Genomic DNA, 55,789 nt, shown 5'->3' with positions numbered 1-55,789 from the left:
GCCGCTAGTTGGCGACGCCGAGGTCCAGCGGACACGCCGTTGCCGGCACAATCGTCTGCGTGAACGGCGGCTCCGGAAAATACTGCGTCGTCATCTGCACGCTTTTCGCGATGTCGTCGCCGGCCAGCAGCGCCACGACCGCCAGCGCTTCGTCGAGTCCCGACGAAATACCGCCGCCGGTCACGCGGTTGCGATCGATCACGTAGCGCGGAAAACCTTCCGCGACACGGATTTCCGGGAACGCGGCGAAGCACGGAATGAACGCCCAGTGGGTGGTCGCGCAATAGCCGTCCAGAAGGCCCGCCGCCGCCAGCAGCATCGCGCCCTCGCAGACCGAGCAGACGTAGTCGGCCCTGTCGGCCTGCGCCACGAGGAAGTCGAGGTAGGGCCCGCCTTCCATCAGCCGGTTCAACGCGGAAACGTTTCCGCCGGGCACCCAGATCAGCTGCGCCTGTCGTCCGCATTCGCGGAAGTCGTCGAACGTGGCATCGGGCGTCAGCGTCAGGCCGTCGCGCGTCTTGATCGGATGCGGGCTTTCGGCGGCGAGCACGACCTTCGCCTTGCGCGCCTCCCACAGTTCGGCCATCCAGCTGAACATCTCGACCGGTGCGGCAACGTCCATGAGATCCACTTCCCGGTAGATCGGGATGACGATCTCGAACAGCGGCGCTTCTTTCACGATCGTCTCCTCGCGGGCACGGTTCGGCGAATACTTATACCTTTTGCATAGCGCGAATCGTATCGGCCGCCCATCACGCGCCGCGCCCTCGCCTACTCGAAGCCGTCCGCGAAGATGCCGACCGCGTCGGGGCCGTCCGTCGCGGTATCGTTCGACGCGACCGGATCGTCGACGCTGTTCGGCGCCGCGATCGTCGCGGTGCCGCTCACCGGCGCCTCGGGTTGCGCGGCGACCGTCGCCGTCACGAGGAACGTCACGCCCGACTGGCCGGCCATATCGACGAGCGCGTCGATCTCGCCGCTGCCGCTCGCCGGGCACTGCGAGCCGGCCTGCGCGCTGCACGCCCACGCGAGATCGACGAACCCCTGCCCGAACGCGGTGCGCACGCGCACGCCGGCGACGCCGGCCGCGGCGCCGTTCGCCACGTCGATCAGATAGGTCGTCGTGGCGCCGCCCGCGATGAACGACGTGCCGTTGTCGATCGCGACCGAAAGGTCCGCGACGCGTCGCGGCACGACCGCAAGGCCGGCCGATGCGACGCCCGTGCCGATCTCGTTGGTCGCGACGACGGAACAGGTATACGTCTGTCCGTTCGTCAGGCCTTCCACGACGAGCGGCGACGCCGTGCCGTTCGCCGCATGCGCGCCCGGCGCGCACGAGGCGCGGTAGCCCGAGACGTCCGCGCCGCCGTCCTGCGCCGGCGCGGCGAACACGAGCTGCGCGGAGCCGTCGCCGCTCGCGACCGACGTCAGCGTCGGCGCGTCCGGCACGGTCGCCGGCGTCACGCTTTCCGACGGTGCCGACGGCGCGCCGTCGCCGACGTCGTTGCGCGCGAGCACCGTGCACGTCACCGGCACGCCGTTCGCGAGCCCGGAAACCGGCAGCGACAGATTGCCGCCGAACACCGCCTGCGTGCCGCAGCGGACGATGTAGCCGGTCACCGGCATGCCGCCGTTGTACGCGGGCGGCACGAACGACACGGTGACCATGCCGTTGCCGCGCGCGACGCCGACGATCTCCGGCGCATCCGGCACCGTGGCCGGCGCCACGGCCGCCGACGGTTCGGACGGCGGACTGTCGCCGCGCGCGTTTCTCGCGACGACCGTGCACGTCTGCGGCACGCCGTTGGTCAGGCCGGTGACGACGAGCGGCGACGATGCGCCGGACACCTGCCGCGAACCGCAGGTCAGCGTCCAGCTCGTGATCGCGCTGTAGCCGTTGGGCGCTGCGACCGGCGCGAACGCGACGGTGAGCTGTCCGTTGCCGCGCACCGGCGTCTGGATGGTCGGCCGCGGCGGCGCGGCGTCCGGCATGGCGGCAGCCGACGGCGCCGATGCCGCGCCGTCGCCGATCGCGTTCGTCGCAAAAACCGTACACGTATACGAATGCGCATTCGGCGTCCCGATCACGGTGATCGGCGACGTCGGGCCGACGGCGGTGAACGGGCTTGCGATATCGGGCGTCGCACACGTCGCCGTGTACTGCGTGATCGCCGAATGGCCGTCGTACGGCGTCGCGAACGCGACGGCGATCGCGTAGTCGCCGGCCGTCGCGACGACGCCGGCCGGCGCCGCCGGCACGATCGCGTAAGGCGTCGCCGCGTTCGACGGCGCCGACGCCGCGCCGTCGCCGAGCGCGTTCGTCGCGACGACCGTGCACGTCACCGGCGTGCCGATCGCGAGGTTCGAAACGACGATCGGCGATGCCATGCCGGTCTGCGACTGCGTGCCGCAGGTGGCCGTGTAGCGCAGGATCGGTCCTCCGCCGTCGCCGCCCGCCGAGAACGCGACCGAAACCTGCGCGACGCCGGCCGTCGCGACGACGTTCGACGGCACTTCGGGCACCGAGTCGGGCGGCAGAAAGCCTTTCGCGACGAAGCGGCCGTGCGAACGCGGCTTCGATCCGACCGGAATCGTCGCGACGATCGCGTTCGTCGCCGTGTCGAGCACCGTGACGTAGCCGTTCTCGTTCGCGACGTAGAGGCGGCTGCCGTCGGCGCTGCGGTCGATGCCCATCGGCGTGCCGCCGACGTTGATCGTCGACTGCCCGAACGTGGACGGGTTGAACCGCGAGACGAGGCCCGCCGAGGGCAGCGTCACGTAGATCCGCGCGCCGTCCGGATGGATCGTCAGGCTGAACGGCGGCGCGCTGAACCACTGCGTGCGGTCCGTGCGGTTCGTCGCCAGATCGATGTTGGTGATGCGCGACTCGCCGCTCGACAGCACCCACGCGAAGACGCCGGAAGGCTCGATCTGCACGTCGGTCGGCGCGATGCCGCTCGGCACCTGCTTGAGCTCCCACAGCACGTCGGCGCGGTGCACGCGCACCGTCGCGTTGCCGAAGCTCGCGACATAGACGCGCGAGCCGTCCGCGTTGAACGTGATGCCGTGTGGCTGGGTCTGGAACACCAGCCAGCGCGTGACCGTGTGCGTCGCGCGATTGACGACGACGACGCGCGTTTCGCCGAGGCAGCTGACCCACATCTCGGTGCCGTCCGGCGTCGGTTCGACGAATGCCGGGTTCGCGCAGACGTTCGCGACGGTCGCCGTGACGGTGTTCGTCTTCGCATCGATCACCGAGAGCGAGTTGCCCAGGTGGTTCGCGACGTAGACGTAGCGATTGTCGGGCGTGATGCCGACGCCGTAGGGCTCGTCGCCGACCGGCACCGTCGCAACGACGGCGTTCGTCGCGATGTCGATCACCGAGACGTCGTCCGAATCGGCGTTGGCGACGTACGCGAACGGCGCGGCGGACGCGGGCAATGCCCAGAACGCGGCGCACAGCACGGCGAATCGGCAAAGAATGGCCGGCGATAGCATGACGTGACCCCTGTTCGTGGCCCTCGGCGCGGGGGCTCTGTCGAGGCTTACGTTTTTCGGCACTCGCGATCGTCATGCCCGAATGCGCCAGAATGGCGGACCCGCCTCGCGCAACACCGGAGCTTCGCCCGCATGAAACGCTTTGCCGCCCTGCTGCTGTGCCTGTGCATCTGCGCCGTCGCGGCCGCGCAACCGAAACCGCCCGGCCCGTACGAGCGCGCGATCGCCGCCGGCTACAAGGCGCTCACGCTCTGCAGCGGAATCTTCAATGCGGGCCGCAGCGAGGCGCAGATGTCCGCGCTGGAACTCAAGGGCATCTATCCAGAGTACGACGCGATCGTGCCCACGCTCGCCGCGAACGTCGACGCGCAGCGCAAGATCGTCTCGGTCGCGTTCGACGACGCGGCGCCGCCGCGCATCGCCGCGTGGCGCCCCAATCTCGGCTGCGCGCAGCTGCCGGCCGGCGCGACGATCGACGCCGTGGCGACGCTGCCGCGCTTCGACGCACCGGCGCCGAATCTCGACGGCAAGCCGTGGCCCCTGGGCGACAAGCAAGCCACGGGACGCGCGCGCGGCGACCGGCGCGCGCTGGCGCGCGGCGTCGACCTCGCGTTCGACGGCAGGCACTACGGCGACGGCAGTGAAACCACGGCCGTCGTCGTCGTCCAGCGCGGTCGCATCGTCGCCGAGAAGTACCGCGAAGGTTTCGGACCGCACGTGTCGCAGCGGACGTGGTCGGTCGCCAAGAGCCTGGCCGGCACGCTGATCGGCGTCGCGCGCAAGGAGGGACGGATCGACCCGGCCAAGCCCGTGTCGATCGCGCAGTGGCAGCAGCCGGGCGATCCGCGACCGGTCATCACCACCGACAACCTTTTGCGCATGGCGAGCGGCCTGTCCGGCGCCACCGCCGGCAACCGCACCGACGCGCTGTACTTCGGCGGCGCGACGGTCGACCAGGACTCGGCCGCCGCGCCGCTCTTGATGCCGCCGGGCTCGACGTTCCGCTACGCCAACAACGACATCGTGCTCGCCGTGCGCGGCCTGCGCGAACGCATCGGCGACGACGGCGAGGCGCTGGCGTTTCCGTTCGCCCGGCTGCTGTGGAAGATCGGCATGACGCGCACCGTTCCGGAAACCGACTGGCACGGCAACTACGTGTTGTCGAGCCAGGTGTGGTCGACGGCGCGCGACCTCGCGCGGTTCGGCCTGCTCTACCAGAACGACGGCGTGTTCCTCGGCGAGCGCGTGCTGCCCGAGGGCTGGCGGCAGTACGTCGCGACGCCGTCGGGACCGCAGCCGCCGACCGGCGACTTCGGCTACGGCGCGACGTTCTGGCTGCTCAACCGCTCGCCCGGCGTTCCGGCCGACACGCTCGTCGCGATCGGCAACCGCGGGCAGTACGTCGTCGTCGTGCCGAGCCGCAGCGTGGTGCTCGTGCGGCGCGGCGAGGATCCCGCGGGCGCGAAGTTCGACATCGCGAAATTCGCGGCGCAGGTGCTCGCCGCGCTCGACTGAGCGCGGCGGATACGCGGATCAGCCGCCGCCCTTGCCGACGCGGCTCGCCTCGAACAGAAACCACGTGCGGCGTTCGGTCTCGTCGATCCAGTTCTCGATGAGGCTGGCCGACGCGATGTCGCGGTGCTCGTCGCAGACGTCATGGACTTCGCGCAGACGCCCGGCCAGCGACTTGTTGTCTTCGCGCAGCTCGGCCAGCATGTCGAGCGGTTCGACGTAGTCCGCGTCGTTGTCGGACACGCGCGCGAGGCGCGCGATGTGGCCGATCGAACGCAGCGTCGTGCCGCCCACCTTGCGAATGCGTTCGGCGATCGGGTCGGTCATCGCGTAGAGCTGGTCGGCCTGCTCGTCGAGCAGCAGGTGATAGTCGCGAAAATGCGGGCCGCTCATGTGCCAGTGAAAATTCTTCGTCTTCAGGTACAGCGCGAACACGTCGGCGAGTATGCCGTTCAGTCCGCCGGCGATGTCGCGCGTCGCGCCCGTTTTCAGGTCGGTCGGCGTGATCAGCGGCGCCTGACGGCGACGTTTTAGATCGGCTTCGTTCGATACTTTCTTCTTCGCCATTTGCGTTCCTCTTTGGCAACAATGTGGATGGTTCTACGATATTGATCGCCGGCGCTCACGACGGGCCTGCCGGCTTCTTCAACGCATCGAGCAGCGCCTGCGGACGCATCGGAATATGCCGGAGCCGCACGCCCGTCGCCGCGAAAATCGCGTTGCCGACGGCCGGCGCGACCACCGTCGTCGCCGGTTCGCCCAGGCCCACGGCCGCTTCGGTGCTGGCGACGAATTCGATCTGCAGGTCGGGCACGTCGCCGATGCGCAGCGGCGTGTACGTGTTGAGGTTGGTATCGCGCACCTGGCCGTCCTCGAACTGCGTGCCCTCGTGCAGCGCCATGCTCAGCCCCCACAGCGCCGCGCCTTCCATCTGCGCCAGCGCGCCGTCGGGGTGCACGATGGTACCGGCGTCGGCGACGAGAAAGAGTTTTTCCACTTTTACCACGCCGGTGGTCCGATTCGCCCTGACGCGCGCGACGCACGTCACCCACGTCGGCATGTCGCGTTCCTGGCCGAACGACGTCGCGATGCCGAGCCCCGTATCCTGCGGCAGCGCATTGCCCCAGCCGGCCATTTCGGCGACGCGGCGAAGCACCGCGGCCTGGCGTTTCGCGCCGCCGACGGCATTGGGGGCGCTGCCGGCGTTGCCGCCCGACGCGTCGAGCAGGTTCAGCCGGAACGTCAGCGGATCGACGCCCTGCTTGTGCGCGGCTTCGTCGATGAAGCACTCCAGCGCCCAGTTGGTCCAGCCCGGGCCTACCGACCGCAGCCAGCCCGGCCGGAACGCACGATTGGCGAGGTCGTTCGAAATCGCGCGCACCCGGTGCGCGCCGACGTTGTACCAGTGGTCCGCGCCGGCGATGGCGAACGGATCGTAGGGCCGGTCGTTCTTTCCTTTCGGCATGAAGCTCGGAACCATGACCTGCGTCGGCCAGCCCGCGCACGCGTCGTGCTGCATCGCGACGACCTTGCCCGCCGCGTCGAAGCCCATGCGCAGGCGCTGCAGCGACGGCGAACGAAACGAATCGAAGCGCACGTCGTCGGCGCGCGTGCAGATCATCTTGACCGGCTTGCCGAGCGCCTTCGACGCCAGCGCCGCCGGCACCGCGTAGTCGCCGTTCAGGCGGCGGCCGAAACCGCCGCCTAGCAGGTACGTGCGCATCACCACCTTGTCTTCGCCGACGCCCAGCGCCTTGGCCAGCGTCGGCAGGATCAGCGACTGCCACTGGTTGCCGGTGTGGATTTCCCAGATGCCGTTCTTCTGCAGCGCCGTCGCATTGACCGGCTCGAGCTGGAAGTGCAGCACGCTCGCGGTGGTGTAGTCCTGCTGCAGCGTGGACGCCGCCTTGGCGAAAGCCTCGTCGACGCCGGCGTCGTTCACGACGGTCGCGCCGGCGCTCGCGTCGCCGATGAGCTTCGCGGCGTGATCGAGCAGGTTACGTTCGGAAACGCCGGCGGTATCGTCGTTCTGCCAGGTCACTTTCACGCGATCGGCGGCCTTGATCGCGGCATGCGTGGAATCGGCGAACACCATCACCCAGCCGGGCACGGTACCCGACGGATCGTCCAGCGTCGCGCAGCTCAAATATCCCTTGACCGTCTTGGCGGCCGAGTCGTCGACGGAAACGACTTTCGAACCGTTGCGCGTCGGCGGAATCTTCGGCCGCGCGTACACCATGCCGTCGACGTGCGCGTCGATGCCGTAGACCGCCGTGCCGTCGGTCTTGCCGGGAATGTCGATCGCCTGCGTGTCGACGCCGATCAGCCGGCGCTCCGACACCGGCTTGACCGGCATCGCCTTCAAGGCCTCGGCCGAATAGCTGCGGCTGAGATTGCCGCGCTTGACGATGTCGGCATAGGAGATCGAACGCGCACCCGCGCGCACCACGCTGTCGCGCGCCACGCACGCGTCCGGCGCCACGCCCAGCAGCTTCGCGCCTTCCTCGACCAGCGCGATGCGCCCCGCCGCGCCGGCCTGGCTCAGCAGCGGAAAACTCTGCCATACCGACCAGCTGCCGCCGGTGACCATCAGGCCCCACTTCGGATCGGTGTCGACGTGCTCGATGCGCACGTCGGCCCAGTTCGCCTCGAGTTCGTCGGCGACGATGCGCGCCAGCGCCGTGCCGACGTGCTGCCCCATTTCCGCGCGGATGACGTTGACGGTGACGACGCCGTTGGAATCGATGCGGAACCACAATGCAGGATCGTATACCTTTTCCGCTATCGCCTGTTCCGGCGTGCCGGGCAGGATCTGCGAGGCATCGGCGAACGCCATGACGAAGCCGGTGCCGACCGCGCCGATCAGGAAACGGCGGCGCGCCGGCGACGGCAGGCGGTCGTCCTTCCCGTCCGGCCGAATCGACGCGTTCACGGCCGCGCTCCTTCCGTCGCCGGCTGTGCGGCCGCGCGCATTTCCGCCGCCGCCAGCCGGATCGCCTTGCGGATGCGCACGTAGGCCATGCACCGGCACAGGCTTCCGGCCATCACCGCGTCGATCTGCGCATCGGTGGGATTCGGAAAATCCGCGAGCAGCGTCGCCGCCTGCATGATCTGCCCGGGCTGGCAGTAGCCGCATTGCGGCGCCTGCGCCGCGACCCATGCCTTCTGCAGCGGATGCTGCCCGGCCGGCTGCAGTCCTTCGATGGTGGTCACGTGCTGTCCGGCGACCGCGCCCACCGGCGTGATGCACGAACGTATCGCGCGGCCGTTGAGATGCACGGTGCAGGCGCCGCAGAAGCCGATGCCGCAGCCGAACTTGGTGCCCGTCAACTTGAGGTCGTCGCGAATCGCCCACAGGAGCGGCGTGTCGTCCTCGGCTTCCACGCTGACCGGACGTCCGTTGAGTTGGAACTGGCTCATGGGCTGGACTCCGGCGTCAGTGCGTGGAACGGGAGGATTCGGATTGCGTGCGCAGCACGGCGACCTGCCGGTCGAGATCCGGCCACGGCGGCTGGTCGGTGCGGCTGCGGCGCAGCCATGACGCGAGCTGCGCGATGTCGGTATCGCTCAGCGATTGCGCGAACCCCGGCATCATCGCGCCGGGCAGCCCTTCGTCGACGGCGACGCCGTGCAGGATCACCTGGATCAGGCTGGACGGATCGGCCGCGGTCAGGGCGCTGTTGAGGCCGAGCTCCGGCCGCACGAGCAACGGCATCGGCCCGCTGTTGTAGTGACAGGACGCGCATGCCGCGTCGTAGAGATTCGCGCCGTGGTCGACCGGCCCGCCGCCGCCCGCCGACGCCGCCAGCACCTTGGCCAGCGCCGCGTCCGGCGCGGCGCGCTCGCCCGCGGCGCCGAAGCGGTCGGCGAAATACGTCGCGATGGCCATCACGTCGGCATCGGGAAGCTTCGACAGGCCGTCGTGGACCACCGGCGACATCGGCCCGGCGGCGACGCCGTGCAGCGCGGTGGCGCCGGTGCGCAGGTACGCGAACAGTTCGTCCTTCGTCCACGCGACCGGCGCGCGGTTCGCGGCGTTCAACGGCGGCGCGTACCAGTCGTCGATCGCCGCGCCGGCATAGCGTTCGTCCGCGCCGGTTTTCTCCGCGCCGAGTCCGTTGCGCGGGCTATGGCATGCCGAGCAATGGCTCAAGCCTTCGGCCAGATACGCGCCGCGATTCCACTCGGGCGTCCCGCCGGTGATCGGGCCGTAGGCGTCGTTGCGGAAAAACAGCAATTTCCAACCCGCCTGCAGCACGCGTCGATTCAGCGGAAAAGGAATATCGGGTTCGCGCGGCGGCGCGGCGACCGGCTCGCGCGTCATGAGATACGCGTAGAGCGCCTTGAGGTCGTCGTCGCCGACCTGGTTGAAGTGCTGGTACGGAAACGCGGGAAACAGATGCGAGCCGTCGCGCGCGACGCCTTGCCGCATCGCGCGGCGGAAGGCTTCTTCCGACCACCGGCCGATGCCGGTCGCGGCGTCGGGCGTGATGTTGGTCGAATAGATCGTGCCGAAACCGGTCTTCATCGCGTAGCCGCCGGCGTAGGCCGCGCCGCCCTTGGCCGTGTGGCAGGTGGCACAGTAGCCGGCGCCGGCGAGCACTTCTCCCTGCGCGACGAGCGCCGGCGAAAACGTCGTGGCGGACGGGGGCTCGATCGGATCGATAGCGGGCCGGTAGGCGAGGATCAGCAAGCCGACGACGGCTGCCGCGATCAGGCCCAGCAGTCCCAGCACCATGCGCTTGATCACGTCGACCTCCATCGCCTCGGTCGGCAACGCGGTCGTTGCCCTGCCTGGGTTGCGGGAATCCATACCGGCGTCGCAGGCGCCACTTTACTCCTGTCGGGCGTTTGCGCGACGTCCGACCGGCTTCGACCAACGTCGAGCATGCACGCAGGCGAGCGCCGCCCCTTCGCGGGGCGGATGCGATCGTCCGCCGACTGCCGGCGCTGCGGCTTCGCCGAACGTGACCGACGCCTCATATGCCACAACGGAATTTGCCAGCGAAATATAAAACGCGCGCTCCTAACGGTGATTTGACAACGATGTCATTCATGACTTCACGGAAGACTGTCGCGCACGGTCGAGGACGCCGCGCAAGCGCCGCCGCCCGGCGATCCACGGCCCCCTGAGCCGTCGTCGCCGCACCGGCGCGGCTGCGGCGATCCCGGCCGCCACTTCGAAAAACCGGGAGGAAGATCACCGTGAAAACCGTACGATCGACACTTTTGCGCACCACCCTCGGCGTCGCGCTGCTCGCAGGCGCCGCGTCGGCGGGCGCGGCGCAGCTCGCGCCGTATTTCTACACCTGGGGCTACGGCAATACGACCTACGCCGTCACCAGCCTCGTGGACGCGCGCAACAAGATGGGGCTCAACGCCGCCACCCTCGCCTTCGTCGTCAGCGCCGGCGGGTGCACGGTCGACAATTCCGTTTCGAACATGCAGAGCGACATCGTCGCGTTCCAGAACGCCGGCGGCCGCGTGATCATCTCGTTCGGCGGCGCCAACGGCACCTATCTCGAATCGACCTGCAGCGCCACGCAGCTGACCAATCTCATCGACGGCATGCTGCAGACGACCGGCGTGCGCGCGATCGACTTCGACGTCGAAGGCGGCCAGCTCGGCAACCCCGCGCTCAACACCACGCGCAACGCCGCGATCAAGGCGCTGCGGTTGAAATATCCCAATCTGTACGTTTCGCTGACCTTGCCGTCGGTGCCGGTGCATCCGAGCTGGGGCGGCGGCGGTCTCGATCATTTCGGCGTGGCCGCCGTGCAGAGCGCGGCCACGGCCGGCGCGACGCTCGACATCGTCAACCTCATGACGATGGATTTCGGCGGCTCGTACCACAACGGTTCGACGATGGCGCAGCTCACGCAGTCGGCCGCGACGGCGGCCGTCGCGCAGCTCGCGCCGATCTATCCCGGCAAGACCAACGCGCAGTTGTGGGCGATGCTCGGCATCACGCCGATGATCGGCGTGAACGACGTGGCCGGCGAAACGTTCACCACGGCCGACGCGACGACGATCACGCAGTTCGCGCAGGCCAAGGGCGTGGGCCATCTGTCGTACTGGGCGCTGCAGCGCGACCGTCCCGGCAGCGGATCGCTCGGCGAGTATTCGCAGGTGTCGCAGTCGCTGTTCCAGTTCTACAACACGTTCAAGGCGGCCACCGGCCCCGTGACGCCCGGCCCGGCTTCGATCGCGGTCACGGCCGTGTATTCGGGCGACGCGACGAAGATCACGACGCAGCCGAACATCACCGTGCAGGCGGTGTGCGGTACCTCGGGCACGAAGTCGACGACGTTCAAGCCGCCGGCCGGCGGATCGATCGCGGGCCTCGTCGGCGGCGAGTCGTGCACGCTCTCCGAGACGGCGTTGTCCGGCGCGGTGCTCGCCTCGGGCTATTCGCTGTCGGCGCCGAATGCCGCGACGTTCACGCCGGCGAGCCCGGTGTTCCTGTTCAACGGCGCGAACGCCGTGAACGTGCGCAATCAGGTGCTCGGCGGCGGCACCGGCGGCACGTGCCAGCCCGCGTGGAGCGCGACGCAGGTCTATGTGGGCGGCAACAAGGCGAGCCGTAACAACGTCAACTACACCGCGAACTGGTGGACGCAGGGCAACGATCCGGCGACGAACAACGGCGGCCCGGGCACCGGCCAGCCGTGGACGAGCAACGGTCCGTGCCAGTGACCGCGCATCGCGTCTGAACTGCATCGACCGCGGCGCCTTGCGCCGCGGTCGATGCCCGCGTCACGCGTAAGCGATCCAGCCGCGAAACGTGAACGCGGTATAGAAAACTTCCACATCGCTGAAACCGGCGGCGCGCAGCAGCGCTTCGTCGTGCGCAGGCGACAACGTCTGCAGGTGCGCGGTCACCGCGGCATGCGCGTCGCGCACCTGTTCCGGATCGGCGCCGGACGCCAGCGCGTACGCCGCGTAGCGCGACAGCCAGACCGTTCGCGCGTCGGCCTCTTGCGGAAAACTCGCGTGCATCGCGACGAACGGCGCGCCGGGCGCAAGGCGCCGATGCACCTGCGCGAGCGTTCGAAGCCGCTCGTCCGGCGCGAGAAAGTGCAAGGTCAAGAGGCACACGCCCGCGTCGAACGGACCGTCGGGCGCGACGTCGATCAACCCTTCGTGCAGACGCGCGCGCGGCGCGTGCGCGCCGAGCGTGCGGCGGGCCAGCGCGAGCATCTCGCGCGCGGGATCGACGCCGTCGAACGTCCAGCCGGGGTACGCGTCGGCGAACGCCTTGAGCTCGAGACCGCCGCCGGCGCCGAGCACGAGCACCGACGCGTCCGCGCCGACGCGTTCGGCGATCAGGATGCCGGCCATGCGATGCACGGCCTCGACGCCGGGCACGAACCGCCGCGGACCTTCCGCGTAGCGCGCGACGGCGGTCGCGTCGTTGAAATGGGTGAGGAGGTCGTCGCTGTGGGATCGTTGATCGATTTTCATGCAACTAATAATGTTGCATGTGTTTGACCACGTCAACCGCCGCACCATGACGTTCGACCCGTTGCATATCGATTATCGATACGACTAGCATCGATTAACGATACAACCGGAGACAGCGCCATGACCCGCACCAGCGTCCACGCCCTTGCCGTCGCGAGGCCCGTCATCCGCGGCCTGATCGTCCTCAACGTCGTATACGCGCTCGGCCTCGCGGCCTTGCTGATCTGGAGCTTCTTCATCGACCAGTGGCCGCACCGGCCGCTCGGCTTCGACATGGTGAACGCGCATCCGCTGCTGGGAACCGGACTGCGCGCCATCGTCGTCGTTGGCATCGCCGGCGCGGCGATCGTGCACACGATCCTGCGGCGGCTGGGAGCGATCGTCGACACGGTACGCGTCGGCGATCCGTTCATTGACGAAAACGCGCAGCGCCTCGACGCGATCGCGTGGCGCGTCGCGGCGCTCGAAGGCTTGCGACTCGTCGTCGCGGCAATCGCGGCCGTCGTGTGGGAACCCGGCAAGATCGACGCGTTCTCGTTCGCGCCGTGGCTCGCGGTGCTGCTGCTCTTCGTGCTCGCCGGCGTGTTCGCGCGCGGCGCGCAGATGCGCGACGACCTCGAAGGCACGGTGTGACATGGCGATCCTGGTCCGCCTTGACGAAAAACTGTACGAACGCCGCATGACGCTGACCGAGCTTGCGGCGCGCGTCGACATCACCGTCGCCAACCTGTCGATCCTCAAGACCGGCAAGGCCAAGGCGATCCGCTTCTCCACGCTCGAGGCGATCTGCGTCGCGCTCGACTGTCAGCCCGGCGATCTGCTCGAGGTGCGCCGGGACGATCCGGCGGACGGCGCGGTCGCGCACGACGACGACGAATCCGACGCCTGACTTCACAGGCTGCGCACACCGAGGAACGACCATGAACTTCGCCGACGCCTTCCGCTCCGACCCGCAACGCCACGATGGCGTGCGCCCGATCCACATCTGGGGCTTGCGCCTCTTCTATCTCCTGATGCTGGTGTTCGTCGCGCCAACCGCGTGGCGCGTGCTGCTGACGCACGAGGGTCCGTGGGTGCCGCTGGCGGCCGTCGCGTGGGCCGTGTGGGCGACCTATCCGGTCCTCGCGCTGTTCGGCCTGCTGCAGCCGCTGCGCTGGCTGCCGATCCTGTTCTTCGCGATCGGCTACAAGACGGTCTGGCTGGCCTTCGTCGCCGTGCCGCTGTGGCGCGCCGGGACGATGGAAGGCTCGTCCGCGCAGCCGGTCGCCGAATCGTTTCTCGCGCTGCCGCTGCTGGCGCTCGTGATTCCGTGGGGCTATGCGTGGCGCACGTACGTCGTCGGCGCAAAAAGCGCCGCGATCGATCGCGCGCCCGCGGCGTCGACGGCCGCAGGCACCTGACCGCGCCTCGACCGACCTTCGCGGATAGTGCCGAAACGACGGAACTCGGCTACCCTCGACCGATCGCTGTCTTCCCGATCGGTGCTGCGGCCCGTCCATGCACGGCCTGGATACTCATCGTCTGCGTCAGATCTACGAGCCGAAGCTGCTGACGGTGCTGCGCGGCGGCTATCGCGCGCACGACCTGCGCCGCGACCTCGTCGCGGGCCTCACCGTCGCGATCGTCGCGCTGCCGCTCGCGGTCAGCATCTTCTCCAGCCAGATCAAGGATCTGTTCGGGCTGCACATGGGCGCGGTACCCGCCGAGTTCTTCGACCGCTGGCGCGCCTACGCCGAACACGCCGGCACCTTCACGCCGACGACGGTCCTCTTGGCGGCGGCCTCTCTCGCGCTGAATCTTGCGATCCGCCGCTGGCGTCCCGCATGGCCCGGTTTTCTGATCGCCGTGATCGCCGCCGCCGTCGCCGCTCCGGCGGCCGCACGCCCGTCGCTGGCATCGCGCATGCCGCGTTCCTGCTGATTTTCATGCTCGTGCTGGCGCCGCTGATGGGCTACGTGCCGCTGGCCGTGCTCGCGGCGGTGCTGCTGGTCGTGGCGTGGCAGATGTCCGACCTCGAGAGCTTCCGCCATCTGCTGCACGGCCCGATCGGCGACCGCGCGGTGCTGCTCGTCACGTTCGCGCTGACCGTCATGTTCGACCTCACCGTCGCCATCGAAGTCGGCCTCGTGCTCGCGGCGTTCCTGTTCATGCATCGCATGAGCGAAGTCGTCGAACTGGGGTCGCAGATTTCGTTGATCGAAGACGACGGCGACGGCGACGGCGCCGACGACGGCGACCAGCGCGCGCAGCTGCCGCCGGCGGTCGAAGCGTTCCGGATTTCGGGTCCGCTGTTCTTCGCCGTCGCCAATCGCCTCGACGGCGTGCTCGACCGCCTGCCGCAACCGCCGGCCGTCTTCATTCTGCGCATGCGCCTCGTGCCGCTGATCGACGCCAGCGGCGTCACCGCGCTGCGCCAGTTTCTCGACCGGTGCGAACGTCTCGGCACGCGCGTGATCCTGTCGGGTCTGCGCGAACAGCCTCGCCGCATCCTCGCGCAGATGCGCGTCGTGCCCGACGGGCGCCAGCTGCGCTTCGCCGACCATTTCGCGCAGGCCGTCGAATGGGCGCGCGCCGAGGCGACGCTGCGGGCGTGACGCCGCGCGCTGTCGAATCGCACGATGCCGACGCAACCTCGAACGAGAAATCCGATCCGCGGCGGCGCGCTGCGCCTGATCCGCTACGACGTCGGCGTGCGGTTCCTGCGTTTCCTGCGCCGGCTGCGCGAGCGTCTCTCACGCCGCCGAACCGCCGTCGCGCCCGACGCATCGAGCGAAAACTACGTTCCGTTCGTTCGCGAAACCCTGCGCCACAAGTCGCTGCATTTTTCGTCGAGCGAAACACAGAGCCTCATGCTCAAGGCGTTTCCGTTTTCGCTGGCGGAGGAATACACGCGCGCGATGACGGGATTCCTCGTGTTCCAGCCGCGCCCCCGCCGCATCGCGATGATCGGTCTGGGCGGCGGTTCTCTGGCGAAGTTCTGCTATCGCGAACTGCCGGACGCGCGCATCGACGTCGTCGAAATCAACCCGCACGTCGTCGCGCTGCGCGACGAATTCCACGTGCCGCCGGACGACGCGCGGTTTCGCGTCGTTCCCGGCGACGGCGCCGACTTCGTCAAACGCGCGCGCCGTCGCTACGACGTGCTGCTCGTGGACGCCTATACGCGCGACGGCGTTCCGCCGAATCTCTCGACGCCGGCGTTTCTCGACGACTGCCGGCGCGCGCTGCGCGACGGCGGCGTGCTCGTGATGAACCTCTCCGGCGCCCGCGCGCATCCGATCGCCGATCGCCTCGCCGACGTCTTCGCCGTCACGTTCGCGCTCAGCGAGAATCGCGGCGCCAACCGGATCGTCTACGCGTTCCGGTCGGAGCCCGCGATCGCCGCACCCGAACACGCCAGACCGCCGCACGTGCTGCCGCAACTGCCGGTTTCGCAGATGTACCTGATGCCGGTGATCGTGCGCGTGCACGCGGCGCTGCACCGGCCGCGGGCGTAGCACGCCCGCTACCCGCGCGCGACCTTCGCCGGCACGCGCAGTTCCACGAGCGTCGTGCCGGCGCGGCTGCGGATCGCGAGCGTCGCGCCGATGCGCGCGGCGCGCTCGCGCATGCCGGGCAGGCCCCACTGCCCCGCCTTGGCGCCGGCCGCGAGTATCGCCGGATCGATGCCGCAGCCGTCGTCGCGAACGCGCACGGCGAGGCCGCGGCGGCGGTCGACCTCCACGTCGATGCGCGCCGCGCGCGCATGCTTGAGCGCGTTGATCAGCGCCTCCCGCGCGATGTAGTACGCCTCGTCGGCGACGAGCGGATCGAGCGCGAACGCCTCGCCGATCTCGATCACGCGCACGCGGCAGCCGTCGGGCGCGAGTTCCGCGGCGACTTCGTCGAGCGCTTGCGCGAGATCGCGATCGGCCCCGGACGCGCGCAGCGCCATCACGCGGTCGCGCCCCTCGACGACGACTTCGCGCGCGCGGTCGAGCACCTTGCCGAGCCGCTCCTTCGCGCCGCCGTCCGGCAGCGAATGAACCGCGGCGTCGAATTTCAACAGCAGCCCCTGCACGCCCTGCAGCAGCGTGTCGTGCAGTTCGCGCGCGATGCGTTCGCGTTCGAGATGGCGTTCCTCGGCGCGCGCGCGCACGCGCTCGGCGACGCGGCGCAGACGTGCAAGGTACAGACCGTACAGCACGCCGAGCACGGCCGCGGCGGCGAGCGCGCGAAACCACGCCGTTTCGAAGAACGCCGGCGCGACGACGAAGTCGATCGCCGCGCCCGCCTCGTTCCAGACGCCCGCGTCGTTCGCCGCGATCACCCGGAACCGGTACGCGCCGGGCGCGAGATTCGTGTACGACGCCTCGCGCCGCGTGCCGGCGTTCTGCCAGTCGGCGTCCTGGCCTTCGAGCCGGTAGCGAAAGCGCACGCGCTCGGGAATCGCAAGGCTCGTCGCGGTGTAGCCGATGCGCAGCTGCGACGGACGCGGCGGCAGCCGCGGCACGCCGGCGAGCGGATATTCGACGTCGCCGACGTGCAGCGACCGCACGCTCACCGGCGGCGGCAGCGGATTGCGCACGAGGCGCGCGGGATCGAGCGCGACGACGCCGCCGGTCGTCGCGAACCACAGCCGGCCGTCGCTCGCCTCGACCGCCGACGGCAGCGGCCGGAACTGCGGCGGAATGCCGGGCCGGCCGTCGAGCGTATCGAACACGTCGACCGCGACGCGGCGCGACGCATCGGCGAGAAACGCGGCGGTCGCGACCGCGTCGATGCGCACGACGCCGGCGCCGGCGTTGATCCACAGCTCGCCGTTCGCACGCTCGACGATGCCGGTCGCGCCCTCGAACGGCGCACCCGCTTCGGCGGCGACGCTCGCGAAGCGCGCGCCGTCGAACAGCGCGAGGCCGCGCGCGCCGCCGATCCAGGCGCGGCCGTCGCGACGCTCGTGCAGCGCTGTCACGTTGCCGATGTCGAGCCCGTCCTTGTCGTCGAACAGGCGCGACGTCGCGCCGTCGAACCGCACGATGCGGTTGTGCGAAAACCCGAGCCAGACCGCGCCGCGCGCATCGGCCATCAGCGTCAGCGGCGACGCGCGCGTCAGGAGTTCGGCCTGCTCGCGCCAGTGCACCCAGCGGCCGTCGCGATACAGAAAAACGCCGGGAGCATTCAACGACACCCAGAGCGTGCCCGCCGCGTCGCGCGCGATCGCCTGCACGCTCGACGCCTTGGCCTCGGCCGGCAGTTCGGCGATGCGCTCGATCGATTCGCCGCGGCGGCGCCAGATGCCGCCCGAACCGCCGAACCACAGGCCGCCGTCGCGATCGCGATAGGCGCAGGTGATCGTGCGATCGAGCGCGACGTGCGACGTGCCGTCCGCGGCGAGGCGCAGCAGCGGCCGGTTGCGCGTGCCGACCCAGACCTCGCCGCGCTCGCCGGCCGCGAGCGCGAAATCGTGCGCGCCGTTCGGCAGCGCGGCCGGAACCAGATTCGCGCGGCGCAGGCGGTCCAGGCCGCGGCTCGTGCCGACCCACAAGCTGCCTTCGCGGTCTTCGACGAGCGGACCGGCGAAATCGGCCGACAGGCCGTCGCGTTCCTCGAACGCCTGCACCGCGCCGCTCGCGGGGCGCGGCATTCGCCGCAATCCCTGCCCCGCGCTCGCGATCCACAAGCCGCCGTCGCGATCGAACAGCAGACCGCTCGCGGCGGTCGAGAGCGCGGCCGGCGCGAGCGCGGCGCCGGCCGCGTCGACGCGGCGCACGCCGCCGCCGGTCTCGGCGATCCAGATAGCGCCGTCGGGCCCTTGCGCGAAGCGGCTCGCGAGCGCCGCGCGCCCGGCGACGCGTTCGAAACGTGCCGCGCCGCGCGGCAGCCGGGCGATCGCGTCTTCCGACGCGGCCCAGACCGTGCCGTCGCGATCGACGAACACGGCGCGCGCCTGCGTGCCGGGAAAGTCGCGGTCGCCGCCAGCCCAGCGCCAGCGCGTGCCGTCGAACCGCTGCAGGCCGCGGAACGTCGCGGCCCAGATCGTGCCGTCGCGTTCGGCCGCGAAGCCGAACACCGAGCCGGTCGAAAAGCCGCCGTCGAGCGCGCTGTAGTTCGTCAGCCGGTCGCCGTCGAGCAAGGTTGCGTCACCGTAGCGATAGCCGATCCACAGCCCGCCGCGCGGCGCCGCGTACAGCGCCGACACGCTCTGCGACGGAAACGCCGTGCCGTGCGGCGCGACGACGCGCTCGAAGCGCACGCCGTCGAAGCGATAGAGGCCGGCGTGCGTGCCGATCCACAGCCAGCCGTCGGCGGTCTGCGCGAGCGCGGTGACCTCGCCGGGCGCGCCTTCCTTGACGGTCCAGGCCGTGTGGTAGAACTGCGTAATCGCAAGGTCGGCGTCGAGCGCGCGCGCGTGCGGCGCCGCGAACGCGCCGGCGAGCGCTGCGAGCGTGCGCAGCGCGAGGGTTAGGCGCGAGTCTCGCGCCACGCGAGCGCGGCGACCAGCACGAAGCCGCCGACGAGGCCGATGTGTTCGAGAAAGGCGTTGAGATCGCGGAAGCGGTCGATGCCGGTTTCGCGCCAGAACGCGTGCGCGATCAGCGTGGCCGCGATCGTGAACGCCGCGAGCGCGAGCGCGCCGAGCGCGCGAGCGCGGCCGCGCGCGAACAGCACGAGCGCCGAGCCGCCGAGCTGCACCGCGATCGTCGCGGCGGCGAACAGCGCCGCCGGTTCGAGACCGAAATGCGCCTGCTCGGCGAGCGCGCCGGGCCAGTCGAGGATCTTGGCGACGCCGCTGTAGACGAACGCGAGGCACAGCGCCGCGCGCGCGAACCAGCCGGCCGGGGTGGACAGCGACGACGACATGAGCGCGCGGTTCCGACGGAAGATGCGCGCAGCATCGCGTGCGGCGGCGCGCCGGTCGAACCCGTGTCGGGCAGGTTTTTCTACCCGAACGGGTAGAAGTCAGAGCGCGGCGCGGTGCAACTCGGCGTAAGCCTCGACGAGATCGTCGAGCGTCATGCGGTTCAAACCGCTCGGATTCGGCAGCAGCCAGGCGATCGCGCCGCCGACGCGCTCGCGCTGCTCGCCCCACGCGGCATGGCGCGGCGCGAACGGGCGATACGCGTCGCGGCCGAGGAACGCGACGAAGCGCGGGCAATACTTTTCCAGTTTTTCGATCAGCGCCGGCGCGTCACGACGGAACTCCGCCGCGTCGAGGTCGGCGGCCGACGCGCTCGCGCGCGCGACGGTCGTCGTCAGACCGCAACCGTGGTCGAGGAGGCGCGCGTCGTCTTCCGGCGCGAACACGGTCGGCGTGAAGCCCGCGCGATGCAGCACGGTCCAGAAGCGGTTGTTGCGGCCGGCGAAGTGATGGCCGATTTCGGCCGCGCGCAGGCCCGGGTTGATGCCGCAGAAAACGACGGCGAGGTTCGGGGCGAGGAGGTCGGGCAAAGGATTCATCGTGTTGCTCGCAACTTCAAGAATCCGCATATCGATCCCGATATGTCGCGATAGGCAACGCTTGGCGACAAGACCGAAAAAGACTATATTCAGTCCACCCCTTGCTGCGACAGACACCTATGCGTTACTCCTCGCAGATCAAACCCATCAGTTATCTCAAGGCCAACGCGGCAGACGTGTTGACCGATCTCGCCGACAGCCGTCAGCCGTTGATCATCACGCAGAACGGCGAAGCGAAGGCCGTACTGCAAGACATCGCGTCGTTCGAAGAGACGCAGGAAACGTTAGCACTTTTGAAGATTCTCGCGCTCGGCAGACAGCAGGTTGCGGCCGGAAAAACGACGCCGATCGGTGACGTCATCGCGCAACTGCGCGTGAAGCGCTCGGACAACACATGAGTCGCTTCGCCGTCGTCGTCACAGACGATGCAAAGCAAGACCTCCTCGAGATCTACGACTACATCGAAACATACGACTGCATTGAGCATGCCGATCACGTGGTCGACAGGCTCGTCAAAGTCATCGAGTCGCTATCGCAGACGCCCGAACGCGGCAGTCATCCGCGGGAATTGCTCGCGCTTGGCATCCGTGACTACCGCCAGGCGACTTTCAAACCGTATCGCGCCATCTATGGAATCGACGACCGTCGTGTCGTGGTCTACCTGATCGCCGACGGTCGACGCAATCTTCAAACGCTGTTGGCGCGGCGCCTGCTCGGCGCCTGAATTCGCCCTTGTCGCGCTAGTCCGCAACGTGGGCAGCGCGTCGTGCTGTCGGGGAGAAGGCAACAATCTCGCCGTACGCTTCGGCAACATCCGCGCGCCATGCGACACTACGCCGCGCTTTGCCGCCCTGACGCCGACAACGACGCCGGGAGCCGCCATGATTCGTCGATTCGCCACGGCCGCGTTCGCGCTGGCCGCTTCCGCCGCGCACGCGCAGGTGACCTTCACCGTCGACTTCGACGCGTCGGCGAACGTGCTGACGGCCGACGAGCGCGGCAACGTCGAAACCCATCTGCGCGAAGCCGGCCGGCGCTGGATGCAGGCGCTCGGCATCACGGCCACACGCGCGATCGAGCTGCGCGTCGCCGTGAGCAACGTGCCGACCGCGAACGGCACGAGCAATGCGTCGTCGCCGATCGGCACGATCGCCGGCCGCACGACCTACGAGCAAGGCGTCGCGTACGAGCTGCGCACCGGCACCGACCCGAACGGCGCGGCGCCCGACGGCACCGTGACGTTCGGTCTTGCGTATCTGCGCAACGAGCTGTGGTTCGATCCCGCGCCGGCCGCGCGCACGGCGCCGGTGCCGGCGAACCGCACCGACGCGATGAGCGTGGCGCTGCACGAGATCGGCCACGTGCTCGCGTACAACGGCTGGGCCGATCTGACGACCGGCGTGCCGCCGGCGACGTACTGGTCGACGTTCGACCGCTGGATGCAGCCCGGCGCACCGAGCGTGATCACCGGTCCCTACGCCGTCGCGGCCTGGGGCTACGCACCCGACGTCACGACCGGCAACAACAAGCACTGGGGTAATGCGGCACTGCTCGCGGCGCACCCGGCGCGGCAATCGCTCGCGCCGGTCGAATGGGCGTACGGCGCACCGGTACCGCAGGCGACGTGCGAACTGCCGCCGTCGATCGACGCGCCGCCATCGTTCGCGCGCGAAGCCGCCGCGCCCGACGCGACGCTTATCGATGAGCTGATGAACGGTGTCGTGTTCTACCGCGGCACGCGCTACGACATCGGCGCGCTCGACCGCGCGCTGATGAGCGATGTCGGGCTGATGGTCGATGCGATCTTCGGCAACGGGTTCCAGTGATCGGCAGCGGAGCGGCGTGCTCGCGCGCCGGCATCGTGCCGCGGTTCGGTCAACCTTTCCGCGCCCGCTGAGCAGGCCCTGACCCGGCCTTGGCAGTCCCCCGCGCGATCAGCGTCCGCCGGACAACTGGCAAACCCCCACCAGCGACCTCACGAGCGCCGTCTGCTGCAGCGGCGTCGACGCCTTCTCCTGCGCGTAGGCCATGACTGCCGCGTCGCGGCGTGTTTCGCAGTCGCTGGCGCCGCGCAGGCTGCCGACATTGCGCAAGCCTTCGAGCACGGCGCGCTGCAGCCGGTCGAGCCGCGGTCGGACGGTCGCCGCCAGATCCGGCGGCGCCGTGGCCGGCAGCGTGCCGGTCGCACGCCACTGCGCGATCAGCGCGTACTGCACGAGCTTGTTCGCTTCGATCTGATCGCCGACGACCTGGCGCACGTACGCGTCAGGCAGACCGATCGTCGCGCCCTCCTGCGCCGCCGCGTCGAGCACCTGGCGTTCGCGCGCCGCGTCGAGCACCGGCGCCGCGCGCGCGAACTTGCTCTGCGCGACCGCCTCGGCCAACGCGAGACGCTCGGCGCTCGCTTCGATCAACGGCCGGAACGACGCGGCGTCGTCGGCATGCGACGGCGTCGCCGCAAAGGCGATCGATGCGAAGCACGCGAAGGCCAGCGATTTACCGAACGTCGGCATGACCGTTTCCGCAGACGAAGGACGCCGGATTCTCGCGTACTGCGCGCGTGTTGCCTATGCGTCGCGGGCAACGTCGGGGACGCCCGTGATGGCCGTCTGGAACGGCGCTCATGGCTGTCCGTCCGGAACTCGAGGGGCACCCGCCCCGGGCGGGACGGGTGCCGTGCCGTCGATCAGCGGCGGGTGAGAACGAGGCAGCCGTCGCGGATGCGGACGGTGACTTCGTCGTCCGGCATGAAGCCGGCGTCGGCGAGCCAGTGGCCGAGGAGGCGGATGTGCGGGACGTCGCAGGCGGCGAAGTTCACGCCTTCGGCGTAGCAGATCTTGCCGACGCGGATTTGGCGGGTGGAGGCGTTGCGGGAGGTAGGATTGCGCTTGGCCATGAGTCACTCCAATAAGTGGCTTGTGGAAAGCGAACGGCGCGGCTGTCACCGCGCCGTTCGCGCTTGGCCCTCAAGCGATTGGTCGCTGTGGGCGACCTTTCAGGAGCCCCGCGCGGAGGCCGGTCAAGGATTCGCGCAGCGAACTTGCGCAGTCCTTGACCGGCCGAGCACGGGGCTACACTGCGACGACCGCAGCGAGCAATGTGTATTGCGCTAAATGCGGCGAGATTTGCGGCTGCCGCGACACGTCGTTAGGGACTTCCGGACTTGGAACTCCGGAACTGCGCTCCTATAGCTCTGTCTCGCCATCACCAGACCGACGCGCAAGGCCAGAACGGACAGATCAAGTGAAGTGGTGGACTGCGGTGGCGTGTGCTTGCGACACATCACCGCCGAATTAAGTGCCGCTAGTGTGGGTATCGTCCACGCACAGGAAGATCCCGGGAAGCATCCCGATACCAGCCGACGTGACCAACGCATCGCGGGTCGAGAACCAGTTTTGTACGAGCTGCTTGACCGAGATCGACGTGAAATCCAGAACACGGCTTGCGTCACCGACCGTGCGGGAAAAGTCAGTTCCAAACATGAAGCGCAATCGCTCCCAGTTGCTCCATGATGCAGTCAGATTCACAACGTCCGTGTAGTCGAAAAGGTCGATCTCGGTCATCGCAGATTCGAGCGCTGGCAGCGAAATCATCTTAAGCTTGTCAAGCGCGTCTTCGACCGCATTGCGTGGATTGGTACCGTTCCTAGCGAGCGCATCACGAGCCCCCTTTAGCCGAAACAGCGCCGCGTCCAGTTCCCTCGCGACCGAGAGGGCGTGAGCAATTCTGCGACGCTTTCGCTTGCCTTCCATGTCTGCGGCGACGCGCTCTGAAGTTTGCGCTGCTCGTTCAGCAACGTCCGCCGATCTCCGAGCAACAGCCAGCGTTCGTTGACCGATACGGAACGTGATCCAGGCCGTGATGAGGGCGGCAATCGCCGCGGCGGCACTGGCTACGCTACCGATCGCCGTCCAGTCCCATGGCACAATGAAGGTATACATCGCTACTCCTTAATCACGGAGCGATTCGCTCCGAAACTCTCAGAATCCGATTGTCTTGAAGTCAACTGCGAAATTCGACGGTCCTGATGTGGGTTCGGTCGTGGACGCCGCTGGACACTGTCTCAAAACATCCCTGCAGACGCCCCGCAATTCTTCGAAAACCTCGGATGGGCCAAGTTGCCGCTTCCAGAATAGGACTAGAATTTGCGTTCGGCCCCAACAAGGGACTGGAAATGCCGACCGCATCCGAAAAAGTCCTCGCGAAACTCTGTTCACGTAGTTTCCTGTCGCTATGGTCATATCCCAGCCCGTACCAAGACAAAGGATTCGCGCAGCGTGGCGAAGGCAAGGAACTCTGCGATCTGCTCGTCGTTTTTGGCAACGACGTCATTATCTTCTCGGACAAGTCGTGTGCTTACCCGGACACCGGGAAGGAAGACCTGGATTGGAAGCGATGGTGGAAGCGAGCGGTCGCAGAGTCCGTCAAGCAGATATCCGGCGCAGAGCGTTGGTTGCGACAGCATCCAGGACGCGTATTCGCGGATAGCCGCTGTTCGAAGCGACTGGATGTCGAGATTCCTGACCACGCTTCTATCCGCATACATAGAGTAGTTGTTGCTCTGAACGCACGTAAACGGTGTCAACGCTTCTTCGGTGGTGGATCGGGAAGCCTAATGGTTTGCGGGTCCGCTCACGATGGTGATGCCCCCCACCAGCAGTTTCGAATCGATGGAGCGCCTCTCAATGCGCCATTCGTGCATGTGCTTGATGATGTCGCACTGCATGTGCTCATGTCTGAGCGCGACACGATTGGCGATTTTATTGAGTATCTGGCAAGGAAGGAGGAGGCCATGTCGCTCACACAAGTCTTGGCGACCGGCGAGGAAGACCTTCTAGCCCACTATCTAACGACACTGGATGCGAATGGTAAATACACCTTCATTCCACCAAGTGCGGGCAGACCCGACGGAATCTTGGTCGATGAAAGTAACTACAAGTTTTTCCGAGGCCTGCCGCAATATCGGAGTGCGAAAGCAGCAAACAAGATTAGCTACCTATGGGACGAAACGATCGAGTACTTTACTGAGATTTGGCGCGACGGAAATGTGGTTGGAGGCGCCTCGCGCTTGGATACCGAGCGTGCGCTCCGCAGCATGGCCCTTGCACGACGCGCTGAGCGACGCGCTCTGGGAGAAATGGTTTCACAACTCGTAACTTACCAAGCCGGGGAAGTGATGACAGCATGTCGAACGTTGCTGGACAAAGACGCGCTAGCCTATGCAGGCGTCGCCTTGGCTCAGCCCGCCAGCGCTCCAGACGATGAATACAGGAACGTTCGGGCCGAGGTCATGCTCGCGTATGCGCGCTCACTCAAAATTCGGCTACCAAACATAGAGCAAGCACTTGTCCTCGGCTTTCATGCACCTCACCGGGGGCATGTATCCGAGGCCTTGCTTCTCGTCGACTTCGAAGACTGGAACGAAGAAATCGAACGGCAGACTAGAGGGGATATGGAACGCTTCGGCTGGACGGCTACAGGTGAGAAAAGGACAGCTCATGAGTTTCCACTGCCGGTCACACGCGAGCAAGCAAGACGGCAGAGGCAGATGGCAAGGCAGGCGGAGAAGCGGAAGAAGTCGCCATAGTTTACCGATACATCCAACACTCACTTTGCGGCACTCGTAGTGTTCAAACTATGTCGATGGCAATGGCATTTAATATACATTTTTCCTAAGAGATAAATATGATTGATTTGACCTTCGACTCATTCGCTGCTCGACTGCTCGTTTCAGCAACCGAGCCGGCGTAATCCGGCCTCCGCCGGGACGAAGGTAGAGAGAAGCAAAGTCAGAAGATAGAAGATTCGCCAAATCTGCGGCTACTCTTCGAAGCTATCCCCTACGCGTCCGTGCCCATCTCAAACGCCACCGGCTGCCGCCCATCGACATCGGTAAACCCATACTCGCGCGCCAGCTCCCCCACCGTCACCACCCTCCCCGTCTTCGCGATCACCTCCACATCCCCCGCCAACGCCGCAACCGCCCGCCCGAGATACCGCGGCGACTCGGTCCGCGCCAGCGCCGGCACCTCGTGCCAATGCGCCTCGTCCGTCTTGAAGCCCGCCAGAATGAACTCCGTCCGCATCCACCCCGGCGACACCGCGACCGACGCCACGCCGTGCGGCTTCAGTTCCTGCGCCATCCCGAACGCGAGCCGCGTCATCGCCGCCTTCGCCAGGTCGTACATCAGGTTGCCGTCGAGGTAGCGGTCGCGGTCCCAGAACGTTGTCGTGACGATCAAGCCGCGCTTCGCGGCGACCATCAGCGGCGCCGCATGCCGGCTCGCGAGCCAGTGGTTGCGCACGCCGCGGTCGATCATCGCGTCCCACTGATCGAGCGGTCGCTCCCAGAACGGCGCGACGAACACGCCGTCGAATACCTCGTGCCCGCCCCACGCGTTGTTTACGAGCAGGTCCACGCGGCCGTGGTCGCGGCGCACGCGGTCGAACAGCGCGGCGACGTCGTCGTCGCGCGTGTGGTCGCAGCGCACCGCGATGCCGCGACCGCCGGCGCGCGTCACTTCGTCGGCGGTGTCGTCGATGCTGCCGGGCAGCGTCGTCTCTCCCGACAGCGCGAGGATCCGCGCGTACGTGTCGGCCGGCCGCTCGCGCGTGCTGCGGCCGGTGACGTAGACCGTCGCGCCGGCCGCGCCGAGTTCGTGCGCGATGCCGCGTCCGCCGCCGCGGCTCGCACCGGTGACCACGACCACGCAGTCCTTCAGGGGTTTGTCGTTGCCGTCTTGCATCGTGCGTTCTCCCGTCGAGTCGTGCGACGACGGTAGCGCGGCGGCGGCGCTACGTATTGGAAGAACCCGCAACGCTGCCGAGATATTCGGTCGGCGTCATGCCGCACAGCGCGCGGAATTCGTTGACGAGGTGCGACTGGTCGTAGAAGCCGCCATCGACGGCGACGTCGGCCCAGCGCGGCGCCGGCGACTCGCGCAGCGCACGCAGGCACGCGCGCAGCCGCGCGAGGCGGCTCCACGCGCGCGGCGAAAGGCCGACCTGCGCATGGAACAGCTGCTGCAGGCGACGCTCGCCGACGCCGAGCGTCGCGGCGACCTCGCGCACCGTCATGCGACCCCGCGAGGCGGCGATCAGCCGCGCCGCGTGCGCGGCGACCGGCGGCGCGACGGCGCCGGCATGCGCGAGACGCCGTTCGAGCTCGGCCATGACGAGCGCCGCGCGCGCCGCGTCGTCGCGCGCGGCGGCGAGACGTTCGAGCAGCGCGGAACCGGCACGTCCCCAGACGTCGTCGAGATGCACCGCGCCGCCGGCGATTTCGCCGGCGGGCAGACCGAGCAGCGCCGCGGCGGCGCCGGGTTGCAGTGTTACGGTGAGTCCGTGGATGCGACCGCGCAGCCGCACGAGCGCCGGCGCGGTCGACGCGCCGATCGCTTCGATCGCATGGCCGACGTCGTCGCCGACACCCGGCGCGTCGCCGAGATTGAACGCGAGGCGCACCGCGCCGTCCGGCAGCACGCGTTCGCAGACCTCGTGCCCGGCCGCGAACGCTTCGCGATACGCCATGACGCTCGCGACGTGCCCGCGCAATGCCGGCGCGAAGGCGAACGCGCGGAACGCGCCGCCCGTGCCGGACTGCGGGCCGGCGGTCGGGTCGTCGTCGAGCTGGACGAACAGGCGTTCGGGCATGCGGCGATCATACGACGGCGCCCGCGCGCGTCGTTGCCGAGGTCACTGCGAATGCTGTTGCGACGGCACGTACTCGCGTCGTTCGTACCACCCGTCGCCGATGTCGACGTACTGGTTGAACGCATCGAGCGCCCGCGCGTAGATGTGCAGCGAAATCGTCGCGTTGCGATGCGACGGATTGCGGCACAGATGCAGGCCCTGCTCCGGCGTGAAGCCGAGCGAGCGGCCCGTCGACAGGCGCGAGACGTTGCTCGGTTCGAGCCGCACGAGATCGCCGGCCGATCCTTTCACGGCAAAGTCGACGACGTCGAGTTCGCCCTGCCACACCGATTCGATGCCCCACTGGTCGCGATGGTCGTGCACCGGCGTGCCCTGCCCCGGTCCCCAGACCATCGCGAGAATCTGGAATCCGTGCAGCGGGCAGTGATGCAGTTCGATGCGCCGGTACGACGCGGCGTGCGTGTCGACGCCATTCGCCCAGCCCGGCAGCTGCGGCCGGTAGCGTTCGATCAGCGCCGGCATGCGCGCGTTGAGCGCGCGGACGACTTCGGTCGTCTCGCGCAGTCCCCAGGCCGTTTCGACTTCGCGCACGATCTGGCGCAGACCGGGAAACTCGCGCGGCGCCGAAGCCGATACGGTGCGCGTGGCGTAGACGGAGGAAGGTTCGTGCAGCGTCGAGGTGAGCATCGCGAATCTCCGAACGAAGGATGGCTGTCGGCTTCGATCATTGGCGGCGCGCCGTTAGGCACCGGTTAAGTCCCGCGCGCCTCGAGGGCGGGCCCGGCATGACGCGTCGCGCGTCGTGTCGCGTGACATTCGGCGTGGCGGCGCGGCTTCGGCGCGGATCGGCGAAAGCGCGCGCGAGCGTCGTCGCGCTAAGCACATTCCGTTTCTTCATGAGTGCGCGGCGCGAGCGTCGTCACGTCCGGCTCGCTAGTATCGGGCGATGACCGACGAAAACTATCCGATGACACGCGTCGCGGCGAACGCACTGGTGCTTGCGACGCTCGTGCTCGCGGCACGTCTGTTCGCCTATGCCGTCGCCTTCGTCGCCGGCTGGCGGTTCGACGGCGATCTGATGCTGCTGTTCGTCGTCGCCGCCTTCGCGATCGCCGTCGGTACGCTCGGCACGATCGTGTTCGGGCTGGCGCTCGTCGTACGCACCGTGCAACGCCGCGTGCATCCGCGCTATGTCATCGCGCTCACGGTACTCGTCGCGCTGTGGTTCGTCCCGTTCGCGCTGCCGCCGCCGTATCTGTGGGGCATGACGCAGTCGCTGCGGGCCGCGGACATCGAAGAAGCCGCCCTCGTCGAGTTCGCCTCGGCGGCGCGCGCACAGGTCGCCGCGGCGCCGCCGCGCGTCACGCACGAGTTGCGTCGCGAACTGCGCGCGCTGCGGAATTCGCAGCCGCGCATCGTCGATCGTCTGCCGCCCGACACGCGCGTGGTCGTCGACGAGAACGACGTCTACGTCTGGTGGGGCAATCGCGCGGCCGGCGCCTACGGCATCCGCGTGTTCGATCGCGGCGAACCGCCGGCCGGCGCGCCCGACACGATGTCGACACGCGAGCGCCGCTACACGCCGCGCGTGCTGCTGACGCAGTACTACGACTGACGCGTCACTCGAACCCGTCCGCGAAGATCGCATCGCTGTCGTCGAGACGGAACACCGCGTAGTCGGTGTCTTCGATCCCCGTCGACCGCGCCCAAAGCCGCGAGCCGGCGCCGACGATGCGCTGCTCGGTATCGATCGCGAGCGATGCCGGATACGTCTCCACCGGCTGCGCGGCGTTCTGGCGCGGAAACTCGATGAGCTGGTACGCCGACGGCAGCGGCGGGCCGCCGAGGCTCGACATCGTGAAGCTCGTATCCGCCTCGACGTTCGCGTCGAAGTAGCCGGCGAAGCCGACCATGGCAGGCGACGCGCCGAGGTAGCCCGCGACGATCCAGTGCGCGTCGCCGAACCGGTGCACGACCGACGTCGGCACCGTCGGGTTGCCGAGGTCGATCAGCGCACGGCCGAACCGCGGGTCGCCGGCGCGCGGCAGCAGCAGGCCGCTCTGCGTCATCACGCCGATCGCGCCGCGCACCGCAACCGATCCCGTCGTCGTCGAGGTGCCGACGACCGCGAAGCCGCCGCCCGTACCGGTCTGCAGCGCGCCGCCGGTGACGAAGTCGGTGCTCGCGACCGTCGGGTCGAACTTGAAGGTGCGCTTGCCCGGCCCCGCCACGAGCGATCCCTGTACGCCCTGGCACGACGTGTCGCTGCAGAACGCCGGCGTCAGGATGCCGGTGCTCGTGAGGAACGACGCGACCGCGACGACGCGCGTGCCGTCGGCGCGCAGCGCGGTGCCGGCCACGCGCATGGTGTTGGGGTTCCATTCGCTGAGCGCGAGCGCGTCGTCGGGCGCGGCCGCGCCGTCGAGGTCGAACGCGATCGTGAGCAGTCCGTCGTCGCTGAAGCTCGTGTCGAGCGCACCGTTGACGTCGAAGTTCGCGACGCCGAAGTCGACGTCGGCCGCCGCGCCGATCTTGACGCTGCCGACGGCGAACACCTCGCCGCCGAAGCTCACGCGAATCGCCGACAGCGCGTCGTTGTTGTTGCCGCCGCGTTCGAAGCCGGCAACCGCGAGGCCGAAGAAGCCGTAGCCGAGGTCCGGCTGGCCCGCGGCGGTGTAGCGCATGACGCCGAATTCGAGATCGCCGCCGTTCGGGTCGCGAAACTGCCCGCCGACGAAGATGCGGCCGTCGTTGTCGACGCCCGCGTCGACGATGCGCTCGAACACCGTTTCCTGCACGACCTTGCCGTCGGTGCCGAACGTCGTATCGCGCTGGCCGTTCGGCAACAGGCGCGCGAAGCCGACGATGTCGTGCGCGTTGACGCGCGGCTCGACGCTGCCGACGACGAGCAGCCCGCCGCCGGCCAGCGGAATCGTCGCGATCGCGCGGTCGGCGCGGTTGCCGCCCGGCTGGTCGAACGCGACGGCGGTCTTGCCGTTCGCGCCGAACGCCGGGTCAAAATCGCCGGGACCGGCACGGACCGCGGTCGCGGCGGCCAGCGCGGCGAGCGCCGGCAGGAGGTGGATGCGCATGATGACTCCCTTCGTTTTCCGCCTGTGATGCGACCGGTTACGCAGCATCGCGGCGAAAGCGGCAATCGCGTCAGCCGACGAGCTCGGCGACGCGTTCGCGCAATCGCGGCAGGAGGTCGGCCGCGAACCACGGATTGCGCTTGAGCCACGCCTGGTTGCGCGGACTCGGATGCGGCAGCGGCACGACGGCCGGCCAGTGCGCGCGCCAGCCGGTCACCGCGGCGGTCACGTCGCCGGCTTCGGGCAGATGCCACGCCTGCGCGTAGCGGCCGATCACGAGCGTCAGTTGAATCTCCGGCATCAGATTCAGCAATCGCGTGCGCCACAGCGGCGCGCACGCGGCGAGCGGCGGCAGGTCGCCGCCTTTCGCGGTGCCGGGAAAGCACAGGCCCATCGGCACGATCGCGATGCGCCGCGCGTCGTAGAACGTGTCGCGATCGACGCCGAGCCAGGCGCGCAGGCGATCGCCGCTCGCATCGTCGAACGGAATGCCGGCATCGTGCGCGCGCCGGCCCGGCGCTTGTCCCGCGATGAGGATGCGCGCGTGCGGATCGACCTGCAGGATCGGCTTCGGTTCGAGCGGCAGCACGGACGCGCAGTGCGTGCACGCGCGGGCCTCGGCCAGCGCGCGTCGCCAGTCGCCCGCGCCGGCCGCCATCGCTACGCCTTTTTCAGCAGCAGACGCCGCAGCGGCAGCGCGATCGCGAGCACCGCGAGAAACATGCCGTAGGCGGTCAACGTCGCGAGTATTTGTTTCCACATGTTGCCGGCGTTCGCGTCGGCGTTGAGGTAGCCCCAGCGCATCGCCCAGATCGACAGCGCCGCCGCCGCGGCGAGCGTGGCGACGTCGAACACGCGCCGCGCCGGTCCGCGCGGCGTGCGCGGAAAGAACGCGAACAGGCCGCCCAAGATCGCGAACCACGGAAAGAACAGGATGAAAGCAAGGCTGATCGAGACGTCGGCGTTCATGAGTTTACGCGGTCATTCAATCGAGGACGATGCCGTGCAGCCGCTGCACGTCGTCGGAGGATACCGGAATCGGCTGGCTGCCCCAGGCGGCGCGCGCGTAGCTCACGACCGCGGCGATGTCGGCGCTGGCGAGCTTCTGCGCGAACGGCGGCATCGAATGCGGTCGCGGGTTCCGTGCGGTCGTCGGCGGCACCGCGCCGTACAGCACGATGCGCACGGCATTGATCGGATCGGGCGCCGTCAGCGACACCGCGCGGTCGAGCGGCGGATGGTCGAGGCCGCGCCCGCGGCCGTCGCGGCCGTGGCAGTCGGCGCAGTGTTCCTCGTACAGCCGGCGGCCGTTGCCGGCGGCGGTCGCGCCGAGCGGCGCGGCGAGCGTGTTCGCGCGCGGCAGCGGATGCGCCGGGATCGATTTGAGATACGTCGCCATCGCGGTCGCGTCGGCGTCGGTCAGGTGCTTCAGGCTCGAATACACCACTTCGGCCATCGGCCCGTACGCGGCGCCGCGTTCGGATACGCCCGAGCGCAGATAGCCGGCGAGCTGTTCGACGTCGAAGCGCGCGAGCTGGCGCTCGTCGAGCGGCGGCGCATACCAGCCGAGGCCCGGAATGCGTCCGCCGGCAAGATAGCCCTCGCGCGGCAGCGAGCCGAGCATGCCGCGTTCGCCGTGACACATCGCGCAGTGGCCGAGACCGTCGACGAGATAACGGCCGCGGTTCCACTGCGGCGACTGCTTCGGATCGTCCGCGAACGGCGCGGGCCGGTACGTCAGCATGCGCCAGCCGACGAGCGCGCCGCGCCAGCTCGCGGGAAACTCGAGGCGGTTCGGCGGCGCCGCGGCGACCGCCGGCGCGAGCGAGCGCAGGTACGCGAACAGCGCGTCGAGGTCGACGTCGGTCAATGCGGCAAAGTTCGCATACGGAAAAACGGGATAAAGCACGCCATGCCGGCTGACGCCGTGGCGCATCGCGTGGCGGAATTCGTCGCGCGACCATTCGCCGAGGCCGGTCGCGACATCGGGCGTCAGGTTCGTGCTGTGGATCGTGCCGTAGTCGGTGACGAACGCGCGCCCGCCGGCGAGCGGCGTGCCGCCGCGCGTCGTGTGGCACGTCGCGCAGTTGCCGAGGCGCGCGAGGTATTCGCCGCGCGCGATCGTCGCGGCGTCGGCGTCGACGCGTTCGCCGCCGGTTCCGGCCGGCGGCACCGCGTACGGCGCGAAGCCGCCCTGCAGGCCGAACAGCGCGCCGCCGACGGCGAGCGCGAGCAGTACGAACGGCGTCGCGACGAACGCGCGCGTGATCCAGCGCGACGCGCGGCTCACGGCGTCACCGCCGCGTGCGCAAGGCCGCCGCAGGCCACCGGCGATACCACGCTGCCGGCGGGTGCCGGACGCCGGCCGTCGTCGTGCGACTGCTGCGACAGCCAGACGGCCACCGCGCGGATGTGATCGGGCGTCAGTTTGTTCGCGACGTCGGCCATGCAGTCGGGCGCGACGCCGCGGCGCACGCCTTCGCGCCAGCCGCCGAGCTGCGCGATGACGTAGTCGGCCGGCAGGCCGACGAGCGCCGGTACGCCGGGCTCGACGCCCGCGAGATCGGCGCCGTGGCACGCGGCGCAGGCGGGCACGCCGGCGGCCTTGTCGCCGTCGCGCACGAGCGTTTCGGCGCGCGCGCGCAGGTCGGCGGTCAACGCGGCGGCGCCGGTATCGGCGGCGCGCGTGCGCGGCGGCTGCGCGGCGTAGAACGCGGCGATTTCCCGCATCCACGCGTCGTCCATGAACTGCACGAGCCACGTCATCTGCGGGCTCTGGCGGCGCCCGTCGCGAAAACCCTGCAATTGTTCGAGCAGGTAGCCGGCGGGCTTGCCGGCCAGATGCGGGTAGTACTCGGCACCGGGCGCGCCTTCGCCGCGCGCGCCGTGGCAGGCGGCGCACGCGGCGAGGCGTTCGATCATGTCGTCGTCGGCGCGCGCCTTGGCTGCCGGCAAAAGCACTGCGACGGCGAAGGCGAAACCGGCAAACGACCAACGCGAAACTGGCGGCATGGCTCGACGATTCTTGTCTGGCATGCCCGCCATGGTAGTGGGCGCGGCGCCATGCTCAACCTTTCTGCGTCGACTTGCCGCAGGCCCGTCACGCTGCGGCCAGCAGTTGATCCTCCGCCTTCGCGATCGCCTCGCGCGCATTCTCTTCGCCATGCGCGACGCCTTCGGCCGCGACGAATTCCACGTCGGCGATGCCGATGAATCCGAGCACGCCGCGCAGGTAGCCGGTCTGGAAATCCATCGCCTGCGCGGGTCCGTCGGAGTACACGCCGCCGCGCGACAGGATCACCACGACGCGCTTGCCCCGGACGAGACCCTGCGGGCCGCCGGCGCCGTAGGAAAACGTGCGGCCGACGCGCACGACGTGATCGATCCAGGCCTTGAGCGACGACGGCAGCGCGAAGTTGTACATCGGCGCGCCGATCACGATCGTGTCGGCGGCGAGCAGTTCGTCGACGAGCGCGTCGGACTGCGCGAGCGTCGCGCGCTGCGCGTCGCTGCGCGCGTCGTCCGGCGTGAAGTACGCGCCGATGATCGCCTCGTCGACGTGCGGCGGCGCGTCGAGCGCAAGATCGCGCTCGATCACGCGGCCGTCCGGATGGCGGCGGCGCCATTCCTCGACGAAGCGCGCGGTCAGGCGGCGCGACACGGAACCGGTGCGGCGCGCGCTCGAATCGATATGCAGCAAAGTGCTCATGGAATCCTCGGGCAATGGAAACCGTGCCGCGCGAAACGCGGCCGGTGGGGTTCGAAGAAAGCCATGGCGCCGGCGCCGAGGCGGTGTGCCGCCAAGATAGGCACTGGCCGATTGCGGCGGTAGCTGGAAGAATCGGATTTCAGTCGTCCATGAATGGCAGCAATCGATGATCGATCTCAACGGCGTCGCGGTTTTCGTCCACACCGTGCGCGCGGGCAGTTTCGCCGGCGCGGCGCGGCGGCTCGGGTTGCCGTCCAATACGGTCAGCCGGCGCGTGCAGCAGCTCGAATCGGAACTCGGCACGCGCCTGTTGCAGCGCTCGACGCGCAAGCTGTCGCTGACGACGGCGGGCCGCGAGTTTTTCGACCGCAGCGCGGCCGGCGTCGAGGAAATCGAACTCGCGCGGCGCGATCTCGCCGAATCGAGCCACGAACCGCGCGGCACGCTGCGCGTCGCGGCGCCGGCCGACTTCCTCGAGCACTTCTCGCCCGACTTCATCGCCGAATTCCTCGCGCCGTATCCGCGCCTGTCGCTCGAATTCAAGCTCGACGACGACCCGGTGGATCTCGTCGGCGAAGGCTACGACCTCGCGTTCCGCGCCGGCGCGATGCCCGATTCGAGCCTCGTCGCGCGCAAGCTCGCCGACGCGCAGAAGGTGCTCGTCGCGAGCCCGGCGTATCTCGCCGCGCGCGGCACGCCGGTGCGCGTCGCCGATCTCGCCGCGCACGACTGCATCAATATGCCGACCGGCGGCACCCGTACGACATGGCGGCTCGACGGGCCGCACGGCACCGAGGAGGTGCGCGTCGCCGGCCGTTTCGCCGCGAACGCGGCCCGCGCGCTCGCCGCCGGCGCGCGCGCGGGCCTCGGCATCGCGCTGGTGCCGACGATGCTCGTCGAGCGCGATCTCGAAACCGGACGGCTCGTGCACGTCATGCCGGAATATCGCCGCACGGTCGGCGGCGTCTACGCGGTGTATCCGAGCCGCCGCCAGCTGTCGCCGGCGATCGGCGCGCTGGTCGATTTCGTCACCGCGCGGTTCGTGCGTGACGGGGCGTGCACGCGAGGCTAGTGTCCGTGGTCGGTGATCTGGTGCGACTCGGGCTTGCCTGACGGATCCATGACGTCGCGCAGCGTCGTCTGCAGCCGCGCGTGCACCTGCACGAAGCTGCGCCACAGGAACGCCGCGAGCGCGAGCGCGCCGGCGAGCAGGAGTATCAGCACGCCGGCCGACGGCAGGATCGCCGAACCGAGCGCCATCACGAGCAGCGCGAGAATCACCAGCATCGCGAGCGGAATCATCTTGCCCAGCACGCGCCGCAGCGCGTAAGTGCGCGCGCCGGCCGCGCCTTCGCGGATGCCGAGTTCGGCGAGCACCATGCCGAGCGCGTCGGCCTTGCGATAGGCCGCGATCAGCATCGGCATCGACACGACGAGCGCGGCCGACCACAAGAGGCTCCTGCGCAGCGTTTCGCTCGCGGCCCATTGCGGCAGCCAGACGAGGATGCGCGGCTTGAGCCACGCGGCGCCGAGAAACACCGCCGCGACGAGCGCCATGTTGATGACGATATGCACGACGAGGCGGCGCAGCATCGCGGCGATCGCCGCGTTCTCCTCGACGGGCTTCAGGCCCGCGATCCAGTTCGCGTAGGCGCTCATCAGCGCGTTGACCTTGCCCGGCATCGCCGCGCGCACGCCGTCGGCGATGCGGTCGGACGCGCGCGACAGGTACGGCGTGACGAACGCGGTGAGCACCGACGCGGCCACGGCGATCGGATAGAGAAATTCGCTCGTCACGCCGGTGGAAACGCCCAGCGCCGCGATGACGAACGAGAACTCGCCGATCTGCGCGAGCCCGAGCCCCGCGCGCAGCGACGTGTGGCCGTCGTTGCCGGCGATGACGCCGCCGAACGTGCAGGCGAGCGTCTTGCCGACGATCACCGCGAGCGCGACGAGGATCACCGGCACCGCGTAGTCGACGAGCATGCGCGGATCGATCAGGAGGCCGATCGCGACGAAGAACAGCGCGCCGAACATGTCGCGCAGCGGTTCGATCAGTTTCTCCACGCGGCGCGCCGACTTCGCCTCGGCGACGATCGCGCCGCCAATGAACGCGCCGAGCGCGACCGAAAAGCCGGTTTCGGCCGCGAGCAGGCTGACGCCGAAACAGATGCCGAGCGATGTGACGAGCAGCATCTCCGAACGCCCGAACGACGCGACGTGATCGACGAGGCGCGGCAGCAGCAGCAATCCCAGAACGAGGCCGACCACGATGAAGAGACTCAGCTTGCCGATCGTCGCGAGCGCGTGGCCCGGTTCGATCGCGCCGCTGATCGCGATGCCCGACAGCACCGCGATCAGCACGATCGCGAACACGTCTTCGACGAGCAGAATGCCGATGGTCAGGCGCGCGAAGCGTTCGCGCTGGCGCCGCGCGTCCTCGATGCTGCGCAGGACGAGCATCGTCGACGAGATGGCCATCAGCGAGCCGAGAAACAGCGCGTCCATCGTGCGCCAGCCGAACCAGCGTCCGAGTTCGTAGCCGATCCACAGCATCAGCATCACTTCGACGCCGGTCGCCACGAGCGCGGCGACGCCGACTTCGCGCAGCCGCCGCAGGCTGAATTCGAGGCCCAGCGAGAACATCAGCAGCACGACGCCGAGATCGGCGATGCTCTTGATCGTTTCCTCGTTCGTGATCAGCGCGAAAGGCGGCGTGTGCGGGCCGATCAGCACGCCCGCGAGGATGTAGCCGAGCACCACCGGCTGACGCAGCCGATGGAAAACGATGGTCGTCAGACCCGCGACGACCATGATGACCGCGAGGTCCTGGAGGAATCCGATGCCGTGCATGACACGTTAATAGCGTGCGCGCGGTGAAACGCACAAGCACATCGCTCGCGCGGCCGGCCGCGGCGCGTGATGTCAAAAATATTTCGCGAAAGGTATTGACGACCTCGTATGCCCTCCCTAGAATTCCGCCTCTCTCGCGAGGGGGCCATAGCTCAGCTGGGAGAGCGCTACAATGGCATTGTAGAGGTCGTCGGTTCGATCCCGACTGGCTCCACCAAGATCAACGAACAAGTATAAAGAGGTTCAACGTCCCCATCGTCTAGAGGCCTAGGACATTACCCTTTCACGGTAGCGACCGGGGTTCGAATCCCCGTGGGGACGCCAAATAAAGCTGCACAGCAGCCGCTCTGAGTGAAAGACGGAGCAACGTTTCATGGAGTGGTAGTTCAGTCGGTTAGAATATCGGCCTGTCACGCCGAGGGTCGCGGGTTCGAGTCCCGTCCACTCCGCCAATTAGAAACCCGCCGCAAGGCGGGTTTTTTTATCCGGTACGTTGAAGCCCGCCGCAAGGCGGGCTTTTTCTTTATCCGGTACGTCGAAGCCCGCCGCAAGGCGGGTTTTTTTATCCGGTATGTCGAAGCCCGCCGCAAGGCGGGCTTTTTGTTTTCCGTATCCCGAACCGAAAAACTTTGTCTCTTTCTGCACTTCTCGCTTTATCCGCAAACCCGGCGCAAGCCGGGTTTGCGCAATCCCTCAAGGCACCAGCAATATCTTGCCGTCGCGCTCGCCCGCCGCCGCGGCGGCAACCGCTTCCTTGATCCGTTCGATCGGATAGGTCGCCTGCACTTTCGCCGACAGCTCGCCGCTCGCGATCAGCTGCGCGATCTTGCCGAGCACTTCGATCTTGCGCTGCGGCGTCGCCGCGCCGTACCACGCGCTGACCCAGAATCCGCGCAGGCGAACGTCGCGGAAGATGATGTCCGCCGGCGACGCATGGCACGCCTCGCCGCTCATCGCGCCGTAGTTGACGACCGTCGCGCCGCGGCCGACGCAGTGCGCGAGACGCTCGGTCGCGGCGCCGCCGACCGCGTCGATGCCGAGCGCGACCTTCGCGCCGCCGGTGATTTCCTTGACGCGCCTGGGCAGGTCTTCGCCGTCGACGAGCACGTATTCGGCGCCGAGCTCCTTCACCGCCGCTACCGCCGATTCGCGCCGCACGACGTTGATGAGCTTGAGTCCGCGGTGCTTCGCGATCTGCACGAGATAGCCGCCGACCGCGGAATTCGCGGCGTTCTGGATGACCCAGTCGCCGGGTTCGAGATCGACGATTTCGGTGAGCAGCAGCCACGCCGTCGGCGGATTGACCGTGAGCATCGACAGCTGCCGCGGATCGGCCTCGGACGGCAGCGGCAAAAGGCTCGCCGCGTCGGCGATCATCTGCGTCGTCCACGTGCCCGATCCCGCCGGCAACAGCACGACCTGGCCGACGTGCACATTTTCCACATGGGGACCGAGCGCGAGGACGCGCCCGACGCCTTCGTTGCCGGGCGTCGCCGGCAGCGGCGGCAGGATGCCGTATTGACCGGTCAGCTGCAGCAGGTCCGAAGGATTGATCGGCGCCGCGAGCACCGCGACGAGCGCCTGCCCGGGCCCGGGCGGCGGCAGTTCGGCATCGACGGCTTCGACCACGTCCTGCGGCACCGGGCCGCGTTCTGCGTATTGCGCGCGTTTCATCGGTACTCCCCCAAGCGAAGGTGAATCAAGCCTTTGGGGGCGCGCCGGCGCGAAACAAGGCTCAGGCGTTGGCGCGCAGATCCGAATGCACGCGCCGCAAGGTGCCGACCGAATGTCCCTGCTCGCCGAGATATTCGAGCCAGCGCGTCAGGAACGTATTCATCTGCAGGCGGTGCGCGAACACGGTCTGGGTCGGCGGATACGGGCCGAGCACGTCGATGAGGTGGCGCCCCGGGTGGCAGTGCGTGGCCTCGGCCAGGTGCGCATCCTGGTACAGGCGCAGCCACGCCGACGGCGACAGCTCGCCGGTGTCGGGATCGGTCATGCAGTAGTTCAGGCGCAGCTCGACGGTGTAGCGATGCTGCTCGATCAGGTCGAGCCGCACGTCGAGGCCGTCGTCGATCGAGGAAAGATACGTGCCGGGCGCGAGGCGGTGCGGCCTGAACAGCCGCACGAGGCGTTGATAGTTCTCCGCGTACAGGCCCATGAGGTAGGCGAAGCGGGTCGGCGCAAGCAGGTGCAGCGGGCGTTCGAAAGCGGTCGTCATGCGGCCGATCATAGCAGCGGGGTATTTCACGACCAGACTGCACGGGCGGGCATGGGACTGGTACGATGGAGGCCCATTCGTTCTCGCGCCGGGCGATTTTTTTCCGCCTCCCGCAATTCCCGACGAAGCCGTCGATCTTCTACGAAGCCGTCATCCCAGCGAAAGCTGGGATCCAGCCGTTGCCTTCAGGCCCGAAAAGCTGGATTCCAGCTTTCGCTGGGATGACGCACTAATCCTAAATAGTTATTTTTAAACGTATTTTTCTGCTACAATCCCCTACACAAGTCCAACACAGCAACGGCCGATCAAGAACTTACGACGCCGCTCTGCACGGAATCTGCACAGAAAGGGGAACAAATGGCCTTCGTCATCGACAAACAGGAGGTTCACTCGGGCCTCGTGATCTTCCGCCGCTCGGATGTGCAGCACCGGAAGTGGTACTGCCGGGTGAAGCTCCCGAAGGAAGATCGCTACAAGATCTTTTCCCTTAGAACCGAGAGCATTGAAGCCGCGCGCGACAAGGCGATGGAGCACTATTCCGAGGTGAGGTTTAGCCTCAAGCATGGCGTTCCCGTGTTCAACCGACCGTTTTCGGCTGTCGCTAAAGAGTTCCTGGCGGAGCAGGAAGTGAAGGCTTTGCGTGGTGAGATCAGTAAAGACCGCCCTCGCAAGCTACGCACAGTGATCGACCGGCCGCTGCAAGCCTATGTTGGGTCGACGCAAATTCACCTGATTGGCCAGGAAACCTGGGAGAATTATCCCGGCTGGCGTCGCGAGAACGGCGTTGGCCGCCTCCGCGACAAGCGCATCAGCGACTCCACGATCCGCTTTGAAATGTCCGTGTTCCTCGGGGTCATGACGTTTGCCATCAAGAAGCGTTACGTCCCGGCAAACCTGAGCTTCGAGAAGAAGCCGAAGCTCAAGACCATGCGGCGCGACGAGTTCACGCTTGAGGAGTACCGGAAACTGCATACGGTAGGCCGGGCTTGGGTCGCCAAGGCGAGCAAGCCATCGAGCACTTGGTATCGCACAGTCGCCTACAACTTCATTCTGATCATGTGCAATACCGGCATGAGGCCGTCAGAGGCGAAGAACCTGCGCTGGCGCGACGTCAAACCCGCGAAGGACCGTGAAGGCCGCGAGATTGTCGTGCTGTTCGTTCAGGGCAAGGGCAAGTCCCGGAACCTTGTCGCACCGAAGAGCGTGCTCGACTACCTCGAACGCATCCGCGCCCTTTCCAAGGCGGCTGAGCCGGACAACCGGGTGTTCACCACGATCACCGGCAAACCGGCAACGACTATCTACAAGAACATGATTGAGAGCGTCTTGGTTGAAGCGGGCCTTCGTGATGGCACGAACGGCGTTCCACGCTCAACCTACTGCTTCCGCCATACCTATGCGACGTTCCGCCTTAGCGAAGGGGTGGACGTATATTTCCTCGCCGAACAGATGGGCACATCGGTCAAGATGATTGAAGACCACTACGGCCACGTAAACACCGTGAAACACGCCGACCGCGTGTTGATGGGCATGGGCGGCTGGGAGCCTGTCGAGCGAACCGACGCCGACAAGGAAGGCGACGCCAAGGCAGCGGGTGCCGCTGGCGCGCGCCAGCGTACGGCTACCCGCAGCAAGACAAAGCACTAGATCGGCAATAGAGCGCGCCGAGCTTCGGCGCGCTGGCGATCTTCCTTCTGCTGCCGCCGATGCGCGCCGCTGGCGCATGTTGTCATCGGAGGCTGCAGGGGGCGCAGAGGGCTTAACGCACCGAGACTCGGTGCGTTTCTGCGCCACTTCTTCTAAGTCGATTGCGCCGCTGGCGCAGAAGAATCGACTGCTCTTGATTGTACTTGTCGGGTTCTCGGAGGATGTATGCGCCGAGCCTCGGCGCGTTCAATACTTTCGGCTCTATCAGACAGTTGACGACGATTCAGAGAGAAAAAGGAGGGGTTGTCTCTGGCCAAGACGGAGCTATTGAAGTGACGCCCCCTGCTGGCCGGGGCTGCGGTGCCGACGTCGATGCCAATTTTAAGCTAGGCTTGTCGGAGCCATATTTGCGAGCGGGTAACGAAATGCAAGATATGCGCGGCCGAGTCAACACGAGGGGGGCACGGGTCGGTCACTGCAATATTTGCGACGAGTTCGGGCCACTCACTGAGGATCACGTTCCTCCCAAGGGTACGTTGTTAGTTAAGCAGGTTGAACTCATGCGGATTGTTGAGCTGTTGGGCGCAGGGCCTATCCGTAAAAACCGCAATCGACGCTACATGCCGGGAGGCGTTCACTTTCGAACTCTTTGTGCAAAATGTAATAACGACCTACTTGGCCGACGCTACGACAAAGAGCTGATTCGTTTTTCAAATGCAGTTTCAGAGACCCTTAAATCATCGCTCGCGCTGCCCACAACAGTTCAAATACCTGCCAACCCCGGACGTTTGGTAAGAGCAGTAGTAGGCCACCTGCTAGCCATCGGCGTTGCACGACGCCCCCATTCTCCGATATGGCAGGTAGCGTCTAGGTACTTTCTGGATCCAGCTGAACCGATACCTGATGAGATCGACGTATACGTCTGGGCTTATCCGCACCGAACACAGGTGCAGTTGCGACTCGCGAGCTTACAACCCGACTTTTTCCGCACTAAGCCGATTCTGTTTTCGTGCTTGAAGTATTTTCCTGTGGGCTTCATGGTCACATGGTCTATAGATGACCGAAGCAGAGTTCCCTTGCCCAACCTCCGCGACTACATGATCCACACTGGAGATCATGAGGTGTCTATTCCGATTCAACTGCGCCCCTTGGTGAAAGAACGCTGGCCGGAGGCCCCGGGCAGCGAGGCAGCCGTTTTTCATACAGAAGACGATGGTTTTGGCGCAATTCCTTCTGGACAAAAGAACTAGGATGCGGATAGCCACTTCATAGCGGCGGTCGGCGGCAGCTAGTCGTAGTCCAGCGCGTCAAGGTCGATAGTCCGATTCAACTGCGCCCCTTGGTGAAAGAACGCTGGCCGGAGGCCCCGGGCAGCGAGGCAGCCGTTTTTCATATAGAAGACGATGGTTTTGGCGCAATTCCTTCTGGACAAAAAGAACTAGGATGCGGATAGCCACTTCATAGCGGCGGTCGGCGGCAGCTAGTCGTAGTCCAGCGCGTCAAGGTCGATAGTTGTCAATGCGACGCTGAGGCAGCCGCAAGTATCCTGAGGGCGCAGGTATATTCTTCCGTGTGCCAAGTGCCCTTCCGCACCTGGCGCAATCTGTTGTCATACTGCGTCGGCAGTTCCAGCGAAGTTCTATCAAGCTCGGGCTCCACTTCATTTCCTAACCCGCAAACCATTGCCACAGGCGTATGAACCCCACAGCCGCGAGCAGCAAGGGTGAGGCGAAAGCCAAGCCGATGCACAGGGCGGCGACGGTGGCTGCGAAGGGGCCGACATCGCCGGCCTGCCCGTAGCTGCGGTATGACTTCCGAGCCATCGCCTTACCGCCCCAGGTATACAGTGGTGATTTGTTCGCGGCCGTGGCCGAGTTCGGCGGAGATTTGCAAGCGTGCGCGCCGATCGACGACGCGTTGTTCGGGCGAAAGCTGCCGCACGCCCGGCCCCCCGGCTGCTGGTGCGTTCCAGCCCGTCAGGTTGCGATACCGCCACTGCGCATAGTGATGTCGCAAGCCGTGGGTCTTGGAGATCCCGGCCTTGCTAGTTGCGAATTTGAACCGCTGGAGCTGGTCGACGTAGCGCAGATGCGAGGGAATTAGCGATCCATCGCCAACAACGCGCTGCGTTTCGGCTAGCAGTGCACGTTGCCTCGGCGTCCGCACAGGTACAGTGCGGGCGCGACCGCCCTTGCACCAGCTTCCACGCAGCCGGATATGGTCGCCCTGGTCGGCGTAGACGACACGGAATTTCAGTGCCTCTTCGCGACGTAGGCCGAAAGCGGCCTGTAGACGTAGTGCGAGGCGGATATGGGTGTCTTCGACACTGGCGAGGGCATCCCGCGTTGCCTCGATAGCCTTTGAGCCCTTGGCGACGAACTCGCGAGCCTCAATGCCATAGACGGCATTATCGCGGGCGATGACGGCTGGCTTGCCGACCCTTTCAGCCCACCAGCGCAGGGTCGCCATGCGGTTCTTGCGTGTGCCAGCGGCAAGACCTTCGATCTGCCATTGATGCACCAGGGCATCGACGTGCTTGGGCTTCAGCGACCGTGCGCCCATCCGCCCGAACCCCAAAGCCTTCAATTCATCCGCGACCTGGCGCAGCATCTGCAAGCGGCCGGCTTGCGTCGCCTTGCTGCCATCCCGGTTTCGTCGGCACAGCTTGGTCAGCTCGAACTTCAAACACGTGGCCACGAGGTGGCCCTTTCTGTTTAGTGTTGATGCCGGGGACAAGCCTCTTGGGCCTGACCGCCGCCCCGAAGGGGCGCAAGGGCAGTTTCTATGCCTCTGACGAGGCAACAACCGCCGTGCCTGTAGGCACTGCGCGAGTCGTTTTTCTGGATATTACGTAGTAGCTCTGCACGTCCAGGTGTGCAACGCCTGCCGCCGATGCGGCCCGATATTGTGTCCTGGTAGACCTCCGATGGGATGTGAAACGGCAAAACTAAAGTACCAATGAAATACCGTGTTGAAGCGAAGTCCGCAACTGCGCAAAGGTGATAGTTCGCGCATGTTTATTACAGCTGAGCAGCAGCCAATCGAGAGAATCAGGGGAGGTATCGTTTAGCGACGACTTGATCGATTTTTGACGCTTATTCCTCGGTCGGAGTGTCCACAATTGCGGTGGCAATTGGAATTTCTTCTTTTTCCAATGGCATGGTTACCCCAACGCGCTCGAATACGATTGAAATCAGCGTATGAGGCACGAGCGGAATCTCGAACTTAATCGTTCTCTTCGCCAATCCATGCGGTGCGAGCAGCGGATCGTTCTCGTCTCGATTCGACGGCACCGGCAAGTACGGAGGCGGCGCAACGCATCGTGCGTCTACGTCAGCGGGTAGCGTTATAATAAAAGTAAACTTCCTCGTAAGAAATTTTGGCGAGAACCTAATAGTAAGAGGAAGGTTGCCCACATAATTCGGATGGACGGACTTGATATTTGAGCGGCCACCAGCCGTCATGTCAACATTGACTGGAGATTCGTCATCACCATCGGGGACTCCAATCTCGTTTATTGAGGTCGCTACGCCATCAATGGGTTGGGCATACTGGAGAGTTAGCGGCTTAAGCTTGTCTAGGTTTTCAATTGCAATCTTTTCTATGGTGGTGGCTGTGGCCGCTTCCCCATCTAGAGAGAGGCCGATTTCGGCGACGTGTTCAACATCTAGGTGATACAAAGCATGAAGGCCTTTCAGGGCCTCGATAGCTGTATCTGGAACCACAGCTTTAACGATTTTATCGGCTGCGCTATCACTAAAACGAGTTATGGCGTCTTTGGCTGTGTCAGCTATCGACCCGCCAACTTGCTGATTGAAGGAGAAGCGAGCATGATGATGCAAGGGAATCTCGATGGTCAATGCAATCGCTCCAACAAGCCACGCCTTTGACATGAACTCCGTTATGTAGTGGCCAATCTGACTGTTGAAAAAAAGGTCAGGTCGAGTCTAGTCATAAGGAAAGGCCATTCGCTAATGGCCAACAAAAACCAATAGAAGAACGGCACAAGCAGCCACGCCCATGCGATAACTTTCGCTCTTCGATCTGCCGTGGCACCGGGGTTAGTTTGTAGATCCATGTTCCTGCCCCTATAAAAAAAGAGGTCCGTTTTTTAACGGACCTCTGGGTCGAAAGCATAAGAAAAAATATTAAGCGGCTGAGTCTGGCGGATTTTTACTAACAGGAATAATTCTGTCAAGGGCGGGCATAGACATTTCGATGTAGGTCTTTGAGTCATGCTCACCCACCATAATTACGCGGCCGAGTTCACGCTGCTTAATTGCCCATTCAAGTAAGCCAACCGCGTAATTGAAAAGTTCTTTTCGAGTAGACAAATCGAGCTTCCTCTGTGCTTCCTCAAGAGCCAAAATTCGGCTATCAGAAAGCTCCAGAACGACCCTGTTTTTCAGGTTCGCAGCGGTGCTCATGGGGACCTCCAGGGCTACGTTTCTAGAATGAAAAGGCCCGGCACTCGCATCAGCGGGGCCGGGCCGTTGGGTGAAATTGGTGGTATTTGCCAACGGCAATCTCCCACAATATGCGACGATGGTGCGCACCGTCCGAATTATCCCGCAGTCAGGGAGCCGGCTCTTGATCAATATCATTTGAGCTATTCAACTCATGCTCCCAAACACATTCTGAGACACAATCGATGGAATCCACTACTTCAATTGTCGGTACAAGAGGTTCGTCGGATTGAATGACTTTGCTCTCGACCACTTGAAATTCAGAAGAATCGTTGTTCATACACGCTCCACAAGTGGTGGTTAAACCGTCACTAGGCGGGGCGATCCGAAGAAACCCACTAGCTGACTTTCGACAGCGAATGAGCGTCTCAAAGCGCTGGTAGCTTCTTGCTACCGACCACGGGTTAAAAAAACATTACAACTTTGATGCTTGGTTCCAGCATGGCATACTGAACCAATCGTGTCAAGAAGCTGTTCGCGAAGCTGAATGGAGGATGGACATAGAATGTACATTCGGGCTTGCCGCCTCACGCATGACCGTCTGTTTCCAGAGGCCAAAGGGAATGCCCGGTTCGGAAAACAGCGCGCCGTTGTCTACGAAATTTCTGACTTTCTGCCCGGCATTCACCATGTCTCATGCGAGTGTCACGACTTGAGACAGAGCGAGCCGCGCAGCTCCAAGCGCCCAATTGAGCAGAATGTGACAGCGTGACGAGCTGGCCCGTTATAGCGTGACAAGCATGCTCCAGAAGCATCCGTGATGACGCCGGTGGTCACGGGGTTGGCATTGTTCCGTGTCCTGGGAAAGCGGCGGCTGGCGTAGCTGAGGGCTGGCCGTCACTGTCAGCTATCGCCGCCAGTGACGGCCTCTAAGACGACCGGTCAATACGCTCACTCCTTCTTGCCTGCTGCGGCGTCGAGCAGCATGCGTCGAATGGCCGGGTCTTCGGCGTAGTCGATGATCTGGCGCATCGAGCCGGTATCGATGCCGTTGACGTCAGCTCCCTTTTCGATGAGTAACCTCACGACTTCCCCATGGCCGTTTTGGGCGGCAAGCAGTATCGCCGGCCCAATCCCGCGCCGGCCTTGCATGTTTGTGTAGGCGTAGACGCCAGTACCAGGGTCAAAACCATGTTCGACGGCGTGTCGTACAACCTCGATACTTCCGACTGCGGCGGCGATCGCAAGGGCGTTGCCGTTGATTTTGCCCCGGCCTCGCTCGCCACGAATCGTCGCGTTCATCTGGTGCAGGGCAGTATCTGGCGGCCCCTCCTCGATGACGAAGCAACTGCTAGCGGGCGTAAAGAGACCCTCATCAATCAGCTGTTTCATCAAAGATACGGTCTGGGGGTGATTGGGCGTCGAGCGCATCGCTTCCGATGCGTCTGCACACAGCTTGTCGTACTTAGCCTTGGCAATCGCGTCCAACCGCCGCAACGGCTCGAACGGTGACTTTGCAATGCCCGCCGACTGCGCCTCCAGCCACGAAGCAACATCGAGCTTTCCTTGCGCCTTGGCGCAATCCTGCGGCTTCAGCGCCAAGTCGTTGGGCCGGGCTACGTCGGCGCCGCGACTCACCAACAACTTGACCGTTTCCAAGCGTCCCGCACAGGCCGCAAGGAACAACGGCGTCGAGTCATGCTCAGCGAGTACATCGACTGGTGTGCCGAGGCCGATGAGCTCGGACGCACTGTCGGTCGCTCCCTGGAGTGCCGCGAAGTGCAGCAGCGTCATTTGGCGCGGCCCGGCCAAGAGATGCCAGGGCGTTCTGTTGCCCATGCGCCGCTCGAACTCGATTCGGTTCAGAAGGTCTTTCGGGTGATTGTTCGCAATGCTTTCGGCCACGCCGTTGAACGTCATCTCAGTGGCAGGGTCGGTGATGCGCTCGCCCCGGCTTTCGGATGCCTGTTTACCTTGGCTGCCAGCGGTCGCTTCCGGTTCCATAATGGCAAGGCCGGTGATTCGATACGGCGCGCTCAAGGACACCCACAAGAGTTCATGAGCAGTCAGGTTCCCGTACTCAACCATGATCCCGTTTTCCGGGCTCCAGGATTGAATATCGGCACGCTTAAATCCCCCTGCTGCAGCCTCGAATTCCTTCATTGCGGCTATCCAGGACTCCTTGCCGCGAAGGGCCTTGTAAGCCGGGATCATCATTTCGTATGCGGCGGCGTAGTCGCCCTTCGCGCGGTGCGCGTAGAACTGTTCGATCGTTGATCGCCCCTCGTCCGGTTTTTCCTTGTCGGCCGTTGCTTTCGACGCCTCGCTGACGGCGGCCGGACTTGTTGTCTGATCACCGCCTTTCGAGCAACTGGCAGCTGATGCCGCCAGAGCCAAGACGCCCAGGACGCTGAAGATCTTCATATGCCCTCTCAGTTCGTCGGATATCGGACAGCCGCTCGATGGCGCGGTCGCGCCGGCGGTCTGTAACGGCAGCAGTGCCGATGAGGGCCGCGCGCCTCAGCGCCATTGGCCGGGCCGTCCGGTTCGGCCCTTCCGCCCCAGCGAAGTCTTGTTTAGCCGTACCTCAGTGTCAAGCTATGCCGAACGACAGCAGTGCGGAAGTTCCATACCTTTCGGGCAGGCAGGTCGCGCAGGGTGTGGCATGAAGCGGTTTGGAGATCGGCTGAGGGAGGCACGGACGGCAGCCGGCATGACGCAGGAGCAGCTCGGCTTCGAGCTGGGCGTCACCAAATCGTCGGTCTCGGCCTGGGAGAACGGGCGCGAGACGCCCGGCTTCAGGCTTCTTGAAGCACTGCGTCAAGCACTCGGCCGCTCGTTGGATGAGCTGATATGCGATGCGCCGGCCGCCGCCGAAACGGGCGTGTCGAAGGACACCACGGACACAGACGCTGCCTCTGTTGCCCGCAACCCGGATGAGCGTGCCTTGCTGGCTCGCTATCGCCGTCTCCCAGCGCGCAAACGCGGCGCCCTCCTGGAACTAATCCGGCGAGAGTAGCGTCGGAACGAGAAGGGCGCGTTGTTGCTTCGGCTTCCGTCAAAATGACGACAGGGCACGCCTTGGCGTGCCCTGTTGTTACCGCAATCTCTAGATGAGTCCTCGCTCGGCCATGCTGACGGCAGCGTTGCCGCCAATCACGAAGTGATCGATCAGGCGAACCTCCATAAGGTTCAACGCCTCCCGAACCTTCCCGGTAATCGCCACGTCCGCCTCGGACGGTTCGGCGATACCGCTTGGATGATTGTGCACAAGGATGACGGCAGCGGCATTGTTGGCCAATGCACGCTTGGCGACGACTCTCTCGTGCACGCTGCAGCCGGTTAACGTGCCCCGGAACAGGATCTCGAATGCGATGACCTGGTGGCGGGTCGTCATGAACAGGCAAGCGAACACTTCTTCGCTGTAGCTTGCCAGACGAATGGCCAAATACTCCCGCGCTGTCCTTGGCAATGCCAGGACGTCCATACCCGAGAATCGCCGCTGGACGATCGCTCGAGCTTCCTGCAACACCCGTTCTTCGTAGTCCGCCTCGAACTCGCTGGGGAAGAGGATGCGTCGCCGAAAATCGTCCGTGTCAGCTTCAAACATTGTCGCGCTCCTGCCCCGGCTTGCGGGGCGTCTGATGACACCCCGCGCCGGGATGGTGCGGAATAAACGGAATACAACCGTGGATAGGTGTAACAGTGGATGACGCAGCCGGCAAAGGGAAACTTGCGGTTACCCCGAAATTTCCAGTTACTGACGCTGCTGGGCGGGGGCGCGAACCATTCCGAAAAATGAGAGCTATATCGACTCAGTTCACACTATTTGCTGCCATCCACCTCCATGCTGGTGTGAGATCGACCCAGTCGAACTCATCGCCAAGGCTGCCATCATCGTTAACGATTCGAAGGCGCGTGTCTTCCCGTGTGACGAATAAAACCTTGCCGTAGATTTTCGCCGTGCGCTGTGCCTTACGGCTGGCATCCTTGGTGCTCTCCTTGGTTTCCACCATGCGCGTTTCTGGTTCCTGCCCTAAGGGGTATTCCAAGCACACGATGAAGTCGGGATAGAAGTAGTTGCGGTGCTCGCTTCGCACCAGGCGCACGGACCATGGCTTTTTGGGAGGGTTTCGGTGCCACCACACGACATGTTCGTCGCGCTCCAGCGACTGGATAAACTCACGTTCTTCCAGGTTCACGCCAGCCGACCCATCAATACCAAACACCGATACCGTGCCGCCGGCAAATACCAGGGTATCCTTGAACATCGTTGTCTGGCCTTCGATGTCCAAGCTGTCGCGGTCGCTCGTAATCGTGCCATCCAGCGGCGGCATCACCCCGTAAAGGTTCTTGGCAGCGCCGCTAAGCGCCTTGCTAAGTGGATACAGCAGCAGGGTTGGCAATGGCGCCGCATCTCCGACGGTGGCGAACTCTGCGATGGTGTCCTGCACCATTTCACCGATCCTCTGAGCGTCCCGCCTCACGACCCAACAGGCCGCATCCCTTGCCAAGCGATCGAGCTGCTTGTCATCGAGAACGGATGCACCTGCTGCATCACTGGGGGCACCGCAACATCCTCGCGCAGGCGTGCTGCCAGCGTTCCAACAATGATACGCACATCGGCTTCTTCCACCTGCGGGATTTTCCTTAGACTGGCGGCCGCCTCTCTGGCCAAGGATATCCGGTCAGTGATGATCGTGACCTCTTCGATGTGCGTGTTGTCCTCGTCTTTCGTGAGCTCGGTATGGATCTCTTTGTCGCGCAGCAGGTTGTAGGCTGCCCTAACTGCGAAATCTATCTTGTCTTCGTTCAGCGGGAGATCGGCGGCGACCCGTGCCGACACCTTGGCCATGTCAGCCATTGCCGGCCGAGTCTCCTGCTTGAACAAGGCGGGAGCCGCTCGCAGCCTTGTGTTTAGTCGATAGGCCTTGAGTCCCTGATCCTTCAGGCGGTCTAGGATTTCGTGCAAGTCCGCCGGAATACCACCTGACTTAGGCGTGGATTCGACAATCCAATCGGTGTCCATCATTGCCGTGCCAGGATCAACGGTGCGCTGATCGCCAAACAGGCCGGGCTGGAAGGTGCCCCCACGAGGCTGCGTCTCGTCTTCTTCGGGCTCGTCGATGGGCACCAGAGGCTCAAACTTGTGGTCGTAGAAGGCCGGGAGTTGGGGCGAGGCCTTGTTGGTGATGACCGTTGCGCCACTCCTGGTCTGCTTGACCACCATCTGCTCAGTCTGACCCTCAAGTTGGCTCTTGACCGCGCCCACGGTGTTCACCGCGGACTGAAAACCCGCCTGAGCCTCACCATCCGCCAAGTAGACGTAGGCAGTATCCAGCGCGTCGGGGATCTCGTGGGGTTTGGGGAAGGCGCCGCGCACCTGGGGCGCCACGCGCATGACCCGGCCAATGAACTGCATCGCAAAGTCGGCATCGTTGACCAGCTTGGTGGACGCCAGGACGAATGCGCGAGGAGCGTCGAACCCCGTGCCGGCCGACTGTTTGAAGATCAGTACTTCCTTGCTGTGATCGTTGGCGATGGCAGCCATCAGCACTGGGTCGGGCTCATTGGCCGAATGGACGCCGATCGCGCCCATGGGGACGCGACACAGACGGATCAGGTCTTCGCGCGCCTCCTCGACTGTCTTGTCACCGTTTGCGACCTGCACGAGCAGCAGCGGTGCCAAATCGATCCCGGCGGCCTTCAGTGATTTCTTAAGCCACAGGTGTTTTTTCCAGGACTGGCGCAGCACCGTGCGCTTGAGGTCTGCGACGGTGGAGATGGTCCGCTGGAGGTCGTACTTCACTGCCTCGATGTACTTCTTATTCAGCCGGGCCTCAACAACCTGAGCCCTGCTGACCACGAATGAGGTGCGTGCCTCCTTGCCTGCCTGCGCGATGAACTGGTCCAGCACCGCGTCTTTTGGCGTCGCAGACGCCATGACCAAGTAGTCCGGCTTGACCCAGAGGGCGAACGCGCCAAACTCGGTGCCTGTCTTCAGCCCGATATGCGCTTCGTCCACGACCAAGCCAATCTTTAATTTCCTGGCTCGCGCCAGCTCCACGAATTCATTAAGCGCCCGTTGATCGTCGTCCGCTCCGCTGGAGTAACCTGTCTTGCGATCCTTGGCGCTGGCTACACCCGCAGCCGTGGATAGCAGCACCATACCCTTCGTCGGCTCCTGGTTACGCCCTCGGGAAAGCATGACCGGGAACAGCTGCCCATCTGCATTACCCAAGATGGCGTCCTCGGTCTGCTGGACCAAGTTTACGTACGGGACGAACCATAGCCATACGGTGTCTTGTGCCGCCGACACTTTCGATAGAGCCCGAACCAGCATGAAGGTCTTGCCTGAGCCAGTCGGTGAGCGTAGCAAGACGGGGGGCGAGGGATGGGCGAGCAGTGCCGCCGATAGGTTGCTGATGATGTCCTTCTGAAAGCCAATGGGTTCATGGCCGGCCGTCTGCGCAACGATAAAGTCAATGCTCATACGCGGCCTCCGGCCTGTCCACTGAGCAGTGCTTCGGCCAAGCTATGGCAGTTGGCATCTATACCATGCGCCTCTAGCGCTTCCTGGAGCGCAAGTGGACGGTCGCAGTACACGGCCAGACGCTGCACACCATTTTGCTGCGGCCATATCGCCAATTCTTTAACGACCTGATCATTGATCTCCATGCATAGCAAAATGTCGTAATCGTCTGCCCTGGCGATGTACTGGACGTGTCCTCCGCGGGAATTCCGTATAGCATGAGCCAGACGCAAACTCAGCAACGCAGCGGCAGTCTCCGCCTTAACGTCGTAGAGCAGATCGGCGGGAGCAACTTTGTCGAGTTGAAGGTACGCAAATTCGCCCCCCGCTTCCGCACTGAAACCAGCGTTTCCATTGAATCCAGCAATAACTCGACGCATGCGGGCAGCGCACACGTCGCGACAGATATTCCGGGTTGGTTCGTCGTCATTCGCTTCTGTGCTGGAGCACAGAATGAAATGACGCTGCCCCCCGTCTTCAGCGTTCAACTGCAAAAGCGCTTGGCCAGTCGTTCCAGACCCGGCAAAGAAATCAAGCACGATGTCGTTCTTCTTTGTCGCTTGCTCTAGCAGTCCTCTCAATAGACTCAATGGCTTGGGGTATGGGAAGGCCTTGCCGCCAAGAATTGATTTCACCTCTTCCGTGGCCACGCCACCTCGCGTGCTACGCAGGGTTACAATGGCTTCAATGAAGTCGTCGTCATCATCGACTTCCTCATTGATACCGGCAATCCAACTGCTTACGGGAGCAAGTCGCTCTTCTTCTGGACGTGCTGTCCAATGCTCTTTGCGCGACGGCCGACCTGGCGCGATTGGCTTACCGACCCAGAAATCTAAGTCGGGCAAATTCTCACGTAGGAGAGCCGTCTTTTTCTTAGGCAGGATTGGTCCCCGTCCTTCGCGGATGGCAGCAATGAGATCGTCACGCGTATCGAACTGCATGACATCCCTAGGCTTGCATGGGGGGAAGTAGATAAGTTGCTTTTCAATCAACATCTCGATCGTATCGCTGCGCAAGCCGTCTAGAGCTGCAGCAATTGCATTCTTGTCGCCCTCCAGGCGCGTTCGAATCGCTTTTTCAGAGGCGAATCGCCATGTGCTATCTGGATCACACGGGTACCAATACCCAGTCTCTGGATTCTGAATTGGGTAGTATGCATTGGGCCTCTCAAACAGCGTCTTATTGGCTGTAAGTGGTTGCGGCGACCAATCGCCCCTCGCATCGTCATCTGGATTGCGGAACTTGCGGCGATCGGTAGGTCGTCCATTGAATTTGAAGCCGGGATTCGCATACACAAGCACATGTTCGTGAACATGGCTGAATCGCTGCGACAAATCGTTGCCGGTGTCCTTGGTTCGCCAAACCAAACTGCCAAGTCGGCGACCAGGAAATACCTCGTCCATCAACATTTCTAGCCTGGACCGGTTCTCGTCGTTTATTGACACGAGGATAACGCCATCAGGCGAGATCAGATCGCGCGCCAATACTAGGCGTCGATACAGAAACTCAAGCCATTGAGAGTGCCGCCAGCGGTCCGTCTTGCCCACATAACGGTCGTTATAGACCCAATCCTTGTTCCCGGTGTTGTAGGGCGGATCGATGTAGATCACCCGCACCCGGCCGGCATGGGTAGCCTTGAGTAGTCGCAACGAATCGAAATTGTCGCCTTCGATGATCAGGTTGCGGTGGATGAATCTCTCTCCGCGTCCATGGGTTTGTGGCTTAGTTCCGGTACTAACCGAGGCAGCACGATGTCGACATTCAACGCCTCGTCGTGTTCGATGGCGTTGCGCTCCCAAGTCAGTCCCAGCTTTCGCTTGGTGAGGTGTTCGACGAGCAGTCGTCGCAGTTCAGGGGCGCCCAGTTGGCTTAGGCGAGCGAGGAGATTCGATGGGCTTTCGGGTTGAGTCATGAGTTCGATCTTGGAGTGGTTCTCGGCCGCGCATGCGCTGGCCGAAATGTTAGAGGCGATGCATATGGCGCTATAACAGTGCTTGATGGCCGCTGGCAGATAGGCCATGAACCCCCAGGACGCGCGTCCTATGTGGTCGGCGTTACCGTCGCTATTGCGTCTGCCGCAGACCGAGTGAACTCAAGCTGGCCTTGTGGCGGCTCAGGTGGCAACGGAAGATCCTGCATCCGCACGGTCTTCAGGCCGTTAGCCGTCGCTCTGGCGATCAGCTTCTTGTCATCCGTGTACAGCGTATGGGCTCCGGCCACCTTCGCGATTGCGAGGATCTGTCGGTCGAACTTCACCTTGGCTTTGGTGTCCTTGGGGCCTAGCTTCCTGCTCATCGTGGGATCTTTGAGGCAGGCGCACTCGACGGCGGCGATCTGGTCGAACGAGACGACGGAAAAGGCCGCGGAGTGACTAATTTCCCCCAATAGCTGAAGCTTCCCCGGCCCTACGCTGACCATCAGCTCGGCGAGCACAGGGGTGGGCACGACAACGCGAACCCCGGCGTCACTCAGGTTGTTGAGGAGCAGTTCAACACGCTCCCGACACTTCGGAATGGGCTCGCCATCGTCACCGAGTGGAGCACTGGCATCAGGCTGCAGGACGAAAAGAAGGGTTGCGGTATCAGCGACGACCATCAGTCTTCATCCCTGTCTTGAACGAGCCGCTGCCATGCGTCTGGCAGCCAGGTCTCGGCGACCGGCAGGGCTCGTATTCGACCGAGCGCCTCCATCAAGGTCTCCGCCTTAAGCTCCTCAAACTGGTGAGCCTTCAGCGCGTCGTACAACCATTCGCCGCTATCGTTCCGGGTTGCGCGCACGGTACCGGTCAGACGGATTACCCCCTCGAATAGGTGGGGCGCAAGCTCGCGCGCCAATCCCCTGGACACCTCAAAGTTCCACGTCTGCCCATCCGCATCCTGGATGGAAGCATGCGCGGTCTTGTCCTTCCCTCCGATGCGCACGAGCTGCCCGTCGCGGGAGAATGCTTGAGTGAACGGCCCGAGCTTTGGAGGACGAGGCTCCTTGCGGCCCGGAAATGCAAGGATGTTGCTGTTGTTGAGCTTGAGCGTGCCCTCTGCGTTGTCACTGCGGAGCATCTCATTGAGCTTGCGGTAGCGGTCGCCTCTGGTACCACGAACACCCATCCGGGCTTCGTTGACGTTGTTGCGAACCTTGGCGACGGCCGGCCGCTCAACTTTCACGGCCAGCTTGGCGCTGCCCGTTGTGATCTTCTCGAAGTGTACGTTGTCCTCCTCGCCCAGCATGGCTGCCAGCTCTGCCATGTACGCCGCCAACCGAGCCATCGGGATGGTCTCGGGGGTGAAGGCATCTATACGGAAAACGTAGCGGTCATCATCCAGCATGGGCGTCTCTTGCGGGGCTGCGGCGGGGCTATACAGAAGCACCGGGGCATCGCACCGACCGAGAACCAAGTCTTCCACATTCCGCTTCGGCCTGCACCACCTCGTTCTGTGCGGGGCATTCGTCCGCCGTGGCTGTAGCTGCCCGCACCGACTCCTTTCTCATGTCGCGCCTCTCTCACCCCGCTGCAGGTGAGAGGTCTGGCCCGCTCACGGCAGGCATTTCCTTTACGCGCGCCTGTCAGGGGCACGCCACGGGGAAATCGCAATGTGGAAACGCCCGCGAACCTGGGTCACGCTTGCGCTGCTGGTCTTGCTGAACGTCGTCGCGTGGGACATACGCCCCCAGGCATTGGAGATACCAGGGGTTATTCCGCTCTATTCCCACCAGACCGAGACCGGGATCGAGGTGCTGTCGATTCCGTTTGTAGTCGTCTGTTTAACC

55 protein-coding genes and 3 tRNA genes (1 of these 58 cut by a window edge) are annotated in these 55,789 nt (G+C 65.5%); 21 read left to right on the top strand and 37 right to left on the bottom strand.

Annotated elements, in window-relative coordinates:
- Positions 1–8, top strand: partial view of a type 2 periplasmic-binding domain-containing protein gene (locus OD750_RS25515; protein WP_263543942.1) — the end only. 196 nt of this gene lie to the left of the window's left edge; the window shows 8 of its 204 coding nt (coding positions 197–204); its start codon lies beyond the left edge, outside the window; it ends in the stop codon at positions 6–8.
- On the opposite strand, the gene OD750_RS25510 is transcribed toward OD750_RS25515, so the two are convergent.
- Together OD750_RS25510 and OD750_RS25505 are read right to left on the bottom strand one after the other, a co-directional pair.
- Positions 5–679 carry a DJ-1/PfpI family protein gene (locus OD750_RS25510; protein ID WP_263543943.1) on the bottom strand — a complete coding sequence of 225 codons (675 nt, stop codon included), beginning with the start codon at positions 677–679 and terminating at the stop codon, positions 5–7. The genes OD750_RS25515 and OD750_RS25510 overlap by 4 nt on opposite strands.
- 92 nt (positions 680–771) lie before the next feature.
- Positions 772–3,498 (bottom strand): YVTN family beta-propeller repeat protein, encoded by a 2,727-nt coding sequence (locus tag OD750_RS25505; protein WP_263543944.1) that lies wholly within the window; start codon positions 3,496–3,498, stop codon positions 772–774.
- Positions 3,499–3,630: 132 nt separating this feature from the next.
- Here OD750_RS25505 and OD750_RS25500 point away from each other — a divergent pair, with 132 nt between their 5' ends.
- A complete protein-coding gene (locus tag OD750_RS25500; protein WP_263543945.1) occupies positions 3,631–5,013 on the top strand; it encodes a serine hydrolase domain-containing protein in 1,383 nt (460 codons plus the stop codon).
- Between the two features lie 18 nt (positions 5,014–5,031).
- Here the strand turns inward: OD750_RS25500 and OD750_RS25495 are convergent, their stop codons facing one another.
- From OD750_RS25495 to OD750_RS25480, 4 genes are read right to left on the bottom strand one after another with little or no spacing between them, the layout of a single operon-like run.
- Complete coding sequence (locus OD750_RS25495; RefSeq protein ID WP_263543946.1) at positions 5,032–5,577, bottom strand: Dps family protein; 546 nt, start codon at positions 5,575–5,577, stop codon at positions 5,032–5,034.
- A 55-nt stretch (positions 5,578–5,632) separates the two neighbouring features.
- Positions 5,633–7,942, bottom strand: a complete 2,310-nt coding sequence (locus OD750_RS25490) for a xanthine dehydrogenase family protein molybdopterin-binding subunit (RefSeq protein WP_263543947.1) — start codon at positions 7,940–7,942, stop codon at positions 5,633–5,635.
- The gene (locus OD750_RS25485; protein WP_263543948.1) at positions 7,939–8,430 is read right to left on the bottom strand and encodes a (2Fe-2S)-binding protein; all 492 of its coding nucleotides are present in this window, start codon (positions 8,428–8,430) and stop codon (positions 7,939–7,941) included. The genes OD750_RS25490 and OD750_RS25485 overlap by 4 nt, the downstream gene beginning before the upstream one ends.
- Positions 8,431–8,446: 16 nt before the next feature.
- Positions 8,447–9,760, bottom strand: a complete 1,314-nt coding sequence (locus OD750_RS25480) for a c-type cytochrome (protein WP_263543949.1) — start codon at positions 9,758–9,760, stop codon at positions 8,447–8,449.
- Between the two features lie 455 nt (positions 9,761–10,215).
- Here OD750_RS25480 and OD750_RS25475 point away from each other — a divergent pair, with 455 nt between their 5' ends.
- A complete protein-coding gene (locus OD750_RS25475; protein ID WP_263543950.1) occupies positions 10,216–11,706 on the top strand; it encodes a glycosyl hydrolase family 18 protein in 1,491 nt (496 codons plus the stop codon).
- Positions 11,707–11,766: 60 nt separating this feature from the next.
- Here the strand turns inward: OD750_RS25475 and OD750_RS25470 are convergent, their stop codons facing one another.
- Positions 11,767–12,474: a class I SAM-dependent methyltransferase gene (locus OD750_RS25470; protein WP_263543951.1), complete on the bottom strand. Its 708-nt coding sequence runs from the start codon at positions 12,472–12,474 to the stop codon at positions 11,767–11,769.
- A gap of 120 nt (positions 12,475–12,594) precedes the next feature.
- Between OD750_RS25470 and OD750_RS25465 the strand changes: the two genes are divergently transcribed.
- The 6 genes from OD750_RS25465 to OD750_RS25440 all read left to right on the top strand — a co-directional run bounded on the left by OD750_RS25465 (position 12,595) and on the right by OD750_RS25440 (position 15,971).
- Positions 12,595–13,107, top strand: coding sequence for a DUF2975 domain-containing protein (locus tag OD750_RS25465; RefSeq protein WP_263543952.1), 513 nt, complete (start codon positions 12,595–12,597; stop codon positions 13,105–13,107).
- Position 13,108: 1 nt separating this feature from the next.
- Entirely contained in the window at positions 13,109–13,363 is a 255-nt protein-coding gene (locus OD750_RS25460; protein WP_263543953.1) for a helix-turn-helix domain-containing protein, read from the top strand.
- A gap of 31 nt (positions 13,364–13,394) precedes the next feature.
- On the top strand, positions 13,395–13,874 hold the full coding sequence (locus tag OD750_RS25455) for a hypothetical protein (RefSeq protein WP_263543954.1): 480 nt from the start codon (positions 13,395–13,397) through the stop codon (positions 13,872–13,874).
- Between the two features lie 97 nt (positions 13,875–13,971).
- Positions 13,972–14,394: a hypothetical protein gene (locus OD750_RS25450; protein WP_263543955.1), complete on the top strand. Its 423-nt coding sequence runs from the start codon at positions 13,972–13,974 to the stop codon at positions 14,392–14,394.
- A 5-nt stretch (positions 14,395–14,399) separates the two neighbouring features.
- A complete protein-coding gene (locus OD750_RS25445; protein WP_272842158.1) occupies positions 14,400–15,068 on the top strand; it encodes an STAS domain-containing protein in 669 nt (222 codons plus the stop codon).
- A 24-nt stretch (positions 15,069–15,092) separates the two neighbouring features.
- Positions 15,093–15,971, top strand: coding sequence for a fused MFS/spermidine synthase (locus OD750_RS25440; protein WP_263543957.1), 879 nt, complete (start codon positions 15,093–15,095; stop codon positions 15,969–15,971).
- 8 nt (positions 15,972–15,979) lie between these two features.
- Here the strand turns inward: OD750_RS25440 and OD750_RS25435 are convergent, their stop codons facing one another.
- The 3 genes from OD750_RS25435 to mug all read right to left on the bottom strand — a co-directional run bounded on the left by OD750_RS25435 (position 15,980) and on the right by mug (position 19,911).
- The gene (locus OD750_RS25435) at positions 15,980–18,937 is read right to left on the bottom strand and encodes a sensor histidine kinase (RefSeq protein WP_263543958.1); all 2,958 of its coding nucleotides are present in this window, start codon (positions 18,935–18,937) and stop codon (positions 15,980–15,982) included.
- Positions 18,916–19,314: a DoxX family protein gene (locus OD750_RS25430; protein WP_263543959.1), complete on the bottom strand. Its 399-nt coding sequence runs from the start codon at positions 19,312–19,314 to the stop codon at positions 18,916–18,918. Before OD750_RS25430 ends, OD750_RS25435 begins: the two co-directional genes overlap by 22 nt.
- Before the next feature lie 99 nt (positions 19,315–19,413).
- Positions 19,414–19,911 carry a G/U mismatch-specific DNA glycosylase gene (mug, locus tag OD750_RS25425; protein ID WP_263543960.1) on the bottom strand — a complete coding sequence of 166 codons (498 nt, stop codon included), beginning with the start codon at positions 19,909–19,911 and terminating at the stop codon, positions 19,414–19,416.
- A 119-nt stretch (positions 19,912–20,030) separates the two neighbouring features.
- Here mug and OD750_RS25420 point away from each other — a divergent pair, with 119 nt between their 5' ends.
- The 3 genes from OD750_RS25420 to OD750_RS25410 all read left to right on the top strand — a co-directional run bounded on the left by OD750_RS25420 (position 20,031) and on the right by OD750_RS25410 (position 21,737).
- Entirely contained in the window at positions 20,031–20,309 is a 279-nt protein-coding gene (locus OD750_RS25420; protein WP_263543961.1) for a type II toxin-antitoxin system Phd/YefM family antitoxin, read from the top strand.
- Positions 20,306–20,635: a type II toxin-antitoxin system RelE/ParE family toxin gene (locus tag OD750_RS25415; RefSeq protein WP_263543962.1), complete on the top strand. Its 330-nt coding sequence runs from the start codon at positions 20,306–20,308 to the stop codon at positions 20,633–20,635. The genes OD750_RS25420 and OD750_RS25415 overlap by 4 nt, the downstream gene beginning before the upstream one ends.
- Positions 20,636–20,792: 157 nt before the next feature.
- Positions 20,793–21,737: a hypothetical protein gene (locus tag OD750_RS25410; RefSeq protein ID WP_263543963.1), complete on the top strand. Its 945-nt coding sequence runs from the start codon at positions 20,793–20,795 to the stop codon at positions 21,735–21,737.
- Between the two features lie 108 nt (positions 21,738–21,845).
- Here OD750_RS25410 and OD750_RS25405 read toward each other — a convergent pair whose 3' ends face one another.
- From OD750_RS25405 to OD750_RS25395, 3 genes are all read right to left on the bottom strand, one after another.
- Positions 21,846–22,424 (bottom strand): chorismate mutase, encoded by a 579-nt coding sequence (locus OD750_RS25405; protein WP_263543964.1) that lies wholly within the window; start codon positions 22,422–22,424, stop codon positions 21,846–21,848.
- Between the two features lie 173 nt (positions 22,425–22,597).
- A complete protein-coding gene (locus tag OD750_RS25400) occupies positions 22,598–22,807 on the bottom strand; it encodes a SymE family type I addiction module toxin (protein ID WP_263543965.1) in 210 nt (69 codons plus the stop codon).
- A 397-nt stretch (positions 22,808–23,204) separates the two neighbouring features.
- Positions 23,205–23,852, bottom strand: coding sequence for a hypothetical protein (locus OD750_RS25395; protein WP_263543966.1), 648 nt, complete (start codon positions 23,850–23,852; stop codon positions 23,205–23,207).
- A gap of 167 nt (positions 23,853–24,019) precedes the next feature.
- On the opposite strand from OD750_RS25395, the gene OD750_RS25390 reads away from it, so the two are divergent.
- The gene (locus OD750_RS25390; protein WP_263543967.1) at positions 24,020–25,498 is read left to right on the top strand and encodes a hypothetical protein; all 1,479 of its coding nucleotides are present in this window, start codon (positions 24,020–24,022) and stop codon (positions 25,496–25,498) included.
- 253 nt (positions 25,499–25,751) lie between these two features.
- Here the strand turns inward: OD750_RS25390 and OD750_RS25385 are convergent, their stop codons facing one another.
- From OD750_RS25385 to OD750_RS25375, 3 genes are read right to left on the bottom strand one after another with little or no spacing between them, the layout of a single operon-like run.
- Positions 25,752–26,657: an SDR family oxidoreductase gene (locus OD750_RS25385; protein WP_263543968.1), complete on the bottom strand. Its 906-nt coding sequence runs from the start codon at positions 26,655–26,657 to the stop codon at positions 25,752–25,754.
- 49 nt (positions 26,658–26,706) lie between these two features.
- The gene (locus tag OD750_RS25380; protein WP_263543969.1) at positions 26,707–27,564 is read right to left on the bottom strand and encodes a helix-turn-helix domain-containing protein; all 858 of its coding nucleotides are present in this window, start codon (positions 27,562–27,564) and stop codon (positions 26,707–26,709) included.
- A 42-nt stretch (positions 27,565–27,606) separates the two neighbouring features.
- Complete coding sequence (locus OD750_RS25375; RefSeq protein WP_263543970.1) at positions 27,607–28,251, bottom strand: cysteine dioxygenase family protein; 645 nt, start codon at positions 28,249–28,251, stop codon at positions 27,607–27,609.
- Positions 28,252–28,510: 259 nt separating this feature from the next.
- Here OD750_RS25375 and OD750_RS25370 point away from each other — a divergent pair, with 259 nt between their 5' ends.
- Positions 28,511–29,179, top strand: coding sequence for a hypothetical protein (locus tag OD750_RS25370; protein WP_263543971.1), 669 nt, complete (start codon positions 28,511–28,513; stop codon positions 29,177–29,179).
- A 4-nt stretch (positions 29,180–29,183) separates the two neighbouring features.
- Here OD750_RS25370 and OD750_RS25365 read toward each other — a convergent pair whose 3' ends face one another.
- From OD750_RS25365 to OD750_RS25340, 6 genes are all read right to left on the bottom strand, one after another.
- Positions 29,184–30,656 (bottom strand): NHL repeat-containing protein, encoded by a 1,473-nt coding sequence (locus tag OD750_RS25365; RefSeq protein WP_263543972.1) that lies wholly within the window; start codon positions 30,654–30,656, stop codon positions 29,184–29,186.
- 70 nt (positions 30,657–30,726) lie between these two features.
- Complete coding sequence (locus tag OD750_RS25360) at positions 30,727–31,314, bottom strand: uracil-DNA glycosylase family protein (protein ID WP_263543973.1); 588 nt, start codon at positions 31,312–31,314, stop codon at positions 30,727–30,729.
- A gap of 2 nt (positions 31,315–31,316) precedes the next feature.
- Positions 31,317–31,625, bottom strand: coding sequence for a hypothetical protein (locus OD750_RS25355; protein ID WP_263543974.1), 309 nt, complete (start codon positions 31,623–31,625; stop codon positions 31,317–31,319).
- Between the two features lie 16 nt (positions 31,626–31,641).
- Entirely contained in the window at positions 31,642–32,946 is a 1,305-nt protein-coding gene (locus OD750_RS25350) for a c-type cytochrome (RefSeq protein WP_263543975.1), read from the bottom strand.
- Positions 32,943–33,611 carry a c-type cytochrome gene (locus OD750_RS25345; RefSeq protein ID WP_272842154.1) on the bottom strand — a complete coding sequence of 223 codons (669 nt, stop codon included), beginning with the start codon at positions 33,609–33,611 and terminating at the stop codon, positions 32,943–32,945. The genes OD750_RS25350 and OD750_RS25345 overlap by 4 nt, the downstream gene beginning before the upstream one ends.
- A 145-nt stretch (positions 33,612–33,756) precedes the next feature.
- The gene (locus OD750_RS25340) at positions 33,757–34,365 is read right to left on the bottom strand and encodes an FMN-dependent NADH-azoreductase (protein ID WP_263543977.1); all 609 of its coding nucleotides are present in this window, start codon (positions 34,363–34,365) and stop codon (positions 33,757–33,759) included.
- A gap of 166 nt (positions 34,366–34,531) precedes the next feature.
- Between OD750_RS25340 and OD750_RS25335 the strand changes: the two genes are divergently transcribed.
- Positions 34,532–35,437: a LysR family transcriptional regulator gene (locus OD750_RS25335; protein ID WP_263543978.1), complete on the top strand. Its 906-nt coding sequence runs from the start codon at positions 34,532–34,534 to the stop codon at positions 35,435–35,437.
- On the opposite strand, the gene OD750_RS25330 is transcribed toward OD750_RS25335, so the two are convergent.
- Positions 35,434–37,218, bottom strand: coding sequence for a cation:proton antiporter (locus OD750_RS25330; RefSeq protein WP_263543979.1), 1,785 nt, complete (start codon positions 37,216–37,218; stop codon positions 35,434–35,436). The genes OD750_RS25335 and OD750_RS25330 overlap by 4 nt on opposite strands.
- Positions 37,219–37,359: 141 nt before the next feature.
- Between OD750_RS25330 and OD750_RS25325 the strand changes: the two genes are divergently transcribed.
- The 3 genes from OD750_RS25325 to OD750_RS25315 all read left to right on the top strand — a co-directional run bounded on the left by OD750_RS25325 (position 37,360) and on the right by OD750_RS25315 (position 37,670).
- Positions 37,360–37,435: transfer RNA gene (locus OD750_RS25325), tRNA-Ala, on the top strand.
- A 31-nt stretch (positions 37,436–37,466) separates the two neighbouring features.
- Positions 37,467–37,542 (top strand) — tRNA-Glu (locus tag OD750_RS25320).
- Positions 37,543–37,593: 51 nt separating this feature from the next.
- Positions 37,594–37,670, top strand: a tRNA-Asp gene (locus OD750_RS25315).
- A gap of 1 nt (position 37,671) precedes the next feature.
- Here the strand turns inward: OD750_RS25315 and OD750_RS25310 are convergent.
- From OD750_RS25310 to OD750_RS25300, 3 genes are all read right to left on the bottom strand, one after another.
- Positions 37,672–37,863, bottom strand: a complete 192-nt coding sequence (locus OD750_RS25310; RefSeq protein ID WP_263543980.1) for a hypothetical protein — start codon at positions 37,861–37,863, stop codon at positions 37,672–37,674.
- 48 nt (positions 37,864–37,911) lie between these two features.
- Positions 37,912–38,892 (bottom strand): zinc-dependent alcohol dehydrogenase family protein, encoded by a 981-nt coding sequence (locus tag OD750_RS25305; protein ID WP_263543981.1) that lies wholly within the window; start codon positions 38,890–38,892, stop codon positions 37,912–37,914.
- 61 nt (positions 38,893–38,953) lie between these two features.
- Positions 38,954–39,439, bottom strand: coding sequence for a DUF1249 domain-containing protein (locus OD750_RS25300; protein WP_263543982.1), 486 nt, complete (start codon positions 39,437–39,439; stop codon positions 38,954–38,956).
- Positions 39,440–39,796: 357 nt separating this feature from the next.
- On the opposite strand from OD750_RS25300, the gene OD750_RS25295 reads away from it, so the two are divergent.
- Entirely contained in the window at positions 39,797–41,086 is a 1,290-nt protein-coding gene (locus OD750_RS25295) for a tyrosine-type recombinase/integrase (RefSeq protein ID WP_263543983.1), read from the top strand.
- 221 nt (positions 41,087–41,307) lie between these two features.
- Complete coding sequence (locus tag OD750_RS25290; protein WP_263543984.1) at positions 41,308–42,336, top strand: hypothetical protein; 1,029 nt, start codon at positions 41,308–41,310, stop codon at positions 42,334–42,336.
- 577 nt (positions 42,337–42,913) lie between these two features.
- On the opposite strand, the gene OD750_RS25285 is transcribed toward OD750_RS25290, so the two are convergent.
- From OD750_RS25285 to OD750_RS25270, 4 genes are all read right to left on the bottom strand, one after another.
- Positions 42,914–43,771 carry a phage integrase N-terminal domain-containing protein gene (locus OD750_RS25285; protein ID WP_263543985.1) on the bottom strand — a complete coding sequence of 286 codons (858 nt, stop codon included), beginning with the start codon at positions 43,769–43,771 and terminating at the stop codon, positions 42,914–42,916.
- 410 nt (positions 43,772–44,181) lie between these two features.
- The gene (locus OD750_RS25280; protein WP_263543986.1) at positions 44,182–44,946 is read right to left on the bottom strand and encodes a hypothetical protein; all 765 of its coding nucleotides are present in this window, start codon (positions 44,944–44,946) and stop codon (positions 44,182–44,184) included.
- A 288-nt stretch (positions 44,947–45,234) separates the two neighbouring features.
- Positions 45,235–45,513 carry a hypothetical protein gene (locus OD750_RS25275; RefSeq protein ID WP_263543987.1) on the bottom strand — a complete coding sequence of 93 codons (279 nt, stop codon included), beginning with the start codon at positions 45,511–45,513 and terminating at the stop codon, positions 45,235–45,237.
- Positions 45,514–46,443: 930 nt separating this feature from the next.
- Positions 46,444–47,916 carry an ankyrin repeat domain-containing protein gene (locus OD750_RS25270; RefSeq protein ID WP_263540563.1) on the bottom strand — a complete coding sequence of 491 codons (1,473 nt, stop codon included), beginning with the start codon at positions 47,914–47,916 and terminating at the stop codon, positions 46,444–46,446.
- Between the two features lie 289 nt (positions 47,917–48,205).
- Here OD750_RS25270 and OD750_RS25265 point away from each other — a divergent pair, with 289 nt between their 5' ends.
- Positions 48,206–48,511, top strand: coding sequence for a helix-turn-helix domain-containing protein (locus OD750_RS25265; protein ID WP_425508267.1), 306 nt, complete (start codon positions 48,206–48,208; stop codon positions 48,509–48,511).
- 90 nt (positions 48,512–48,601) lie between these two features.
- On the opposite strand, the gene OD750_RS25260 is transcribed toward OD750_RS25265, so the two are convergent.
- The 7 genes from OD750_RS25260 to OD750_RS25230 form a co-directional block, all read right to left on the bottom strand.
- Positions 48,602–49,102 carry a JAB domain-containing protein gene (locus tag OD750_RS25260; protein WP_263540561.1) on the bottom strand — a complete coding sequence of 167 codons (501 nt, stop codon included), beginning with the start codon at positions 49,100–49,102 and terminating at the stop codon, positions 48,602–48,604.
- Between the two features lie 205 nt (positions 49,103–49,307).
- Positions 49,308–49,949 (bottom strand): hypothetical protein, encoded by a 642-nt coding sequence (locus OD750_RS25255; protein ID WP_263540560.1) that lies wholly within the window; start codon positions 49,947–49,949, stop codon positions 49,308–49,310.
- A 26-nt stretch (positions 49,950–49,975) separates the two neighbouring features.
- Complete coding sequence (locus tag OD750_RS25250) at positions 49,976–51,985, bottom strand: DEAD/DEAH box helicase (protein WP_263540559.1); 2,010 nt, start codon at positions 51,983–51,985, stop codon at positions 49,976–49,978.
- Entirely contained in the window at positions 51,982–53,634 is a 1,653-nt protein-coding gene (locus OD750_RS25245) for a site-specific DNA-methyltransferase (RefSeq protein WP_272842153.1), read from the bottom strand. The genes OD750_RS25250 and OD750_RS25245 overlap by 4 nt, the downstream gene beginning before the upstream one ends.
- A 65-nt stretch (positions 53,635–53,699) precedes the next feature.
- Positions 53,700–54,044 (bottom strand): hypothetical protein, encoded by a 345-nt coding sequence (locus OD750_RS25240; RefSeq protein ID WP_272842152.1) that lies wholly within the window; start codon positions 54,042–54,044, stop codon positions 53,700–53,702.
- Positions 54,045–54,064: 20 nt separating this feature from the next.
- A complete protein-coding gene (locus OD750_RS25235) occupies positions 54,065–54,619 on the bottom strand; it encodes a PIN domain-containing protein (RefSeq protein ID WP_272842151.1) in 555 nt (184 codons plus the stop codon).
- Positions 54,619–55,347, bottom strand: a complete 729-nt coding sequence (locus OD750_RS25230; protein WP_272842150.1) for a hypothetical protein — start codon at positions 55,345–55,347, stop codon at positions 54,619–54,621. The genes OD750_RS25235 and OD750_RS25230 overlap by 1 nt, the downstream gene beginning before the upstream one ends.
- Positions 55,348–55,789: the final 442 nt, after the last annotated feature.

This window comes from Tahibacter soli (assembly GCF_025717065.2).
Lineage (GTDB): Bacteria > Pseudomonadota > Gammaproteobacteria > Xanthomonadales > Rhodanobacteraceae > Tahibacter > Tahibacter soli.
This window is presented reverse-complemented; position numbering and strand designations above follow the sequence as displayed.

Bases quoted from the DNA above. Each gene is read 5' to 3' on its own strand.
- OD750_RS25505 (WP_263543944.1), bottom strand. From the start codon at position 3,498: ATGCTATCGCCGGCCATTCTTTGCCGATTCGCCGTGCTGTGCGCCGCG.
- OD750_RS25500 (WP_263543945.1), top strand. From the start codon at position 3,631: ATGAAACGCTTTGCCGCCCTGCTGCTGTGCCTGTGCATCTGCGCCGTC.
- OD750_RS25495 (WP_263543946.1), bottom strand. From the start codon at position 5,577: ATGGCGAAGAAGAAAGTATCGAACGAAGCCGATCTAAAACGTCGCCGT.
- OD750_RS25485 (WP_263543948.1), bottom strand. From the start codon at position 8,430: ATGAGCCAGTTCCAACTCAACGGACGTCCGGTCAGCGTGGAAGCCGAG.
- OD750_RS25470 (WP_263543951.1), bottom strand. From the start codon at position 12,474: ATGAAAATCGATCAACGATCCCACAGCGACGACCTCCTCACCCATTTC.
- OD750_RS25465 (WP_263543952.1), top strand. From the start codon at position 12,595: ATGACCCGCACCAGCGTCCACGCCCTTGCCGTCGCGAGGCCCGTCATC.
- OD750_RS25460 (WP_263543953.1), top strand. From the start codon at position 13,109: ATGGCGATCCTGGTCCGCCTTGACGAAAAACTGTACGAACGCCGCATG.
- OD750_RS25455 (WP_263543954.1), top strand. From the start codon at position 13,395: ATGAACTTCGCCGACGCCTTCCGCTCCGACCCGCAACGCCACGATGGC.
- OD750_RS25450 (WP_263543955.1), top strand. From the start codon at position 13,972: ATGCACGGCCTGGATACTCATCGTCTGCGTCAGATCTACGAGCCGAAG.
- OD750_RS25445 (WP_272842158.1), top strand. From the start codon at position 14,400: ATGCTCGTGCTGGCGCCGCTGATGGGCTACGTGCCGCTGGCCGTGCTC.
- OD750_RS25440 (WP_263543957.1), top strand. From the start codon at position 15,093: ATGCCGACGCAACCTCGAACGAGAAATCCGATCCGCGGCGGCGCGCTG.
- OD750_RS25430 (WP_263543959.1), bottom strand. From the start codon at position 19,314: ATGTCGTCGTCGCTGTCCACCCCGGCCGGCTGGTTCGCGCGCGCGGCG.
- mug (WP_263543960.1), bottom strand. From the start codon at position 19,911: ATGAATCCTTTGCCCGACCTCCTCGCCCCGAACCTCGCCGTCGTTTTC.
- OD750_RS25420 (WP_263543961.1), top strand. From the start codon at position 20,031: ATGCGTTACTCCTCGCAGATCAAACCCATCAGTTATCTCAAGGCCAAC.
- OD750_RS25415 (WP_263543962.1), top strand. From the start codon at position 20,306: ATGAGTCGCTTCGCCGTCGTCGTCACAGACGATGCAAAGCAAGACCTC.
- OD750_RS25410 (WP_263543963.1), top strand. From the start codon at position 20,793: ATGATTCGTCGATTCGCCACGGCCGCGTTCGCGCTGGCCGCTTCCGCC.
- OD750_RS25405 (WP_263543964.1), bottom strand. From the start codon at position 22,424: ATGCCGACGTTCGGTAAATCGCTGGCCTTCGCGTGCTTCGCATCGATC.
- OD750_RS25400 (WP_263543965.1), bottom strand. From the start codon at position 22,807: ATGGCCAAGCGCAATCCTACCTCCCGCAACGCCTCCACCCGCCAAATC.
- OD750_RS25395 (WP_263543966.1), bottom strand. From the start codon at position 23,852: ATGTATACCTTCATTGTGCCATGGGACTGGACGGCGATCGGTAGCGTA.
- OD750_RS25390 (WP_263543967.1), top strand. From the start codon at position 24,020: ATGGGCCAAGTTGCCGCTTCCAGAATAGGACTAGAATTTGCGTTCGGC.
- OD750_RS25385 (WP_263543968.1), bottom strand. From the start codon at position 26,657: ATGCAAGACGGCAACGACAAACCCCTGAAGGACTGCGTGGTCGTGGTC.
- OD750_RS25380 (WP_263543969.1), bottom strand. From the start codon at position 27,564: ATGCCCGAACGCCTGTTCGTCCAGCTCGACGACGACCCGACCGCCGGC.
- OD750_RS25375 (WP_263543970.1), bottom strand. From the start codon at position 28,251: ATGCTCACCTCGACGCTGCACGAACCTTCCTCCGTCTACGCCACGCGC.
- OD750_RS25370 (WP_263543971.1), top strand. From the start codon at position 28,511: ATGACCGACGAAAACTATCCGATGACACGCGTCGCGGCGAACGCACTG.
- OD750_RS25365 (WP_263543972.1), bottom strand. From the start codon at position 30,656: ATGCGCATCCACCTCCTGCCGGCGCTCGCCGCGCTGGCCGCCGCGACC.
- OD750_RS25360 (WP_263543973.1), bottom strand. From the start codon at position 31,314: ATGGCGGCCGGCGCGGGCGACTGGCGACGCGCGCTGGCCGAGGCCCGC.
- OD750_RS25355 (WP_263543974.1), bottom strand. From the start codon at position 31,625: ATGAACGCCGACGTCTCGATCAGCCTTGCTTTCATCCTGTTCTTTCCG.
- OD750_RS25340 (WP_263543977.1), bottom strand. From the start codon at position 34,365: ATGAGCACTTTGCTGCATATCGATTCGAGCGCGCGCCGCACCGGTTCC.
- OD750_RS25335 (WP_263543978.1), top strand. From the start codon at position 34,532: ATGATCGATCTCAACGGCGTCGCGGTTTTCGTCCACACCGTGCGCGCG.
- OD750_RS25330 (WP_263543979.1), bottom strand. From the start codon at position 37,218: ATGCACGGCATCGGATTCCTCCAGGACCTCGCGGTCATCATGGTCGTC.
- OD750_RS25305 (WP_263543981.1), bottom strand. From the start codon at position 38,892: ATGAAACGCGCGCAATACGCAGAACGCGGCCCGGTGCCGCAGGACGTG.
- OD750_RS25300 (WP_263543982.1), bottom strand. From the start codon at position 39,439: ATGACGACCGCTTTCGAACGCCCGCTGCACCTGCTTGCGCCGACCCGC.
- OD750_RS25295 (WP_263543983.1), top strand. From the start codon at position 39,797: ATGGCCTTCGTCATCGACAAACAGGAGGTTCACTCGGGCCTCGTGATC.
- OD750_RS25290 (WP_263543984.1), top strand. From the start codon at position 41,308: ATGTATGCGCCGAGCCTCGGCGCGTTCAATACTTTCGGCTCTATCAGA.
- OD750_RS25275 (WP_263543987.1), bottom strand. From the start codon at position 45,513: ATGAGCACCGCTGCGAACCTGAAAAACAGGGTCGTTCTGGAGCTTTCT.
- OD750_RS25270 (WP_263540563.1), bottom strand. From the start codon at position 47,916: ATGAAGATCTTCAGCGTCCTGGGCGTCTTGGCTCTGGCGGCATCAGCT.
- OD750_RS25265 (WP_425508267.1), top strand. From the start codon at position 48,206: ATGACGCAGGAGCAGCTCGGCTTCGAGCTGGGCGTCACCAAATCGTCG.
- OD750_RS25260 (WP_263540561.1), bottom strand. From the start codon at position 49,102: ATGTTTGAAGCTGACACGGACGATTTTCGGCGACGCATCCTCTTCCCC.
- OD750_RS25255 (WP_263540560.1), bottom strand. From the start codon at position 49,949: ATGGTGCAGGACACCATCGCAGAGTTCGCCACCGTCGGAGATGCGGCG.
- OD750_RS25250 (WP_263540559.1), bottom strand. From the start codon at position 51,985: ATGAGCATTGACTTTATCGTTGCGCAGACGGCCGGCCATGAACCCATT.
- OD750_RS25240 (WP_272842152.1), bottom strand. From the start codon at position 54,044: ATGGCCTATCTGCCAGCGGCCATCAAGCACTGTTATAGCGCCATATGC.
- OD750_RS25235 (WP_272842151.1), bottom strand. From the start codon at position 54,619: ATGGTCGTCGCTGATACCGCAACCCTTCTTTTCGTCCTGCAGCCTGAT.
- OD750_RS25230 (WP_272842150.1), bottom strand. From the start codon at position 55,347: ATGCTGGATGATGACCGCTACGTTTTCCGTATAGATGCCTTCACCCCC.